The 56773-nt window shown below is 59.4% G+C and carries 56 protein-coding genes (1 of these 56 cut by a window edge); 30 read left to right on the plus strand and 26 right to left on the minus strand.

Translation table 11 applies throughout. From position 1 onward, the window contains the following. The first annotated feature begins 160 nt into the window (after window positions 1-160). Window positions 161-409 carry a hypothetical protein gene (locus tag MHM85_RS08870; protein WP_139526129.1) on the plus strand — a complete coding sequence of 83 codons (249 nt, stop codon included), beginning with the start codon at window positions 161-163 and terminating at the stop codon, window positions 407-409. Window positions 410-418: 9 nt separating this feature from the next. On the opposite strand, the gene MHM85_RS08875 is transcribed toward MHM85_RS08870, so the two are convergent. Further along, window positions 419-1114: an extensin family protein gene (locus MHM85_RS08875; RefSeq protein WP_239285758.1), complete on the minus strand. Its 696-nt coding sequence runs from the start codon at window positions 1112-1114 to the stop codon at window positions 419-421. A gap of 135 nt (window positions 1115-1249) precedes the next feature. Here MHM85_RS08875 and gmk point away from each other — a divergent pair, with 135 nt between their 5' ends. From gmk to MHM85_RS08895, 4 genes are all read left to right on the plus strand, one after another. Then, window positions 1250-1882 carry a guanylate kinase gene (gene gmk / locus MHM85_RS08880; protein ID WP_153843578.1) on the plus strand — a complete coding sequence of 211 codons (633 nt, stop codon included), beginning with the start codon at window positions 1250-1252 and terminating at the stop codon, window positions 1880-1882. Between the two features lie 88 nt (window positions 1883-1970). Further along, window positions 1971-2231 carry a DNA-directed RNA polymerase subunit omega gene (rpoZ, locus tag MHM85_RS08885; RefSeq protein ID WP_139526126.1) on the plus strand — a complete coding sequence of 87 codons (261 nt, stop codon included), beginning with the start codon at window positions 1971-1973 and terminating at the stop codon, window positions 2229-2231. A 26-nt stretch (window positions 2232-2257) separates the two neighbouring features. Beyond that, the gene (locus MHM85_RS08890; RefSeq protein ID WP_139526125.1) at window positions 2258-4390 is read left to right on the plus strand and encodes a RelA/SpoT family protein; all 2133 of its coding nucleotides are present in this window, start codon (window positions 2258-2260) and stop codon (window positions 4388-4390) included. 93 nt (window positions 4391-4483) lie between these two features. Further along, window positions 4484-4873: a RidA family protein gene (locus tag MHM85_RS08895; protein ID WP_139526124.1), complete on the plus strand. Its 390-nt coding sequence runs from the start codon at window positions 4484-4486 to the stop codon at window positions 4871-4873. Between the two features lie 91 nt (window positions 4874-4964). Here MHM85_RS08895 and MHM85_RS08900 read toward each other — a convergent pair whose 3' ends face one another. After that, complete coding sequence (locus MHM85_RS08900; RefSeq protein ID WP_139526123.1) at window positions 4965-5846, minus strand: SDR family oxidoreductase; 882 nt, start codon at window positions 5844-5846, stop codon at window positions 4965-4967. Between the two features lie 144 nt (window positions 5847-5990). Between MHM85_RS08900 and MHM85_RS08905 the strand changes: the two genes are divergently transcribed. Then, a complete protein-coding gene (locus MHM85_RS08905) occupies window positions 5991-6920 on the plus strand; it encodes a hydrogen peroxide-inducible genes activator (RefSeq protein WP_239285760.1) in 930 nt (309 codons plus the stop codon). Then, window positions 6917-8995, plus strand: a complete 2079-nt coding sequence (recG, locus tag MHM85_RS08910; RefSeq protein ID WP_239285762.1) for an ATP-dependent DNA helicase RecG — start codon at window positions 6917-6919, stop codon at window positions 8993-8995. The genes MHM85_RS08905 and recG overlap by 4 nt, the downstream gene beginning before the upstream one ends. Window positions 8996-9034: 39 nt before the next feature. On the opposite strand, the gene yccS is transcribed toward recG, so the two are convergent. Then, the gene (yccS, locus tag MHM85_RS08915; RefSeq protein WP_153843576.1) at window positions 9035-11242 is read right to left on the minus strand and encodes a YccS family putative transporter; all 2208 of its coding nucleotides are present in this window, start codon (window positions 11240-11242) and stop codon (window positions 9035-9037) included. A gap of 198 nt (window positions 11243-11440) precedes the next feature. Here yccS and MHM85_RS08920 point away from each other — a divergent pair, with 198 nt between their 5' ends. From MHM85_RS08920 to MHM85_RS08940, 5 genes are all read left to right on the plus strand, one after another. Continuing rightward, on the plus strand, window positions 11441-12259 hold the full coding sequence (locus MHM85_RS08920) for a DUF3100 domain-containing protein (RefSeq protein ID WP_139526119.1): 819 nt from the start codon (window positions 11441-11443) through the stop codon (window positions 12257-12259). Beyond that, entirely contained in the window at window positions 12246-12740 is a 495-nt protein-coding gene (locus MHM85_RS08925) for a hypothetical protein (protein ID WP_139526118.1), read from the plus strand. The genes MHM85_RS08920 and MHM85_RS08925 overlap by 14 nt, the downstream gene beginning before the upstream one ends. A gap of 12 nt (window positions 12741-12752) precedes the next feature. Then, entirely contained in the window at window positions 12753-13910 is a 1158-nt protein-coding gene (locus MHM85_RS08930) for a M20 aminoacylase family protein (RefSeq protein ID WP_139526117.1), read from the plus strand. A 103-nt stretch (window positions 13911-14013) separates the two neighbouring features. After that, window positions 14014-14919 carry an NAD(P)-dependent oxidoreductase gene (locus MHM85_RS08935; protein WP_239285764.1) on the plus strand — a complete coding sequence of 302 codons (906 nt, stop codon included), beginning with the start codon at window positions 14014-14016 and terminating at the stop codon, window positions 14917-14919. After that, complete coding sequence (locus MHM85_RS08940; protein ID WP_139526115.1) at window positions 14916-16466, plus strand: aldehyde dehydrogenase family protein; 1551 nt, start codon at window positions 14916-14918, stop codon at window positions 16464-16466. The genes MHM85_RS08935 and MHM85_RS08940 overlap by 4 nt, the downstream gene beginning before the upstream one ends. On the opposite strand, the gene MHM85_RS08945 is transcribed toward MHM85_RS08940, so the two are convergent. From MHM85_RS08945 to MHM85_RS08960, 4 genes are all read right to left on the minus strand, one after another. Beyond that, a complete protein-coding gene (locus MHM85_RS08945) occupies window positions 16445-17383 on the minus strand; it encodes a LysR family transcriptional regulator (RefSeq protein WP_139526114.1) in 939 nt (312 codons plus the stop codon). The two genes, MHM85_RS08940 and MHM85_RS08945, sit on opposite strands and share 22 nt — an antisense overlap. Before the next feature lie 62 nt (window positions 17384-17445). Further along, the gene (locus MHM85_RS08950) at window positions 17446-17802 is read right to left on the minus strand and encodes a hypothetical protein (RefSeq protein ID WP_044629301.1); all 357 of its coding nucleotides are present in this window, start codon (window positions 17800-17802) and stop codon (window positions 17446-17448) included. Then, complete coding sequence (locus MHM85_RS08955; RefSeq protein ID WP_018918476.1) at window positions 17802-18074, minus strand: HU family DNA-binding protein; 273 nt, start codon at window positions 18072-18074, stop codon at window positions 17802-17804. Before MHM85_RS08955 ends, MHM85_RS08950 begins: the two co-directional genes overlap by 1 nt. Window positions 18075-18176: 102 nt before the next feature. After that, a complete protein-coding gene (locus tag MHM85_RS08960) occupies window positions 18177-19373 on the minus strand; it encodes an FAD-dependent oxidoreductase (RefSeq protein WP_139526113.1) in 1197 nt (398 codons plus the stop codon). An 86-nt stretch (window positions 19374-19459) separates the two neighbouring features. Here MHM85_RS08960 and MHM85_RS08965 point away from each other — a divergent pair, with 86 nt between their 5' ends. The 6 genes from MHM85_RS08965 (at window position 19460) to MHM85_RS08990 (ending at window position 24599) form a co-directional block, all read left to right on the plus strand. After that, complete coding sequence (locus tag MHM85_RS08965) at window positions 19460-20017, plus strand: chorismate lyase (RefSeq protein ID WP_239285766.1); 558 nt, start codon at window positions 19460-19462, stop codon at window positions 20015-20017. Window positions 20018-20055: 38 nt separating this feature from the next. Beyond that, entirely contained in the window at window positions 20056-20946 is an 891-nt protein-coding gene (ubiA, locus tag MHM85_RS08970) for a 4-hydroxybenzoate octaprenyltransferase (protein ID WP_139526254.1), read from the plus strand. A 111-nt stretch (window positions 20947-21057) separates the two neighbouring features. Continuing rightward, entirely contained in the window at window positions 21058-21747 is a 690-nt protein-coding gene (gene phoB / locus MHM85_RS08975) for a phosphate regulon transcriptional regulator PhoB (protein ID WP_054640735.1), read from the plus strand. A gap of 2 nt (window positions 21748-21749) precedes the next feature. Continuing rightward, window positions 21750-23042 (plus strand): phosphate regulon sensor histidine kinase PhoR, encoded by a 1293-nt coding sequence (phoR, locus tag MHM85_RS08980; RefSeq protein WP_139526112.1) that lies wholly within the window; start codon window positions 21750-21752, stop codon window positions 23040-23042. 357 nt (window positions 23043-23399) lie between these two features. Beyond that, a complete protein-coding gene (locus MHM85_RS08985) occupies window positions 23400-23699 on the plus strand; it encodes a hypothetical protein (protein WP_343218331.1) in 300 nt (99 codons plus the stop codon). 579 nt (window positions 23700-24278) lie between these two features. Beyond that, window positions 24279-24599 carry a hypothetical protein gene (locus MHM85_RS08990; protein WP_139526111.1) on the plus strand — a complete coding sequence of 107 codons (321 nt, stop codon included), beginning with the start codon at window positions 24279-24281 and terminating at the stop codon, window positions 24597-24599. Between the two features lie 71 nt (window positions 24600-24670). Here the strand turns inward: MHM85_RS08990 and cysZ are convergent, their stop codons facing one another. From cysZ to MHM85_RS09020, 6 genes are all read right to left on the minus strand, one after another. Then, window positions 24671-25402 carry a sulfate transporter CysZ gene (cysZ, locus tag MHM85_RS08995; RefSeq protein WP_139526110.1) on the minus strand — a complete coding sequence of 244 codons (732 nt, stop codon included), beginning with the start codon at window positions 25400-25402 and terminating at the stop codon, window positions 24671-24673. 66 nt (window positions 25403-25468) lie between these two features. After that, complete coding sequence (gene phoU, locus MHM85_RS09000; RefSeq protein WP_139526109.1) at window positions 25469-26194, minus strand: phosphate signaling complex protein PhoU; 726 nt, start codon at window positions 26192-26194, stop codon at window positions 25469-25471. 30 nt (window positions 26195-26224) lie between these two features. Beyond that, the gene (gene pstB, locus MHM85_RS09005; protein WP_139526108.1) at window positions 26225-27037 is read right to left on the minus strand and encodes a phosphate ABC transporter ATP-binding protein PstB; all 813 of its coding nucleotides are present in this window, start codon (window positions 27035-27037) and stop codon (window positions 26225-26227) included. Then, window positions 27031-28443, minus strand: coding sequence for a phosphate ABC transporter permease PstA (gene pstA / locus MHM85_RS09010; RefSeq protein WP_139526107.1), 1413 nt, complete (start codon window positions 28441-28443; stop codon window positions 27031-27033). The genes pstB and pstA overlap by 7 nt, the downstream gene beginning before the upstream one ends. Next, window positions 28443-29561, minus strand: a complete 1119-nt coding sequence (locus MHM85_RS09015; protein ID WP_139526106.1) for an ABC transporter permease subunit — start codon at window positions 29559-29561, stop codon at window positions 28443-28445. The genes pstA and MHM85_RS09015 overlap by 1 nt, the downstream gene beginning before the upstream one ends. Window positions 29562-29657: 96 nt before the next feature. Then, window positions 29658-30554, minus strand: a complete 897-nt coding sequence (locus MHM85_RS09020) for a phosphate ABC transporter substrate-binding protein (RefSeq protein ID WP_139526252.1) — start codon at window positions 30552-30554, stop codon at window positions 29658-29660. 203 nt (window positions 30555-30757) lie between these two features. Here MHM85_RS09020 and MHM85_RS09025 point away from each other — a divergent pair, with 203 nt between their 5' ends. Further along, entirely contained in the window at window positions 30758-31171 is a 414-nt protein-coding gene (locus MHM85_RS09025; protein WP_139526105.1) for an acyl-CoA thioesterase, read from the plus strand. Between the two features lie 71 nt (window positions 31172-31242). Here the strand turns inward: MHM85_RS09025 and MHM85_RS09030 are convergent, their stop codons facing one another. The 3 genes from MHM85_RS09030 to hexR all read right to left on the minus strand — a co-directional run bounded on the left by MHM85_RS09030 (window position 31243) and on the right by hexR (window position 35620). Beyond that, on the minus strand, window positions 31243-32331 hold the full coding sequence (locus MHM85_RS09030) for a TRAP transporter substrate-binding protein (RefSeq protein ID WP_139526104.1): 1089 nt from the start codon (window positions 32329-32331) through the stop codon (window positions 31243-31245). 144 nt (window positions 32332-32475) lie between these two features. Then, window positions 32476-34674 (minus strand): DNA helicase II, encoded by a 2199-nt coding sequence (gene uvrD / locus MHM85_RS09035; RefSeq protein ID WP_139526103.1) that lies wholly within the window; start codon window positions 34672-34674, stop codon window positions 32476-32478. Between the two features lie 91 nt (window positions 34675-34765). Then, complete coding sequence (hexR, locus tag MHM85_RS09040; RefSeq protein ID WP_139526102.1) at window positions 34766-35620, minus strand: transcriptional regulator HexR; 855 nt, start codon at window positions 35618-35620, stop codon at window positions 34766-34768. A gap of 255 nt (window positions 35621-35875) precedes the next feature. Here hexR and MHM85_RS09045 point away from each other — a divergent pair, with 255 nt between their 5' ends. Continuing rightward, the gene (locus MHM85_RS09045; protein WP_062374507.1) at window positions 35876-36094 is read left to right on the plus strand and encodes a hypothetical protein; all 219 of its coding nucleotides are present in this window, start codon (window positions 35876-35878) and stop codon (window positions 36092-36094) included. Window positions 36095-36143: 49 nt separating this feature from the next. On the opposite strand, the gene MHM85_RS09050 is transcribed toward MHM85_RS09045, so the two are convergent. Both MHM85_RS09050 and MHM85_RS09055 read right to left on the minus strand, forming a co-directional pair. Further along, window positions 36144-37487, minus strand: coding sequence for a sodium-dependent transporter (locus MHM85_RS09050; protein WP_139526101.1), 1344 nt, complete (start codon window positions 37485-37487; stop codon window positions 36144-36146). A 155-nt stretch (window positions 37488-37642) separates the two neighbouring features. Next, window positions 37643-38512: a DUF72 domain-containing protein gene (locus MHM85_RS09055; RefSeq protein WP_139526100.1), complete on the minus strand. Its 870-nt coding sequence runs from the start codon at window positions 38510-38512 to the stop codon at window positions 37643-37645. Between the two features lie 196 nt (window positions 38513-38708). Here MHM85_RS09055 and MHM85_RS09060 point away from each other — a divergent pair, with 196 nt between their 5' ends. Beyond that, window positions 38709-40079 (plus strand): VOC family protein, encoded by a 1371-nt coding sequence (locus tag MHM85_RS09060; RefSeq protein WP_139526099.1) that lies wholly within the window; start codon window positions 38709-38711, stop codon window positions 40077-40079. Window positions 40080-40133: 54 nt separating this feature from the next. Beyond that, a complete protein-coding gene (gene aroQ, locus MHM85_RS09065) occupies window positions 40134-40571 on the plus strand; it encodes a type II 3-dehydroquinate dehydratase (RefSeq protein WP_139526098.1) in 438 nt (145 codons plus the stop codon). Here aroQ and MHM85_RS09070 read toward each other — a convergent pair. Further along, a complete protein-coding gene (locus MHM85_RS09070) occupies window positions 40564-41343 on the minus strand; it encodes an IclR family transcriptional regulator C-terminal domain-containing protein (protein ID WP_239285768.1) in 780 nt (259 codons plus the stop codon). The two genes, aroQ and MHM85_RS09070, sit on opposite strands and share 8 nt — an antisense overlap. Window positions 41344-41559: 216 nt before the next feature. Here MHM85_RS09070 and MHM85_RS09075 point away from each other — a divergent pair, with 216 nt between their 5' ends. The 3 genes from MHM85_RS09075 (at window position 41560) to MHM85_RS09085 (ending at window position 44625) form a co-directional block, all read left to right on the plus strand. After that, window positions 41560-42546, plus strand: coding sequence for a tripartite tricarboxylate transporter substrate binding protein (locus MHM85_RS09075; protein WP_239285770.1), 987 nt, complete (start codon window positions 41560-41562; stop codon window positions 42544-42546). A gap of 76 nt (window positions 42547-42622) precedes the next feature. Beyond that, a complete protein-coding gene (locus tag MHM85_RS09080) occupies window positions 42623-43123 on the plus strand; it encodes a tripartite tricarboxylate transporter TctB family protein (protein ID WP_239285772.1) in 501 nt (166 codons plus the stop codon). 26 nt (window positions 43124-43149) lie between these two features. Beyond that, window positions 43150-44625 carry a tripartite tricarboxylate transporter permease gene (locus tag MHM85_RS09085; protein ID WP_239285774.1) on the plus strand — a complete coding sequence of 492 codons (1476 nt, stop codon included), beginning with the start codon at window positions 43150-43152 and terminating at the stop codon, window positions 44623-44625. Window positions 44626-44687: 62 nt separating this feature from the next. Here the strand turns inward: MHM85_RS09085 and MHM85_RS09090 are convergent, their stop codons facing one another. The 7 genes from MHM85_RS09090 to MHM85_RS09120 all read right to left on the minus strand — a co-directional run bounded on the left by MHM85_RS09090 (window position 44688) and on the right by MHM85_RS09120 (window position 52143). Continuing rightward, window positions 44688-45416: an SDR family oxidoreductase gene (locus MHM85_RS09090; protein WP_139526093.1), complete on the minus strand. Its 729-nt coding sequence runs from the start codon at window positions 45414-45416 to the stop codon at window positions 44688-44690. Between the two features lie 33 nt (window positions 45417-45449). Beyond that, entirely contained in the window at window positions 45450-46400 is a 951-nt protein-coding gene (locus MHM85_RS09095; RefSeq protein WP_239285776.1) for an AEC family transporter, read from the minus strand. A gap of 71 nt (window positions 46401-46471) precedes the next feature. Further along, complete coding sequence (locus MHM85_RS09100; RefSeq protein WP_139526091.1) at window positions 46472-47350, minus strand: shikimate dehydrogenase; 879 nt, start codon at window positions 47348-47350, stop codon at window positions 46472-46474. Continuing rightward, entirely contained in the window at window positions 47347-49224 is a 1878-nt protein-coding gene (locus tag MHM85_RS09105; RefSeq protein ID WP_139526090.1) for a sugar phosphate isomerase/epimerase and 4-hydroxyphenylpyruvate domain-containing protein, read from the minus strand. The genes MHM85_RS09100 and MHM85_RS09105 overlap by 4 nt, the downstream gene beginning before the upstream one ends. A gap of 28 nt (window positions 49225-49252) precedes the next feature. Beyond that, a complete protein-coding gene (locus MHM85_RS09110; RefSeq protein WP_139526089.1) occupies window positions 49253-50518 on the minus strand; it encodes a TRAP transporter large permease in 1266 nt (421 codons plus the stop codon). Beyond that, a complete protein-coding gene (locus MHM85_RS09115; RefSeq protein ID WP_139526088.1) occupies window positions 50515-51012 on the minus strand; it encodes a TRAP transporter small permease in 498 nt (165 codons plus the stop codon). The genes MHM85_RS09110 and MHM85_RS09115 overlap by 4 nt, the downstream gene beginning before the upstream one ends. Before the next feature lie 84 nt (window positions 51013-51096). Further along, on the minus strand, window positions 51097-52143 hold the full coding sequence (locus MHM85_RS09120) for a DctP family TRAP transporter solute-binding subunit (protein ID WP_139526087.1): 1047 nt from the start codon (window positions 52141-52143) through the stop codon (window positions 51097-51099). A 164-nt stretch (window positions 52144-52307) separates the two neighbouring features. Between MHM85_RS09120 and MHM85_RS09125 the strand changes: the two genes are divergently transcribed. From MHM85_RS09125 to pcaF, 5 genes are all read left to right on the plus strand, one after another. Continuing rightward, on the plus strand, window positions 52308-52994 hold the full coding sequence (locus tag MHM85_RS09125) for a TetR/AcrR family transcriptional regulator (protein ID WP_139526086.1): 687 nt from the start codon (window positions 52308-52310) through the stop codon (window positions 52992-52994). Window positions 52995-53170: 176 nt separating this feature from the next. Beyond that, window positions 53171-54499 (plus strand): adenylosuccinate lyase family protein, encoded by a 1329-nt coding sequence (locus MHM85_RS09130; RefSeq protein WP_139526085.1) that lies wholly within the window; start codon window positions 53171-53173, stop codon window positions 54497-54499. A gap of 187 nt (window positions 54500-54686) precedes the next feature. Further along, window positions 54687-55505, plus strand: a complete 819-nt coding sequence (locus MHM85_RS09135) for a CoA-transferase (RefSeq protein WP_219862274.1) — start codon at window positions 54687-54689, stop codon at window positions 55503-55505. 5 nt (window positions 55506-55510) lie between these two features. Next, window positions 55511-56278: a CoA-transferase subunit beta gene (locus tag MHM85_RS09140; RefSeq protein ID WP_304363348.1), complete on the plus strand. Its 768-nt coding sequence runs from the start codon at window positions 55511-55513 to the stop codon at window positions 56276-56278. Window positions 56279-56288: 10 nt separating this feature from the next. Then, window positions 56289-56773: the beginning of a 3-oxoadipyl-CoA thiolase gene (pcaF, locus tag MHM85_RS09145; protein ID WP_219862272.1), read on the plus strand. The gene runs 718 nt beyond the window's last position; 485 of the gene's 1203 nt are visible here — the first part of the coding sequence; the start codon lies at window positions 56289-56291; its stop codon lies off the right edge, out of view.

Consider the following 56773-nt stretch of genomic DNA (forward strand, 5'->3'; position numbering starts at 1 on the left):
GCGAGAAGGTCAGCTTTTCAGGTACCATTTTGGAAGCGGCTGTTGGTGCTTGATGGATTGGTTAGGTTCTTGAAATCATAGCACTTTCAGCCGCTTTCTTTTATACCCTGTGAGAAATCCGGGCTAGGGTGTAAAGGTGCAATCCATAAGGAGGTGACCTATGCATACTTCAGTGAATACTTCGCGTCTTGTCACGTTGAGCGCCATTGCTGCACTGACCATCGGGCTGGCGGGCTGTGGTTCCACGACCGGTGAGCGGGCCACCAGCGGTGCCGGTGTCGGGGCGGCGGTTGGTGCAGGGGCCGCTGCCGTGACCGGTGGTAGCGTCACACAAGGGGCTGTCATTGGTGGTGGTGTGGGTGCCGCCACGGGGGCAGCCACCGATGAAGAGGATATCAACCTCGAATAACTCACCTGCCTAGCGGCATAGGCTAAAACCGCGCATGCCTAGATGAAAGTGGTCGGCATGCGCGGCGTTGTACTCAGGACCAAGTACATTGCCGAACGTCTCACACGCGCCATCCCGCGCGGCTCGCAAAAACGCTCCCGCGTTACCCGTATCGTCCCAGTCGCTAATGAGCGATATTCGCTGGCCGTTCTCGAACTGAAACCCCACCACATCCAGCGCTTCGGCGGTCGCGTGCTCGCTACGTCGCCCCGTCTCACGGCCATATACGTTGCGGCAGGCAAAACTACCCACATGGTTCACTTGGGCGACCCGGCTACCCATGATGGCCTGTGCGGCAGGCTGCAACGCATGGCGTTCATACATCACCCACGCCAGCGCTAGCGGGCAGGAGGCCACGAAACTCTGGTTGAAGCGCACGCTACTGCGTTGCATGCGTACGGTATTGCTGAGTGGGCAGCTGGCGGTAGGGGTGTAATCGGCCAGTGGCGTGTAGCGCAGTTCGCCTTCGGGCACGGTGTCGAGCGCTGCGAGGCAGGCGGTGCGGTCGTCGTTCAAGCGCTTGAGCTTCAGTTGGGTAATGGGCGTGATAGGGTCATCGACGTGTAACTGCGCCCAGGGAGCCCAGTGCCGGGGAATCTCGATCATCCCTTTTTGCAGCGCCACTCCCAGCGCAATCAAGCATAAAATGAACAATGTGCTGCGCATGCTGACCTCCTTGCGGCTGTTTGGAAACGCTACAGTCCCTGCCATGGGTGTGCGATACTGCGCACCCTATGACGTCGGCAGTGGCCAGCCTGCGTGATGACGAACGACCATTTTGACTAACTAGGGAAGCGCTTCATGTCCCAGGGTACGCTGTTTATTGTTTCTGCCCCGTCGGGCGCGGGTAAAACCAGCCTCGTTCGTGAGCTGATCGAAAGCCTGGACGGTATTCAGGTGTCGGTGTCGCATACCACGCGTGCCAAACGCGAAGGTGAGGTCAATGGCGTCAATTACCACTTTACCCAAGTGCCTGACTTCGAAGCGATGATCGACCGCGGCGACTTCTTCGAGTATGCCAAGGTCTTCGACAATTACTATGGCACTTCGCGTCAGTCGGTCCAAACCTTGCTAGACGCGGGGCAAGACGTCATCCTAGAGATCGATTGGCAGGGCGCGCAGCAGGTACGCGAGCAGATGCCTTCTGCCGTGTCGATCTTCATCCTACCGCCATCGCGTAGCGAGCTGGAGCGACGTCTCTCCAGCCGTGGCACCGACGAACACGCGGTGATTGCCCGACGCATGCGCGATGCAGTCAGTGAGATGTCCCACTACGACGAGTACGACTACCTGGTCATCAACGACGACTTCACCACGGCGCTTCAGGAACTCCAATCGCTGGTGATCAGCCGCCGCTTGACGCGCGCCACCATGCAGGAACGCCACGCGCCGCTGCTCGATGCACTCTTGTCACAGGCGCCTAGCGTCGAGTAATCTATCAGGTCCTATCACCACTCTTTTCGCTGGGTCGGCGACGTTGTTCAACAACGCCGGCCCGGCGTCGTCATTACAGGAAGGCCCCATGGCTCGCGTAACCGTTGAAGATTGTCTGGAAAATGTAGAAAACCGCTTCAAACTGGTGATGATTTCCACCCAGCGTGCTCGCCAGCTGGCCCGCGGCTCCCGCGATGCTCAACTGCCCTGGGAAAACGATAAGCCCACCGTCATGGCGCTGCGCGAAATCGCCGCAGGCCTGGTGGATCACAGCGTTCTGGACGAGCCGGTCGAAGCGCCGGTGCGCGCGCGTCCCGCCATGACGCCTAGCACTCAAATCGACGATTAAGCAGGCAGCGATTAGAGGCGCGGTACATGTTCACCATCGATGACCTGGCCGATCGACTCGGCGGCTACTTACCCCCGGACGAGATCCAGCAGGTCAAGCGCGCCTTCTACTACGCCGAGCAGGCCCACGATGGCCAGCGCCGCCGCTCGGGTGAACCTTACGTCACCCATCCGCTGGCGGTCGCCAATATTCTCGCCAACATGCACATGGACCATCAAAGCCTGATGGCCGCCATGCTGCACGACGTGATCGAAGACACCGGCGTGTCCAAAAAAGCCCTGGCGGCCCAGTTCGGCAAGCCGGTAGCCGAGCTCGTCGACGGTGTTTCCAAGCTTACCCAGATCACCTTCGAAGACAAAGCCGTTGCTCAGGCGGAAAACTTCCAGAAGATGGTGCTGGCGATGTCGCGGGATATTCGCGTCATCATCGTCAAGCTGGCCGACCGACTGCACAACATGCGCACCTTGGGCGCGTTACGCCCTGACAAAAAGCGCCGCATCGCCCGGGAAACCCTGGAAATCTATGCGCGTATTGCGGGTCGGTTGGGTATCAATACCATTCGTGTCGAGCTGGAAGACCTCTCGTTCCAGGCGATTCACCCCATGCGCGCCGAGCGTATCAAGCGCGCCGTGGCCAGTGCGCGGGGCAATCGTCGCAGCGCCATGCGGGAAATTCAGTCATCTCTGCAGCAGAGCCTCGACGATGAAGGCCTGAAAGGCACGGTGATTGGTCGCCAAAAGCACCTGCTCTCGATCTACAAGAAGATGCGCGATCAGCGTAAGCCCTTCATCGAGATCATGGATGTCTTCGGTTTTCGGATCATCACCGAAGACGTGGCGAGCTGCTATCGAATCCTAGGCGTCGTGCACAACCTTTATAAGCCGGTGCCGGGGCGGTTCAAAGACTACATTGCGATTCCCAAAGCGAACGGCTATCAAAGCCTGCACACTACGCTGTTTGGCCAGCGGGGCATGCCCATCGAAGTGCAGATCCGCACCCGAGAGATGGAAGCCATGGCCAATAACGGGATCGCTGCCCACTGGCTCTATAAAGCCGGCCAGACCGCGCACCCGATTGCCGAAGGTAGCCACGCTCGCGCCCGCGCCTGGGTGAAGGGGCTTTTGGAGATGCAGCGCCACGCGGGGGATTCGCTGGAGTTCATCGAGCACGTCAAGAACGACCTGTTCCCCGACGATATCTACGTGTTCACCCCGAAAGGCGACATCATGGAGCTGCCCCAGGGCGCCACGGTGATCGACTTCGCCTACAGCGTACACACCGATATCGGCAATAACTGCATCGCCTGCCGGATCGACCGTCACCTCGCGCCGCTCTCCACGCGGCTGGAAAGCGGCCAGACGCTGGAGATCATTACTGCCCCCGGCGCGCGTCCCAATCTGGCGTGGCTGAATTTCGTCACCACGGCCAAGGCGCGCTCCGCCATTCGCCATGCGTTGAAGCATCAGCAGCAGGCGGAGGCGGTGATGCTGGGCCGTCGACTGCTCAACAAGGCGCTGGCACCGTTCGAAACGAGCCTGGAAGAGCTCGACGAAAGTATCTTCGAGCAGGCGCTCGAGCAGCTGGACGCACCGTCGCTGGATGCCTTGCTCGAGTCGTTGGGGTTAGGCAACCGCATGGCGCACGTGGTCGCGCGTCGCTTGGTGGATGTCGCCCATGGCGACAGCTTCGATAAGACACTGTCTGACAGCAACGACAAGGCCGTGGTCATCAGCGGCAGCGAAGGCATGGTGATCAACTTTGCCCGTTGTTGCCACCCCTTGCCCGGCGACCCGGTGGTAGGACATCTCTCGGTCGGTAAAGGGCTGGTGGTACACCGCAGCGAGTGTAAAAATCTCGCCGAGCGTAAAAACGATCCCGAAAAGCTGTTTGCGCTGGAGTGGTCGGAACACATCGACGAAGACTTCCCGGTGGCACTGCGTATCGAAATCGAAAGCCGCCGTGGCTTAGTGGCCGAGCTGGCGGGACTGGTGACCGATGCCGATGCCAATATCGAGCGCATTGGTATCGAAGAGCGCGACGCGCGCCTCTCCACCGTCAATCTCACGCTGTCGGTCAAAGGGCGTGTCCACCTCGCCCGCATCATTAAACGCATCCGTAACCTGCCCAACGTTGGCAAAATTACCCGTACCGCTAACTAAACACCCATGCGTCGACGGCTGGCGTTTCACGCTGGCAGCGTCAGCCATGGCGATAATAAGCAACGTTTCATTTTTACAGGAGAAGGACACCCAATGAGCAACAAAGCGGTTATCAACACAGAAAAGGCCCCTGCCGCCATCGGCCCTTATTCCCAGGCCATCAAAGCAGGCAACACGGTGTATCTGTCGGGCCAGATTCCGCTCGACCCAGACACCATGGAAATCGTCTCGGACGATTTCGAAGCTCAGGCGCGTCAGGTCTTTACCAACCTGCAGGCCGTGTGTGAAGAAGCCGCTGGGTCGCTGGGCGATATCGTCAAGCTCAACCTCTATTTGGTCGATCTGGACAACTTTGCGATCGTCAACAAGGTGATGGAAGAGTTCTTTTCCACGCCGTTCCCGGCGCGTGCGGCGGTCGGCGTGAAGGCGCTGCCCAAAGGCAGCCAAGTAGAAGCCGAAGCCGTGATGGTGATCGGCGACTAAACGGCGTGACACCGACGCATACAAAAAGAGCGAGCCTATGAGGCTCGCTCTTTGCGTTTTCTAGCGTTCCAATCGACTCGCGGCTGGAGCGCTAGGCTTTTTGCAACTCTAAAAAACCGCCCTCTTTCAACACCTGGGCATAGCCCTCTTTGTAGGTCGGATAGCGGAAGGTGTAGCCAGTTTCGAGAATACGGCGGTTGTCGCAACGCTTGCTGGCACGACGGCGCAGCGGCGACTGCATGGTGTCGGTGGACTCCACCTTCAACTGTTTGGCCAACCACGCCATCACGTTGTGCATGGTCACCGGTTCGCAGTCGCTACCGAGATAAAGGTCGGCCAGCGGTGTGCCGCTCTCCTGGCAGCGGATCAGGTGCGCCAGAATGCCGGTGCAGTCGTCCCGATGGATGCGGTTGGAGTAGATCACCGGCGTGACGGCGGCCAGTCGGCCTTCGGCCACTTGGTGAATCAAACGATCACGCCCTGGGCCATAAATACCGGAGAAGCGCACCACGGTGCCGGGCAGCGGGTGATTGAGCAGCGCCTGTTCGGCCTCGCACATCAGGGTGCCGGAGAAACTAGTGGATTCCGTGGGGCTCTCCTCGTTGACCACCTCGCCCTCTTGCTGACCATAGACACTGGTAGAGGAGACGAAGAAGATGCGCCGTGGCGGTGTGTCGTGCTGCTCCAGTACGCTGAGCACACGCTTGAGACCGTCTGGATAGGCGCTTTGGTAAGCACTCTCTTCGAAGCGGTCTGCACTGACGGTGTAAATCACGTAGTCGGCTTGGGGCAGGGCGCTGGCGTCGGCTCCTTCCAGGTCGTTGAGATCGAGGGATAGCGGCTCGATGCCGGTATGCTCTAATGCGTTGGCTTGGCGGCGCACACCTATCACGCGATGCCCATCGTTTAGCAGCTCTTGTCCAAGCGTGACGCCGATGTCTCCACAGCCGATAATCAGTACCGTTAGTTTCACCTTGCTCACCCCTCTTGATAAATATTCCCTATCAGATACAAAGTCCCTATGAGATGTGCCATCTTCAATAGGGCTTGTCTGTCCTTTTCCGTCTCGCTAACACGATGACTCGAGCTGCAACGAGAGGATGCCACTGGCATTGCTATGACTTTAACAGAACTTCGCTACATCGTAACCCTTGCCCAAGAGCGCCATTTTGGCCGCGCCGCCGAGCGCTGCCATGTTTCCCAGCCGACGCTCTCGGTCGCCGTGAAAAAACTCGAAGACGAGCTGGACATTCCGCTGTTCGAACGCTCTAAATCCACCGTGCAAGTCACGCCCTTGGGCGAAAAGATCGTTGCCCAGGCCCAGCGCGTATTGGAACAGAGCGGTTTGATCTACGAGCTGGCCAGCGCGGGCAAAGACCAGCTCGCTAACCCGCTGCGCATCGGCGCGATTTATACCATTGGACCTTACCTATTCCCCCATTTGGTGCCAGCACTGGCCAGCGCTGCCCCGCAAATGCCGCTGTATATCGAAGAGGGCATGACCGGCACGCTGCGCGCCAAGCTGCGTAGCGGCGAGCTGGACGTGATCATCGTGGCCCTACCGTTTACCGAAACCGACGTGGTCACCAAGCCGATCTACGACGAGCATTTCGAGGTGTTGATGCCTGCCAGCCACCCGTGGGTCGAGCGCGAGGCGATCCATAAAGAAGATCTATTAGAAGAGCGGCTGCTGCTGCTGGGCGAAGGCCACTGCTTCCGCGACCAAATCCTCGAAGCTTGCCCGGCGATTACGCAAAAGCTCAACAGTCCCAACAATACCCTGATTGCCGAAGGCGGTTCGCTCGAGACGATTCGCCATATGGTGGCGTCCAAACTCGGCATTACCGTGCTGCCGCAGTCGGCGCTCGGCACCGACCAGTACGAGAACGCCATGCTGGTCAGCCGCCCCTTCGTAGAACCAGCACCCTCGCGCACGGTGGCCATTGCCTGGCGAGCCAGTTTTCCGCGCCCGAAGGCCATCGATGCCTTGGCCAACGCGATCAGCCAGTGCCAGCAGCCGGTGCATAAGGTGAAGCAAGTCCCATGAGTGAGCTGTCCGCACCGGTGACGGCGCTCAAGGGCGTAGGCGAGGCGCTGGCCATCAAGCTGGCCCGCCTAGGTGTGGAGCGCGTGAGTGATCTGCTGTTTCACTTGCCGCTACGCTACCAGGATCGCACGCGACTTACCCCCATTGGCCTGCTGCGGGCAGGCCATGAAGCGGTGGTCGAGGGGGAAGTGACCGCCAGCGATATCGTCAAAGGGCGACGGCGCAGCCTGCTGATTCGTCTGCGCGACGATAGCGGCATTTTGAGTCTACGCTTTTTCCACTTCTCGCCTGCGCAACAGCAGCAGCTTCGCCCCGGCGTGACCGTTCGGGCGTTTGGCGAAGCTCGGGCAGGCGCCACAGGGCTAGAGATCTATCATCCGGAATACCGCCTTAGCGGTGGCAGTGAAACGCCGGTGGAGGAGTACTACACGCCGATTTACCCCACCACCGAGGGGCTGCACCAAACCCGTCTGCGGGCGCTGACCCAGCAGGCGCTGCGCCTTTTAGAGCAAGCGCCCGAAGCGTTACCCGATGTGATTCCCGATGCCCTGCGTCAGCGCTTCCAACTGCCGGGGCTGCACGCTAGCTTGCAGCTATTGCACCAGCCGCCGCCGGACGTGGATTTGGAGCAGCTGGCCCATGGTCACCACCCCGCCACGCGGCGCCTGGCACTGGAAGAGCTGTTGGCCCATCAGTTGAGCCTGCGGGAAGTGCGCCTGCGTATTCAGGCCGACGGCGCACCGGAGCTACCGTCGGGGCGCAGCCTGCAAACGCGCTTTCTGGCGCAGCTACCGTTTGCGCTCACCGGTGCCCAGCGTCGGGTGCTGGAAGAAATAGCCCTCGACCTGGCCCGCCCCGCGCCCATGCTGCGCCTTGTGCAGGGGGACGTTGGGTCGGGCAAGACGGTGGTGGCGGCCATGGCGGCGCTCTCGGCGCTGGCGGGCAACTGCCAAGCGGCGATGATGGCACCCACGGAGATCCTCGCCGAACAGCACTACCGCGCCTTCAAAGCGTGGTTCGAGCCGCTGGGCATCGAAGTGGCGTGGTTGGCAGGCAAGCTAAAGGGCAAGGCGCGGCTGGATGCCAAAGCCGCCATTGCCGACGGCCGAGCGCGGATGGTGGTGGGCACCCACGCGCTGTTTCAAGACGACGTGCATTTCCAGTGTCTGGGGCTGGCGATCATCGATGAGCAGCACCGTTTTGGCGTTCACCAGCGCCTTGCCCTGCGGGAAAAGGGCGAAGCCGGTGGACTGACGCCCCACCAGCTGATCATGACCGCCACGCCGATTCCCCGCACCCTGGCGATGAGCGCCTATGCGGACTTGGACGTCTCGGTGATCGACGAGCTGCCGCCGGGACGCACGCCGGTGAAAACCGTGGTGGTGTCGGACGAGCGCCGCCCCGAGGTGGTCGAGCGTATTCGCAACGCCTGCCGTGACGGTCGCCAAGCCTATTGGGTGTGTACGCTGATCGAAGAGTCGGAGGCGCTGCAGTGCCAGGCCGCTGAAGTGACCCGCGATGAACTCACCCAGGCGCTGCCCGAGTTGGCCATCGGGCTGATTCATGGGCGTATGAAGGCGGCCGAAAAAGCCGAGGTGATGGAGGCCTTCAAAGCCGGTGAGCTCGACCTGCTGGTGGCGACCACGGTGATCGAGGTGGGAGTCGACGTGCCCAACGCTAGCTTGATGATCATCGAAAACCCTGAGCGTTTGGGGCTTTCCCAGCTTCATCAGCTGCGCGGCCGGGTGGGACGCGGCAGCACCGAAAGCTTCTGCGTGCTGCTGTACCACCCACCGCTCTCCAAAAGCTCTCGGGAACGGCTCGGCGTGATGCGGGAAACCACCGACGGCTTCCGTATTGCTGAAAAAGACTTGGAAATCCGCGGCCCTGGCGAGGTATTAGGGACTCGCCAAACCGGCCTCGCACAGATGAAAATCGCCGATCTAGAGCGCGATGCCGACCAGCTAGAGCGGGTCACCGCCCTGGCTCAGGCGCTCCAGGGCAACACCGAGGTCACTGCCCTGCTGGTGCGCCGCTGGCTGGGCGAGGCGGCGGGCCGCTACGGGCAGGTGTAATGGCGGTGTAGTGAAGTGGCATCGAGGCGTGGCCAAGGGTCACGTGGCCGTATCGAGGGCGTGCAGCGACTCTGCGTTCGAATCGGTCAAACGATGGGCGGCATCGCTCAAGGGGCCAAGCTGCTCGGCAATCAGGCGCAGCTGGCTTTGAATGGGTCGATAGAGCGTGATGGCATTCTCTTCTCCGCTGCCGCCGTGCTCACCTAGCTGGCTCAGCAGCTCGTTGGCAGGCGCGGTCAGCGGCTCCACGGGTAGGCGTTTATCCAGCTGTTCCGCTAGCTGTTCCAGTAAGGCGCTGATCCGCTTGGCCTGCGGCACGAGGGTGGCATCGTCTTCATCCTCTGCCAGCCGGTGGCGGTGGGCACCTAGCGCGGAGAGGTGGCTGAGCAGCGTGTTGGAGAGCACCAAAAAGCGCAGCCCGTTGTCGGCATCCTGCTTCCGGTAGTGCCCTGGCTCGTGGAGCATGTTGGTGAGCAGGGTCGAGAGCGCCGCATCCGCGTTGTGCGCATTGCGCCGTGCCAAGCGGTAAGCTAGGTCGTCCTGCTTGCCCTCTTCGTACTGGTGGACGATTTCGTCCAAGTAGCGGCGGTGGTTGGTCAGCACCTTGGCGGCCTCACGGTAGAGGCGGCGGCCCTGCCAGTCCGGCAGAATGAAAAATACCGCCAGTCCCGCAATCAGCGAGCCGATCAACGTATCGAACAGCCGCGGCCAGATAAGGTCGAAGCCATCCCCCACCTGATTGAAACTGCACAGCACCAGCAGGGTGATCGAGGCCGTGGCGATCACGTAATGCTTTTCACGATTGGCAAAGAATGACACGCCCGCCGCCACGGCAATCATGCTCTGGATTAGCGGCTGGGGAAACAGGCTGATGGAGGCCCAGCCTGCCACCAGCCCGAGTACCGTGCCCACTATCCGCTGGGAGAGAAAGCGCCGCGTGGTGGCAAAGTTAGGTCGACATACGAACAGCGTGGTCAGCAAAATCCAGAACCCTTGCTGGGGATCGAGCCATTGCAGCAGCCCATAGCCCGCCACTAGCGCGGTGGTTAGGCGCACCGCGTGGCGAAAGGTAGGCGAGCCTAGCGTGATATTGAGCCGCACCCGTTTCCAGGCCTCCTGCAGACTCGAAGGAGAGCGGTCGTAGAGCGCGCTATCCCGGCGTTCGTCGTCGGTATCCGGGTTGTGGGCGCTGGCAATCTGCGCCTCGAGCGTGGTGAGGTTGTCCGCTAAGGCATTCAACGGGCGCATCAGTGGCCGCCATTCGGGCTTGCCGCGCTCGCTCAGATTATCGATCGAGGCGCGCAGGTCGGCTAGCGCCTGCTCGCTCTGCTCGTGGCTAAAAGGGCGATTCAGCAGCAGCGATTTGGCCAGCTGGCGGCAGGCGCGGCCCTGCTGGTCGAGTAGCCGCTGGCAGCGAAACAGCACATCGTGGTGGAAAAAGGCGTCAGTAAGCGCGCTGTAGGGGTAGTGGGTGGAGCTGGCCCGTTCGTGGATATCCTGGGCGATAAAGTAAATTTGCAGGTAGCGGTTGAGCTTACGGTTGCCGCGCTGGCCCTCCAGGCGGCGAAAAATCATCTCCTTGGCTTGGTTGAGCGCCTCCACCACTTGGCCGTTCTGCCGTGCTAATGCCACGCGGCGAGCTTCGACATCCACACCGCGTACCGGCTCGAACAGCGCCGACTTCAAGATCAAGAACTCCCCCAGGGCTTTGTAGACCCGCGCCATGCTCTGCTTGACCGGCTGGCGGGAGAACAGTGCACACCACACCACGGAAATCGCGCCGTACCAGGCCGCTCCGGCCAAAAGCAGCAGCTGGCGCGAGGCGACGTCTTCATCCACGCCACCGTGCTGCTCGATATTGATCATGGAGTAGATCGACAGAATCAGCGTACCCGAGGCAATCGTCGCGTAGCGCTGGCCAATCGCCCCCAGCATGATCAGCGTGAAGGTAGAGAGCGCCAAGCCGACCGCAAATAGCCACGGCCACGGAAACAGCCACTGCACCACGAACGACGCCGATGCAAAGCAGAGCAGCGTCACTACCAGTGCCTGCAAACGCCCTTGCCAGCTATCGTCGGTCTCGGAGAGGGCACTGGCAATGATGCCCAAAAATAGCGGAATGACCAGTGCCACATCCCCCGCTAGCCCGCTCAACAGCAGCGCCCCGCTGAAGGCGATGAACACCCGCAGGCTGTAAGCGAACTTGTCCAGTGTCCAAAGGCGGCGCAGGGAATGGGTCAGGGGCATAGAGGCTCGTGTGACAAGTGATGTTAGACTTTAGTCTTGGTTAGTATAGAGGCATCGCAACGATGATGTCGCTCTTGACCTATCAACGCTAATGCTATCGCGGCCATGTGTTCTAAAAATTAGTGCACCAAAACGCTATGATTGAAACAGTAACCTTTCGATACTCGGAGTGACTCTAAAAAAAATAGGATCACTCCCATGGATCTAAAACTGCTGCTGGACTGGCGTCTACATCTTCTGGTGATACTGACGTCGATGTTTTCCGAGTGGATCGGCATCATTCGGATTCCGCTTGGGCCGGGAACATTACTACTATTACCACTCCTCTACGCGTTTATCATTGGCGTACTCTTCAATCCTCATCTCTTTTCAGCAATGGGCAAGGCCATTCCCAAGCCGGTGAGTCATGCCGCGGGCCCCATCATTCTGATCGCCATTTTGCCGTTCATTGCCAAGTTTGGCTCCACCATTGGGCCAGCGATCGAGCAAATTATCGCGGCGGGTCCTGCGCTGATTCTTCAAGAGCTGGGGAATCTTGGCACCATGCTGATCGCGCTGCCCTTTGCGGTACTCGTGCTCAAAATGGGCCGGGAAGCGATTGGTGCGACCTACTCCATTGCCCGCGAACCCAACATTGCCATTATTTCAGACCGTTACGGGCTAAGAAGCCCTGAAGGCATCGGCATTATGGGCGTGTACGTGGTGGGTACTATGTTCGGTACGCTCTACTTTGCCCTGATGGCGGGCTACATCGCCTCGCTAGATATCCTCGATATCCGCGCGCTGGCCATGGCCTGCGGTGTCGGCAGTGGCAGCATGGTAGCGGCATGCTCGGCAGCGTTGGCAGAAGCCGTCCCTGCCGCCAAAGATGAGCTGCTTGCCTTTGCCGGCGCCAGCAATCTGCTCACCTACGCCACCGGATTGTATGTATCGCTCTTTATTGCGCTACCGGTCACCGAGTGGATGTTTACGCGTTTGAAGGGTACCCGTCAGGAGGTTCGCCATGAAAACTCATGAGAGCACCGTCGATCAGTTCGACGCTGAGGCATTAAAAGAGCTGCGCCCCGAACAGCAGCTAGGTAAAACAGCCCTTGTGCTGGCGGCTGTCTGTGTGGCGGCGTGGTTTAGCAACATCGTCAACGGCTCGCCTTTGTTGGATGCGCTGCCTGGCATGCTAATTTTGTATGTCATGGTCATCATCGGCTTAGTGGTCGGGCGGCTATGCCCTTTTTATCTGCCTAGTGTGGCGTGGGTCTCGCTGATTAGTATCATCGCGACGCTCCCCGTCTTTCCGGGTAACGGCTGGATCATTGGGCAGTTGGCAGAGGTGAATTTCTTGGCGGTGGTCACCCCCGTACTGGCGTATGCCGGACTAGCGCTGACCCACCGTGAATTCTCGATGTTCAAGCAGACCGGCTGGAAGCTGGTCATTGTGGCCCTTCTCGTCTTCACCGGCACCTTTATTGGGTCGGCGGTGGTGGCTCACGTGATGCTTTAAGGAATACAAAACATGGCGACGTCAATACCCTTGCCTGATAGTAAAGAACTCACCGCTTGGCGACACGATTTCCACCAGCATCCGGAAACGGCGTTCGAGGAGCAGCGCACGAGTGCACGTATCGCCGCGCTGCTCGGTGAGTGGGGCTTTGAAGTGACCACTGGAATCGCTGGAACGGGCGTGGTCGCCGCGTTAGACGGTCAGCAGGGTGAAGGTAAAACGATCGGCCTTCGGGCCGATATCGATGCCCTGGATATCCGTGAAGAGACCGGGCTTGCCTACGCCTCGCAGACGCCGGGCAAGATGCACGCCTGCGGTCACGACGGCCATACCACGATGTTGCTGGGGGCGGCCTGGGCGCTGAAGCAGCAGCCCGACTTCAAAGGGCGGGTGGTGTTCATCTTCCAACCCGCCGAAGAGAACGAAGGCGGTGGCCGTGCCATGGTGGAGGACGGCCTGTTCGAGCGCTTTCCGATGGACGCGGTGTACGGCCTGCACAACTGGCCTGGGCTGCCCGTTGGTGTGGCAGCGGTGCACGATACCGACGTCATGGCCGCGTTTGATATTTTCAGCCTGACATTGACCGGTAAAGGCTGCCATGCAGCGATGCCGCATCTAGGCATTGATACGGTGCTGGCGAGTTGCCAACTGATCAGCCAACTGCAAGGCCTGATAAGCCGTGAAACGCCACCGGATAAATCGGCGGTGCTGAGTGTGACCAGCATCAACGGGGGAGACACGTTCAATGTGATTCCCGAGCAGGTGGCGCTGCGCGGCACGCTACGCTGTTTCGATATGGCGCTGAAAGAACGCCTAGAAGCGCGTTTCAAACAGGCGATTGCTAGCTTGGCCGACTTCCATGGTTTAGCCGTTGAGCTGGATTACCAGCGTTGCTACCCCGCCACGATCAATACGCCAGCGCATGCCCAGCACTGCGCAACGGTATTAGCGGGCTTGCTAGGCCAAGAAAATGTGTTGCGTAACCCGCCACCTAGCATGGCGTCCGAAGATTTCTCGTTCCTGCTTGCCGAACGGCCCGGTGCTTACATCTGGATGGGCAACGGTGAGGACTCGGCGTCGCTGCATAACCCCCACTACGATTTTAACGATGCGCTATTGCCGCTAGGAACGCGCTACTGGGTGGAGTTGGTCAAAGCGCTCTTGGTCTAAATAGCCAAACGATTTAACTCGCGTTATTCGCTTCCTTATGCCCACTGGGTAGGGGAGCGTCTACCCAGCATTCAGCGTTTTCTGCACTGTAAGGAGTTTTGTGATGCCTCAAACCTCAAGGTCTTTATCGTTGACGGTGATTGGGTTGGGACAGATGGGCGGCAATATGGCGCTCACGCTTAAAGCAGCAGGGTTTGCTGTAACCGGCACGGATGTCTTTGACGCCGCGCGTACCAAGCTCGCATCACTTGGCTTGAATGTTGTGACGCCTGATGCCCTACCAGCCAGTGATGTCTACCTTCTATCGCTGCCGACCTCAGCCCATGTGCGTGTGGTGCTTGAAACCTCCCCTGGTTTACTCGCGCGGGCGCCTCGGGGCAGTGTGATTGTCGATACCTCTACCAGTGACCCTGCCATGAGTCGTGAATTGGCTGAAAAAGTGATGGCCGCAGGGCTTCATTGGCTGGATGCCCCGGTCAGCGGCGGCCCCAAAGGGGCGGCCAGCGGCAAGCTAGGCATGCTGCTAGGCGGCGATGAAACCACCATTGAACGGGTCAGGCCGATGTTGGAGGCGATGTCCGCCAAATGCACCCATGTTGGTGGCCCAGGCAGCGGCCATGTGGTGAAACTGGCCAATAACTACCTGTGTGCGGCGCACCTGATCACGACCGCCGAGGCAGTTGCCATGGCCGCCCAAGCCGGTGTTGACCCCGCTGCTTGTCTGGCAGGCATCAATAGCGGCTCCGGGCGTAGCGCTATCAGTGAGGTGAATTTCCCCGAGTGGGTGCTGAGCGAGCGCTTCGACTCTGGCTTTACCACGGGATTGATGCGTAAAGACCTGCGCCTGGCGCGGGAGGCGGCTGAGCAGTTGGGCCTTCCTTTACCGCTGCTACAAATGGTTGTCGATGCTTGGCACGACAACACCGAACAGCCCACCGATAGCGATGACTTCAACCATATCACCACGCCGATTTTAGCCCGTGCCAGCCAAGCGGAGGGTAACCAATGAATTCACTTAGCCAACACGCCAGCGACCAGCTTGCCGCACTCCTAAACGGCTTTGGGTTAGCGGCAAAAACGCCGTTGAGCAACTGGATCGATGGTGATCTGGTGGCCGGAGAAGGTGAAGAGATCACGCTGATCAACCCGGCGACGGGGGATGCGCTGGTCAGCTACCGCGATGCGGGTGCGGGCTTGATTGAGCGGGCGACACAAGCGGCGCAGCGGGGGCAACGCGAATGGATGGCGCTGACCGCCAGCGAGCGTGGGCGGCGCATGAATGCTGCCATACGTGCGCTAGAGGGCCATGAAGAAGCGCTGGCGCAGTTAGAAAGCGTGGTGGCCGGTAAGCCCATTCGTGACTGCCGGGCCGAAGTAGGCAAAGTGCGCGAGATGTTCGAATACTACGCGGGCTGGTGCGACAAGCAGCACGGCGAGGTCATTCCAGTGCCTACCTCGCATCTTAACTATGTGCGCCACGTGCCCTATGGAGTGGTGGGGCAGATCACGCCCTGGAACGCGCCGATGTTCACCTGTGCCTGGCAGCTGGCACCGGCCATGGCGGCGGGCAACGGGGTGGTGCTGAAACCTTCCGAGCTGACCCCTTTCACCTCGGTCGTGATTGCCAAACAACTCGAACGTGGTGGGCTACCTAAGGGGTTGATCAATATCGTCAACGGGCTAGGCAAAACGACCGGCGCGGCGCTGACCGACCATCCCGCCATAGGCAAATTGGTATTTGTCGGCTCGCCCCAAAGTGGACGGATGATTGCCGAGGCGGGGGCCCGCCGCCTGGTGCCCAGCGTATTAGAACTGGGCGGTAAATCCGCCAATATCGTGTTTGCCGATGCCAAGTTAGACGAAGCGGTAGCTGGCGCCCAGGCGGCCATCTTTGCGGCGGCGGGCCAAAGCTGTGTGGCAGGATCGCGCCTGTTGATCGAGCGTTCGGTATTTGAGCAAGTCACTACGCGTTTGGCTCGCGCGGCGGAGCAGATTCACGTGGGCCTGCCCAGCGATGAAGCCACCCGTATGGGGCCGCTGCAGAATCGTCGTCAATTCGAGCAGGTAACGCGCATGATCGAGGCCGCAGAAGCGCAAGGCGCGAGAGTGCTGACGGGTGGCAAACGTCCTGAAGGTTTGCCTGACGACGCCCAGGGCTATTTTATCGCGCCTACCGTGCTGGTGGATGTCACCCCTGATATGGAGATTGCCCAACAAGAGGTCTTTGGGCCAGTGCTCGTCGCGATGGCCTTTGACAATGAAGAGGAAGCCATTCGATTGGCGAACGACACCCGCTTTGGTTTGGCGGGGGCGGTATGGAGCCAGGACGTGGCGCGGGCACATCGTGTGGCCGGTCAGCTGCGCGCTGGCACGGTATGGATCAATAGCTACAAGGCCATCAGCGTGATGTCACCGTTCGGTGGCTTTGGCGACAGCGGTTTTGGTCGCTCCAGCGGGTTGGATGGCCTACGCGAATACACCGTGCCGCAAAGCGTCTGGGTGGAAACCGCGCCAGAAGCCAGCGTGGCGTTTGGTTATGGCAGTGGCGTCGGCTGATCTAACGCCGGGTCGCGGAAGGCTTGCATCCAGCGCTGTAGATGGCGCAGTAGCAGGATGCTGGCCTTGGGCTGTTGGCGGCCTACACGGGTGACCATGTGGGCCTGGGAGCGCTGAAATAGCGGGTGATCGACGGGGCGTGCTACCAGCGTTCCCGCTTCCAGGTCGTGGGCGACGGCAAACGCGGGCAGCAGGGTAATACCCATGCCGCTGCGGACATATTGCGCCAGAATCACCATGGAGTTGGTATTCATCGCCATGCGGGGGGCAATGCGAGCCTGCTGGAAAGCTTGATCGACCATTTGACGCACGCCATGGGTGGTATCCCACATGGCCATCGGCTGATCGCTAAGCTGAGTTAGCGTGAGCGGGGTGGCTTGGCAGGTTAAGGGATGACTGGGCGGGAGAATCGCCATCAGCGGCTGCGGGCTGGAGGCCCAGAAACGAAGTTGGGGATGGGTGCGCTCATGGAACATCAAGCCAATGTGGCTGTGATCGCCCACCACCGCCTCGATGATGCCCGAGGTACCCGCCGTGTGGATGTCGAGCTGAATGCCCGCATAGCGTTGAGTGAACTCATGCAGAGGAGAAGCCACCAAGTCGCTGACAAACCCTTCGCCAACGGTCAGGGATATCTTGCCGGTCTCCATGCGCTGATAGGACTCCAGCGAGGCAATGAATCCTTCATCGAGGGCGCCACGACGTTCACAATACTCAAGCAGCATCTCACCTACGGGAGTAGGTGAGATGCCGTCGCGCTGGCGCTCCATGAGCGTCGCACCCAGGGCCTCTTCCAGCAGCGCAATTTGCCTGCTGACGGCCGAGGGAGCGATATCCAAGCGCGCTGCCGCTCGGCGCACAGAACCAGATTCCAGGGTAACGCGGAAGTACACTAAGCGTTGATGAGGTATGTCCATCGATAGCCGTTATACCTCTGCGGGATTGCCCCTTGACTGTTCGTTCCATGCCGCAAAGCTTGCTACAAATACTTCAACAATTTTTGCAGCTTGTTCATATCGGAGGAGTCGCCGACGAGGCGGACGTCTCCTGCCACCATGCCGTCTAGAAACGCCTGCTGGGTAGGCTTCTTGAGAATACGCAGCGCCGCGTCTTGATCGCGAAAGCGCAGCTCAAGATCTAGATCGACGGGCAACCCCTTGCCGGTGGTGATGCCGTTAGGCGCCATCCGGTAGTAGCGGGCGGTGCTTAAGTCTTCCGTAGCGACACCCCAGTCCAGGCCGCGCATGCGCTCGAGCTGCTCACGAAAGCGCGGCTTGCGGCGCAGGGCTCGCTTGAGCATAAAGCCCAGCAGCCACAGCGTCAGCGAAAGCTTCATTAGGAAACGGCGTCCTTGAGCGCTTTGCCTGGCTTGAATGCCACGTTTTTGCTGGCCGGAATCTGCAGCGGTGCGCCGGTTTGCGGGTTTTTACCGGTGCGGGCAGCGCGCTCGCGAACGGTAAAGGTGCCAAAACCGATCAAGGCGACGTCTTCGCCCTTGGCGACGCTGTTGGTGATTTCGTCCAGAATGACGTTGAGCACTTGGCCCGCTTTGTCTTTGGACAGGTCAGCACTTTCAGCAATCGCGGCAGCGAGTTCAGGTTTGCGCATAAAGGAATCTCCCTTGTGAAAAAACAGACATCAATGTTGTTGGTTGCTCGGCTTACCCCAGCAGGCGGAGCTTTTTTAGCCTAGTCGCGAACGCGGCGAAAATCAGCCTAGCAGGGTGGGGGCGGCTCTGGAAAGCTCCACTTTCCTTCTCACACAGCCGCCTGTCAACGCAAAACCAATCAAACGACCGTCTTTATCTTCGGCCAAGGCGGTGAAATCGTCACCGTCGCCTTCGATTCGCCAGCGTTTGGGTGGCTGCGTTGGTGGGTAGGCCACGATGGGCAGTAGCGGCGTTTTGACCACCACGGGCCATGCGCCAAAGCGAACCGCGGTAGGCGTGCCGGTGAGCGTCGCCGCCAACGCTTTAACGCTGGCTTGCAGCGGCTGGACATACATGGCGTTCACACCGTCGATACAGGCCGCATCACCCAGGGCATAAACGTTAGGCTGGCGAGTGCGGAGTTGGCGGTCGACGTGAATGCCGCTGGCACTTACGGTTAGGCCAGCGGCCTCTGCTAACGCCGTGCGTGGTATCAAGCCGGTGGCGAAGAGGACGAGATCTACCGCGTGCCGCTCGCCGTTATCCAAGTGCAAAGCTACGGCGTTGTCGGCCGCTTGGGAAAGCGTGTCCAAGCTGCGCCCTAGTGCGAGGCGAATGCCTGCCGCGTGAAACGCATTGGCCAGCGCATGACCCAGTGGTTCGGGCAGCAGCCGCGGCAGTGGGGCGCTCTCCGGCGCGATTACGGTGAGTTGGTGTCCGCCTGCGTGCAAGTCATTGGCGAATTCACAGCCAACGAGCCCGGCCCCAATGATCGCCACGCGGCTCGGCTGAGTGAGTGCTTCATGCAGGTGCCGGTAGTCGTCTAAGTCATTGACGGTAAAGCAACGCTCCGCCAGTGCGCTGGGCACGCTGAATGGCCTGCGAGGGGCGGCACCGGTGGCCAGCACCACGTCATCGTAACGAAGCGTGGCGCCGCTGCTCAGGTGTAGCGTTTGGTTGTCCACATCTAGATGCGTCACTTGGGTGTGGGTAATGACCTCGGCTTTGAGTTCGTCTGCCAGTGCACTGGCATCGCGCTGGGCGAGCTTGTCGGGGCCGAGGCGTTTGGCAAAGCCGGTGGAAAGCAGGGGCTTGCTGTAGTCATCGCCGCTGTCTGCACTGATCAGCGTGATAGTGCGTGTATCTCCCTGGCGTCGCAGGGTACGCGCTAGGCCCACGCCTGCCATGCCGGTTCCGACGATCGCCAGCGCAGCTGAGTGAGGAGAGGGCGTGGAAGAGGTCGTGTGTGAGTTGGGCATACCGTCCCCTGACGTCGGTGGAACAAAAGCCTACAAACCACCATGTTACACTAGCTCACTCTCAATTGACTGCCCTGGAGGCCTAGGTGACCGCCCCCGAGTTTTCACTCTTTCCTCAGTGGCTGCCGGTGGCCGCTGCTCGGCCAGCCATGAGCGCGCTTTGGTGGCAGTGGGTCGCCTCCACGGATTCGTTGACCGCCCGCCTGATGGCCGCCGGTAAGCCGGGCGCATTTCGGGTGCGCGTGTTGCGCCAGACCATCGGCCTGCCCCAGCGCGATGAAGCCCTTGCCCTGGGCATTGCACACCGCCGCTATGCGTGGCTGCGTGAGGTGGCGCTGTGTATCGATGATACGCCGTGGGTCGTGGCGCGTTCGGTGGCACCGCTTCACCACCTGCAGGGCAAAGGGTTGGGCAACTTAGGTGAGCGTTCGCTAGGCAGCTGGCTATTCCAGAAGCCTGATTTGGTGCGCGGGCCGCTGGAAGTAACGTCGGCCGCGCCGCCATTCAACCGGCTGACGCTGGGATCGTCGTCCAGTAGCCTTTGGGGGCGGCGCTCCGTCTTTGAGCACGGCGGGCTGTCGTTGCTGGTGCAGGAGTACTTTTTATCCACCATGACAGATGCACTGGGCCTGCCGTCGCGCTAGGCTAACGCAGCGACTTTTTCGACGAGGTAAGCATGAGCATGGACCGTTCTCTGTTGCGCCCAACCGGGTGGGCCCGCCTGACCGATTTCCTACAGCTAATGCGCTTGGACCGGCCGATAGGTACTTGGCTGTTGATGTGGCCAACGCTATGGGCGCTGTGGATCGCCTCGGACGGGGTGCCGGGCCGCGATGTACTGCTGATTTTCATTGCCGGGGTGTACGTAATGCGCGCGGCAGGTTGCGTGGTGAACGACTACGCCGACCGCCACTTCGATGGCCACGTAAAGCGTACCCAGCAGCGGCCGCTGGCCACCGGCCGTATTAGTGAAACCGAGGCGCAGCTGCTATTCGTGGCGCTGGTGGCGGCGGCCTTCGTGTTGGTCCTGTTGACCAATTGGTTTACCGTGCTGCTCTCCTTCGGCGGTGTGCTGCTAGCGTTCATTTATCCCTTCATGAAGCGCTATACCCACTTTCCCCAAGTGGTCCTGGGGGCGGCGTTCTCCTGGGCGATTCCAATGGCGTTTGGCGCCGTGCTTGGCGAGGTGCCACTCGTGGCGTGGCTACTGTTCAGCGCTAACGTGCTATGGACAGTGGCCTACGACACCCAATACGCCATGGTCGATCGCGATGACGACCTGAAGATCGGCATCAAATCCACGGCGGTGCTGTTTGGCAGTGCCGACCGTCTCATCATTGGCTTGCTGCAGCTTGCCACCCTGGCGTTGTTGATTTGGGTGGGGCTGATGGCGAGCCTGGGCGGTTTCTTCTGGCTCGGTGTGGTCGGAATGGCGGCAACCTTTGCCCATCAACAGCGTTTGATCGTTCACCGGGAGCGTGATCGCTGTTTCCAAGCGTTTTTGAATAATCACTGGTCGGGGCTCTTGGTCTTTGCCGGCATTGCTCTAAGCGAGTGGCCCGTGGCTGGCTAATATTGCTGGGTGTCATAGAATTGTCATTAAGTCATGGTGTTATCGTCACAGACATGTCACTGAACCGTTTTCGCATACATGAGCTTTCTTAGCACACCGTGAGGCCCTGGAATGACCGCCAAGACCGTACTGATCGTCGATGATGAGGCGCCCATTCGCGAGATGATCGCTGTGGCGCTGGAAATGGCTGACTATCGCGTGCTTGAAGCGGATAACGCCCAGGATGCCCACGCGATGGTCGTAGATCATCAGCCCGACCTGCTGCTGCTGGACTGGATGATGCCTGGCACCAGCGGCATCGAATTGGCACGCCGTCTCAAGCGCGAAGAGGCTACTGCGGAACTGCCGATCATCATGCTGACCGCCAAGGGCGAAGAGGATAATAAGATCCAAGGTCTGGAAGCGGGCGCCGACGATTACATCACCAAGCCGTTTTCGCCCCGTGAGCTGGTAGCGCGCCTGAAAGCCGTTCTGCGTCGGGCGACCCCGCGCGGCGTGGAAGATCCCATCGAAATCAATGGGCTGCTGTTAGACCCGGTGAGCCATCGTGTTAGCGCGCATGGCAAGGCGCTAGAGATGGGCCCTACCGAGTATCGATTACTGCAGTTTTTCATGACCCACCAAGAGCGTGCCTATACCCGTAGCCAGCTTCTCGATCAGGTGTGGGGCGGCAACGTGTACGTAGAGGAGCGCACGGTGGACGTGCACATTCGCCGGTTGCGTAAGGCGCTAGGGGAGGCGCACCAGAATTTGATTCAAACAGTGCGGGGCACTGGGTATCGTTTCTCTGCTCGGGTGTAGTCGTGCGCCTGTGGAGCCGTGAATGGTGGCGCATTACCTGGCTGGCGCTATTGGGCATGTGCCTGGGGTGGCTGGTGGGGTATCCCGGTGTGGGGCTCGCCGCTGGCCTCTTATTCTGTTTGATTTATCACTTGCGCCAATTAAAGGCGCTGTTCCAATGGCTGACGCTTCACCCTCACGATGAGCCGCCCGCGGCAACGGGGCTTTGGGGTGAGCTTTTCGATCGTCTCTACCGCTATCAAAAGAGCCAACGCATCACGCAAAGCCGCCTGCGGGCGACCCTTGCGCGTATTCAGGAATCCTCGGAAGCGATGCGTGATAGCGTCGTGATGCTGGATCGGCATGGTGATTTAGAGTGGTGGAACAGCGCGGCTACCGAGATGTTGGGCCTGCAAACCGCCCATGACCGCGGGCAGCATATTACCAACTTGCTGCGCGACCCACGCTTCATTAGCTACTTCAATGCCCGGGAGTATGGCGAGCCGCTAACACTCACCTCACCCATCGATGAGCGGCGTATTCTGCAGTATCAAATCACGCTCTATGGTGATGACGAGCGCTTGGTCATGGCCCGGGACATTACGCGCTTGCATCGCCTCGAACAGATGCGCCGTGACTTCGTGGCCAACGTGTCTCACGAGCTGCGTACACCGCTGACCGTGCTGTCGGGCTACTTGGAAACCTATGGCGATTTGAAAGAGCTGCTGCCGCCCCGTTTGGGCAAAGGCATCGGTCAAATGGAGGAGCAGACCAAGCGCATGCAGAACTTGGTCAACGACCTGCTACTACTCTCTAGGCTCGAAATCGATCGAGGGGGAGAAGATCACCAGCCGCTTGCCGTCGGGCCGATGCTGGAGAGTATTCGCCGCGATGCGCTGGCGCTGTCTCACCAGCAACACAGCGTGCAGATCGTACTCGATTGCGAAGCGCGCCTAATCGGCAGTGAGCAGGAGCTGCGCAGTGCGATCTCCAACTTGGCATTCAACGCAGTGCGCTATACGCCGGAGGGAAGTCAAATCACGCTCCGCTGGGCGGCTCTGCCCAATGGCAGTGCCTGCATCGAAGTGGACGACGACGGTGAAGGGATCGATCCGGTCCATATCCCGCGTCTCACCGAACGCTTCTACCGCGTCGATAAGGGCCGCAGCACCGCCACCGGTGGCACTGGGCTGGGCCTAGCCATTGTAAAACACGTTCTCCTGCGCCACGATGCGCAGCTCCAAGTGGAGTCGTTGCCCGGTGAAGGGGCACTGTTCCGTTGCGTATTCCCGGCCACTCGGGTGGTCAACGATTAAAAGCGCCGCTCGGCCACTTGTTTCACCGGCCTCACCTCGTACACTCAATCCTTCCTCATTCGTCGATTTGCATAATCTATGTACAAGTGTGTCATATTGGCATGTAAGCATGGTCAAACACCGCGCATGTGCCATATGTAGCCAATTAACTCGCTATGAAATCGCGGCTGAAGCTATTTTGGCATGGCTTTATTTTTTTATAAACTATTGTATTTATATGTATTTTTCTATTTTTTTGAAATTTTGGCATGTCGGATGCAAAAATTCTGGTAAGGAAGATTACCGCAGGAACTGGTAAGACATGAAGTCGCTCTTCCTTACTAAAGCGGTATTTCACAGCGATCGAGGAGGCGGAATATGATGTCCAAGGAACTACTCAAGAAAGCTGGTATTTTAGGTGTAACGTTTGGTTTGGTAGCAAGCCCATTGGCTTTTGCCCAAGAGCCTGCTGACCCGGCCGACAATATTTCTCCAGATGAGCAGCCGGTAGAATCTCAATCCAGCAATACTGGAATGACATCTGATCATGGCAACCAAGATTTAACCCATGACGAAGGCGATAACGCCAGCGATATGGAGCCGAATTCCATGAGCGATGACTCGGATGCGACATACGACAGCACCGAAGAGCTTCAGGAAGAAAATAGCGGCATGTAAGTTGTAACATTTATTTGCAAAGCTGTTAAAAACTCTTACGCTTAGGAGTGAGCATTTAAGGGGCAAGGATGTCCTATAGCAAGGATGCTCAAAGTTTCATGGAAAGAATCAGATAACGATCAATACGCTGGTCAGGGGATATACCAAGGTTGGCACCCCGCAAAAGGATAGGAAGCCAGACGTCAGTATCGTTGACAAGTAAGAGTGACCAAGACCCCGCCCTGCGGGGTCTAATTTTTTGTGCCTGCGGCATATGCAGAGGGTATGTAAGGTTTTCTTTAGAACGAGCCTGCATGAAAGTCTGCGGAATCTTTCTTAAGGTGAGTCATTCTGCGCCACGTACACGGCGCATGTGTCATTATTGCACAATATATTTGAGGTATTTTTGACGTTGCTGCATTATATTGCGCACAATGTAATTTGTATAAATACATGTTTATAAAATAATTTTTTATTTTCTATGTAATTTGGCATCTTGTGTGCACTAACTAGGTGTTAAGTTAGCCATTAGTCGTAGGCGCTCATGTGTTCTGGTTCTGGCCTACGCCGACTGGCTCCACGTTAAAGGAGTACGTAGCGATGTTATTTAACGAGTTAGCGAAAAAGACGGCTGTTCTAAGCGTTGCATTCGGTTTGGTTGCAAGTCCAATGGCCTTTGCCCACACGTCCATTGAATTGAATAAAGACCGTTCTGCAGGTCACGATATTATCGAGCCAAGCTCGCACAATACGTCAGGTCCGGCCCAGTACTCTACTAGTGACCTGATCCATGACGAAGGTGACACGCTGGATTACTCTACGTCTAGCAGCGCCAACGACTCAACCGATACAGCCACCCGCAAAACGGGCTATGACGCCAATGAGCTGAACCGCGACGAAGGTGACGGTATCCGTTGGTAAGCTCAGCGCTATATCCCTAAAACCCCGCCTAGGCGGGGTTTTTTGTGTCTATGCCTCCCACTGACGCGACGTCAAGGATTCACTACATCCTGTGTGCCGCGATAATGCCCGTCCCACATGAGCACTGCTCCTGCGACGGCGCCGGGTATCAAAAACAGGTTGGCAAGGGGAATCCAGGTAACCAGCATGATCAACCCGCCGTAGGTAAGGCTGGGCCACCAGCGTCGCGAGAGGCGGCTGCGCATATCACGAAACGTGACTTTGTTATTATCCATTGGATAATCCAGATAGGTGATCGCCATCACCCAGGCGGAAAACAGCGCCCACAAAAGCGGCGCAAGTAGGTTGAGGCCGGGAATCCAGCTGAGCATGAACAGCGCCGCCATGCGCGGCAGAATATAGCCCAGCTTGACCAGCTCGCGCCCCAGTGCGTCGATGGCCGTTTTAGCCAGTCCGCGATCGTCCAGCGGTTCCCGCCCGGTGGCTTGTCGCTCGACTTTTGCGGCAAGAAAGCCGTAAAACGGTGCGGCAATGAGGTGAGTCACGAGGGTGAAGGTGAAAAAGATCACCACCAGCAGGCTAACGAAAAAGAGCGGCCAAATCAGCCAGGAGAGCCACTCCAGCCAACCGGGCACCATGGTCATGGCGCTATCCAACCAGCCTGAAAAGCCCTGGAATACGACGCTGAGCATACTGGCGTAGACGATGAGGTTGACCAGGATGGGGAGGAAAATGTAGCGCCGCAGCCCTTTTTGATACACCAAACGCGTGCCTTGGCTCAACGCCGTGATGGCATCCACCATGTTGTCTCCTTTAAAAACGCCCAGATGAGTCATCTGGGCGTATTGCAGGAGCAATGACCTGTCAGGTCAAGGCTTTTTCAGCATCTTCTGATCTAGGGTGTCGGGGTCGCTGTGGCGAATATCCAAGCCTTTCACCAGGTAGACCACGTACTCCGCCAGATTATTGGCGTGGTCGCCCACGCGCTCCAATGCTCGGAGAACCCACATGATGCTCAACACGGAACTGATCGAGCGCGAGTCTTCCATCATGAACGTCATCAGCGAGCGCATGGCGCTGCCGTATTCGTCATCCACGGACTCGTCTTCCCGCACGACCTGCATGGCAAGCTCGGTATCGAAGCGGGCAAAGGCCGTCAGCGCATCGCGTAGCATCTTACGCACGTGTTCACTGATATGTCGCACTTCTACCAAACCACGAATACTGCTGCTGTTCTCACTCAGCAAAAGTGCGTTACGGGCGATTTTGCTGGCTTCGTCGCCTATCCGCTCGAGATCCGACGTGGCGCGAATGACCGCTAGTACCAAGCGCAGGTCAGAGGCGGCTGGCTGACGACGCGCTAGGACGCGGGTACATTCGTCATCGATCTGTAGCTGCAGGTCGTTGACCTGGCGGTCGTTGTCACGCACTTTTTCGGCGAGACGGCTGTCGCCTTCCAGCAGCGCGTGAACGGCATCTTGCACCTGTTTTTCCACCAGACCGCCCATGGCCATCAGGTGGGTTTTCAGCTCTTCCAGCTCCTGGTTGAACTGGCGAGAGATATGCTGGCTGTGGGTATCGCTCGTAATATCCATTGAGCACTCCTGACGTAACGTCGGTTGGGCCTAGGTCATGCGGCCGGTGATGTAATTTTCGGTGCGCTGTAAACGCGGGTTGGTGAACACTTGATCCGTTGGCCCGTATTCAACGAGTTCACCTTGCTGCAAAAAAGCCGTGTAGTCGGATACCCGTGCGGCTTGCTGCATATTGTGCGTCACTAATACCAGCGTGAGCTGGGATTTCAGGTTACGAATCAGCTCTTCGATTTTCAGCGTCGAGATCGGATCCAGCGCCGAGGCGGGCTCGTCGAGCAGCAGCACGTCGGGCTGTACGGCGAGCGTCCGGGCAATCACCAAACGCTGCTGCTGACCCCCGGATAGCTGCCACGCCGAGCGGTGCAGGCGATCTTTCACCTCGTCCCACAAGGCCGCGGACGTCAATGCCCACTCGATGATGTCGTCGCGTTTGCGCTTGGGCATGCGCCCTTGCAAACGCAGCCCAAAGGCGACGTTTTCATAAATGGACATTGGGAATGGGTTGGGCGTCTGAAACACCATGCCCACACGGCGACGCAGTTCGGTGACGTTCATCTGTGGGGCGTGAATGTCCTGACCCTCCAGCTGAATCTGACCTCGATGCGTCACCGACTCGTTAAGATCGTGCAGCCGATTGATAGCACGTAGTAACGTCGATTTTCCGCAGCCCGACGGGCCGATGAAAGCGGTGACTCGGTGGCGAGGCACATCGAGCGTTAGGTCACGCAACGCCGTTTTCCCCGCATAGGCGAGGTGAAACTGGTTGATGCTCAAACAGCAGGTCTCGGCAGTAAAGCGAGTCACCGATGCATGAGGCGGGTTGGCGGACGATAACGCTAGCATTCGTTTCCTCGTTGACGCCTTAAATAATGACGCAGAAATATGGCAGTTAGATTAAGCACGAGCACGATCAATACGAGCAGCAGCGCAGTAGCAAACACCAGGGGAATGGCGGCCTGGACATCTTCGCCGTGAAAAGCGGTATCAAATAAATGATAGCCAAGGTGCATGAATTTGCGCTCTAGGTGCAAGTAGGGAAACTCGCCATCCACAGGCATTTGGGGAGCCAGCTTGGCGACGCCCACCAGCATCAGCGGGGCGACTTCGCCAGCGGCTCGGGCCACGGCCAAAATCACGCCGGTGAGCATGGCCGGGGTCGCCATGGGCAGCACCACGCGGACCAGCATTTCCAGGCGGGTGGCGCCCAGTGCGACCGCACCTTCTCGCTGCGCATCGGGAATGCGTGCCAGGCCCTCTTCGGTGGCCACGATGACGACCGGCAGGGTGAGCAGCGCCAGGGTCAGCGATGCCCAGAGCAGGCCGCCCGTGCCAAACGTGGGGGAAGGCAGCGTATCGTCGAAAAACCAGCTGTCGATGGAGCCCCCGATCCCGTAAACGAAAACGCCCAAGCCAAACACTCCGTAAACGATCGACGGCACACCGGCAAGGTTGCGTACGCCGATACGCACCAAGCGGGTCAGGCGGTTTTGATGCGCGATTTCATTGAGATAAATGGCGGCCAGTACGCCAAACGGCGTCACGATGACCGACATCAGCATCACCATCATGACCGTACCGAAGATGGCGGGCCACACGCCGCCGCCGGTATTGGCCGAGCGGGGACCTTCGCTAAGAAATTGCCATATACGCTTGCACCAAACGGCGACTTTTTGGCCCCAGGACATGGCGTTTGGTGCTTGAAATCGAGTGACGCCCGCTAACGGTTGGCTCACGGTGTCGCCCTGGGCGGAAGTAAGCTGCAGCCGTGCGATCGGCCGTTGTCCGTCAGGCAATCTAAGCGCTTGTGCAACGAATGCCCAGGCAGCCTCACCCTCAAAACGCTGACCTGCGCTCTCGACGACGTCTAGGCGCCCGATGAAGTCCCCCCATGGGGCACGCTCCAAGCGGATGAGGTCGTTGGGCTCCGCAATGTCGGCGATATCGCCGAGGGCGACCCAGCGCCAGCTGTCGCCGTCAAGATCCCGGTTGCCGGTAAAGTAGAGGCGTTCTGTCCCTGCTGCGTTGGGCAGCGGGGCTTCCCGCACCGGCTGACCGATCACCGTCTCCCCAGAGCGCAGAGTGACTTGTTCCAGCGTGGCAGGCCAAAAGTGGCCCAGGCCACGGGCGGCCAGCAACGTCAGAAGTGTTGCCAGCATCAGCAGCGACAGCGCAACGCTAGCGGCGCATAGCCAAGGCCACAACAGGCTGCCCACGGACGTAAGGCGGGGGGGCTTCCGGTGCCAGCGCATTAGCGACTCCCACCGATGCGCTGATAGCGCTGACGTAGGCGTTGGCGCACCATCTCAGCAAGGGTGTTAACCAAAAAAGTAAAGAGAAACAGCGTCAGAGCTGCAAAAATCAGCAGGTGATAGGTCATCCCACCGGGAGCGGCTTCTGGAAGCTCGATAGCAATCGATGCCGATAGCGAGCGCAACCCTTCGAAGGGACTTGCGCTGAGCAGCGCGGTATTGCCGCTGGCCATCAAGACGATCATGGTTTCGCCCACCGCGCGCCCGGCACCTATGATGACGGCCGAGAAGACCCCTGGGCCTGCGGTAGGCAGCGCGACTTTCCACAGCGCCTGCCAGCGGCTGGCACCCAGTGCTTGAGCGCCCTCCATCAAGCTGGCAGGCACATCGGCGAGCGCGTCCTCGGCCAGCGAGTAGATGCTAGGAATCACCGCAAACCCCATGGCGATCCCCACGATCAGCGCGTTACGGGTGGCGTAATCGAGGCCGTACTGCTGATCGAGCATGAGCCGTAGGTCGCCGCCGAACCAGAGCTGTTCCAAGAGCGGTGCCAACCACAGCGCCAAGGTGATCATGATGGCGAGCCAAGGCATCAGCCAGAGGCCCGCCCAAGAGAGCGGCAGCCACCGACGCACACGCGAACCGGCGAAATACCAGAGCGAGCCTGCCACTCCAGCGCTTAGCGGCAGCCATATAAACACCAGTAGCGTACTGGCGAGATGACGCTCTACCCAAGGGGCCAGCAGCAAACCGGCAATGAAGCCCACGACCACGCCGGGAATGGCTTCCATGAGCTCCAATAGCGGCTTGATACGGCTGCGTAGCCGTGCCGACATGAACAGCGCCGAGTACATGGCCGCGCCCAGCGCGATGGGGGTCGCGAACAGCATGGCAGCGAGGGCCGCTTTGAGCGTACCCCATGCCAGTGGCGATAACGTGCTGAGAGATAAGGTGTCGCCAAACGACAGCAGCGGTAGCGTTTCCCATATTAGAAACACGCCAATGGCAAGAATGGCCAATAGAACACCGATACCACCGGCGGTAATCAGGCCAGTGGCAATACGGTCATGAATGAGGCGCAGCGGCTGACGCGAAAGAGGTAGCCGTGGGGGAGTCATGTCGACATCATAAAGAAACGAGTAGCGTCGCAAAAAAGTACGTACATGGCAGAAGTTCTTCACCCTACGGCATGTTTATGACATTTAAATGACAATCTAAGGCGCCAGCAGCGGCGGCTGTCGCAGCGCTTGGGGCAGCGGTACGAAGCCCGCAGCTCGAACGATTTGCTGACCTTCGTCGGAGAAGATCAGTTCGATGAAAGCCTGTTCGGCAGGCGGTAGCGTCTCCCCTGGCGGCAGATTCACGTAGAGGTAGAGGTTTCGCGATAACGGATAAGTGCCGTCCTGGATCGTCGAGACAGTTGGCCGGATAGCGCGGCCGGCCTCGTCGATCAGCGGCAGGGCACGAACCATCGCATTCACGTGGTTATAGCCTGCGTAGCCCATGGCATTGGGTGACTCGCCTACGGCGGCGATCACCGCCGACGAGCCAGGGTGTTCGCTGATATCGCGACGGAATTGGCCGTTGCATAGAGCCCGGTCCAGAAACAGCCCGTGGGTGCCAGAGGCCAAGTTACGGCCATGTAGCGCAATCTTGCCGTAGGGCCACTGCGCCACAGGCAGTAACTCTTCCCAGCGACGGATTGGCTGCTGCCCCCCACACGCCAAGGTGGTGGAAAAAATCGCATCGGCTTGCTCGCGGGTGAGCGATGCCAGAGGGTTGTGGCGGTGAACCACCAGCAGTAGGGCATCTCGGGCAACGCTCAATTCACGGGGCGGGTAGCCGTAGCGCTCGATGAACTGTTGACGCTCGGTATCGGTCATGGGGCGCGACATCGGGCCAAAGCGCGTCGTTCCTGCCACTAGCGCGGTCGGTGCACTGGCAGAGCCACCTGCTTGAAACTGCAGCGTAATATCCGGGTAGCGGTGGTTGAGTGCTTCCCCCCAGCGGAGCATCAGCCCCGCCATGGTGTCGGAGCCTACGGCACCCAAGGTGCCGCTCACCGGTGCAGGTTGCCCCCAGGCAACCGTGGAGCAGAGCAGCACGCCCATGGCCACCCAACGGCGACAACAGCGATGAATCCGCTCGCAATGGCACGCCCAACGATTGCCCTTCAAACATCACCCCTCTTATGATTAACTATCGCTACCCTGTTGCGATGCAGCAACGTGATGCACTTGCGTAGTGCCGGTTTTGAGTACCGGTTTTACTACAGCGTTTCACTACAACAATAACCTTACAAAGCGACCACCTTATGACACCGCTGGATACCGACTTGGACGACGTACCGGCCCCCAAAGGGCAGCTCACCTTAAAGTTACTGGCTTCTCGGCAAGATACCAATCTCTATGGCGATATTCCTGGCGGCTGGTTAGTGAATCATATGGACCAAGCGGCGGAGCTGGCTGCCGGGCGTGAAGCCGGTGGCCGCACCGCGACGGTCGCCATCGAAGCCATGGATTTTTTGAGCCCGGTGCGGGTCGGGTCCATGGTGAGTGTCTATACCCAAGTGCAGGATATTGGCCATAGCTCGATCAAAATCGATGTCGAGGTGTGGGTGCGCCCACCCCATGGCCGCCACATTGAAGAGCGCCAGAAAGTCACCGAAGCGCGTTTCGTCATGGTGGCGTTGGACGATAACGGTCGTATCCGTGCCGTCCATGGCTAGTCCGTCACATCGTAAGCGTAACCTTATAGCAAAAAAGGGCGCCGAAGCGCCCTTTCACATTGGCTAATACGTTAAGCACCGACATTGTCGCGGCTTTTCAGGTAGGCGTACTCCCCTACGTCACTAAACGGGCGCACCACTTCCTGGAAGGCCGAATAGGACTCGTAAACGCGGCGAGACTCTTCATCGCTCTCTACCTGACGCTGAATCGCCTGCTTGGAGGACTCGTACAGCGCGGCCATGACGTCTTCCGGGAACGTGCGTAGCTGCACGCCGTGCTCTTCCACCAGCGTTTCCAGTGCCTGAGCATTGCGGTAGGCAAACTCGCTGATCATCGCTAGGTTAGAAGCGCGCGCCGCTTCACGGATCACGTCCTGCAAGTCTTCCGGCAGCGCGTTCCAGGCATCCAGGTTGACGGTGCCTTCGAGAACGGCAGTGGGCTCGTTCCACACGGACGTGTAGTAGTAATCCGCCACTTGATGCAGGCCGAACGCTAGATCGTTATAGGGGCCGACCCAGTCCGCCGCGTCGAGCGCACCGGTTTGCAGTGAGGTAAAGATTTCAGAACCGGCCATGTTCACGGTGCTCACACCGATGCCGTTCATGGCTTCCCCGGCGAGCCCCGGCAGGCGCAGCTTGAGGCCCTGCATGTCCTCGAGGGAGTTGATCTCTTTTTTGAACCAGCCCGCCATCTGCGTACCGGTGTTGCCCACGGCAAAGGGTTTCAGATTGTGGTTGGCGTAGATCTCATCCCACAGCTCTTGGCCACCGCCGTGATATAGCCACGCGTTCATTTCGGTGGTAGTCATGCCAAAGGGCACGGCGGTGAAGAACTGAGAGGCAGCCACTTTGCCGCGCCAATAATAAGAGGCGGAGTGGCCCATTTCGGCGGTGCCTGCGGCGACGGCGTCAAATACTTCCAGTGCTGGCACGAGCTCGCCTGCACCATGAACGCGAATGCGCATACGGCCGTTCGAGAGCTGCTCCACTCGGCGGGCAAAGTCGTTGGCGCCAGTACCGAGGGCGGGGAAGTTCTTCGGCCAGGAGGTGACCATATCCCACGTGTAGGTTTCGTTAGCGCTGGCGGTAGAAACAAAGGGGGCAGCAGCGACACCGGCGGCGCCTAGGCCGGCGGTTTTCAAAAATTGGCGGCGTTGCATGGCGGGCATGACTCCGAAATTATAGGCTGTTTTTTTATAAGCGCAGTGAGCGCAGTGTCCGCCTGCCAGTATGCGCTAAGCCGCTTTTATAGGGCAAGTCCCTGTCTTCACTTGCCCTTTTACGAGGTGAAAACGGCGCTACGTTTAAAGCGGTGTCAGTTTGGCAAAACCGAGCACGAGCCACTTCACGCCTTCGCCATCGAAGCTCACCTGCACCCGCGCACGGGCGCCTTCTCCCTCGGCGTTGAGAATGATGCCCTCGCCGAATACCGGGTGCTCGACTCGCTGGCCGACGTGCAGCGCAGGGAGTTCGCCGTCGCTCTCGATATTGGTTTGGGCAAAACTTTGCCGCGAGGCGGTCACCGGGCGAGATACATGGCCTCGCAGGCGGACCTCCTCCAGCAGATGAGGCGGCAGCTCACGCAAGAAGCGCGATGGGCGTGGAAACACTTCTTTACCGTGCAGTCGGCGGGTTTCCGCGTGGGTGAGGTAGAGCTTCTGCATGGCGCGTGTGACGCCCACGTAGCAAAGCCTACGCTCCTCTTCGAGCCGCCCAGGCTCTTCCACGGACATCTTGTGGGGAAACAGCCCCTCTTCCACGCCCGCGATGAACACCACGGGAAACTCCAGGCCCTTGGCCGAATGCAGCGTCATCAGTTGCACGCTGTCCTCGAACTCTTCGGCTTCGTGGTCGCCCGCGTTGAGGGCGGCTTCTGATAAGAAGGCTTCCAGTGCTGCCATGCCTTCGCCCGCTTCCGGGGTTTCGAAGGCGTCGCCATGGGTGAAGGCGCGGGCGGCGGTGACCAGCTCTTCCAAGTTTTCGACACGGGCCTGGCCCTTTTCACCACGCTCGCTTTGATGGTGTTCGATCAACCCGGTATGGGCAGTGACATGATCGATGATTTCATGTAGCGGTAGCCCGGCGGCGTCGTTATCGAGCTGCTCGATCAGGTTGGCGAAGGCTTGAACGGCGTTGCCCGCGCGGCCTTTCAAGGTGCCATCCTGAATCGCGTCGTGGAGCGCCTGCCAGAGCGAGACACTCTGCTCGCGGGCGCGGTGGCGAACGATTTCCACCGTGCGGGTGCCGATGCCTCGGGTGGGGACGTTGATGACGCGTTCGAGCGAAGCGTCGTCGTCGCGGTTGAGCAGCAGGCGCAGGTATGCCAGGGCGTTCTTGATCTCCAACCGCTCATAAAAGCGGTGGCCGCCGTAGATGCGGTAGGGCATCCCTTGGCGAATCAGCGTCTCTTCCAGCAGCCGCGACTGGGCGTTGGAGCGGTATAGGATGGCGACATCACGACGGTGGAAGCCTTCATCGACCTTCTCTTTGATGGTGTCGACGATGTAGCGGGCTTCTTCCAGGTCGTTGAACCCGGCGTAGACCGAGATCGGTTCGCCCTCGATACCATCGGTCCATAGGTTTTTGCCCAGCCGCTCGCTGTTGTGGCTGATCAGCGCGTTGGCGGCGTCCAAAATGGCGCTGGTCGAGCGATAGTTCTGCTCCAGGCGCACCGTGTGGGTATCGGGAAACTCCTCTTCGAAGCGGCGGATGTTTTCCACTTTGGCGCCCCGCCAGCCGTAAATCGACTGGTCATCATCGCCCACCGCCGTCATCGGCGTTTGCTGGCCGGTCAGCAGTTTCAGCCACGCGTACTGCAGAGTATTGGTGTCCTGGAACTCGTCCACCAGCACATGGCCGAAACGCTCGCGATAGTGGTTCAGCAGCGGCGGGTTGTCGCGCAAAAGCTCCAGGCTGCGCAGCAGCAGCTCGCCAAAATCCACCAGCCCGCCGCGTTCGCAGGTGAACTGGTAGCGCTCGTAGAGCTCGACCATTTGCGCCAAATAGCCATCACCGTTGACGTTGACTTGGTGGGGCCGCAGCCCTTCCTCTTTGCAGCCCGCAATGAACCCCTGCACCTGGCGGGGCGGGAAGCGCTCGTCGTCGATCGAATAATCTTTGAGCAGTCGTTTGATCAGCCGGAGCTGATCATCGGAATCGATGATTTGGAAGTGTTGCGGCAGGCGGGCGTCTTGCCAATGGGTGCGCAGCAGCCGGTGGGCAATGGAGTGGAAGGTGCCGACCCACACGTGGCGCATGGAGATGCCCAGCAGCGCTTCCAGGCGCGTGCGCATTTCGCGCGCCGCTTTATTGGTAAACGTCACCGCCAGCAGCGCGTAAGGAGACAGCCCCTCGGCCTGCATCAGCCAGGCAATGCGGTGAACCAGCACGCGGGTTTTACCGGAGCCCGCGCCCGCCAGTACCAGTAGGTTGCCCTGGGGGGCACTGACGGCCTCTCGCTGGGCGGGGTTGAGCTGATCGAGTATCGCCGTGACGTCGTCCATATAAGCCGCTGCCGGTTCGAAAAATGGGCGGCCAGTTTAGCACAGCCCGCCCACTGGCTGGGTATACAGCGTACGTCGCGTTGGGCTGCGTTTATTGATCGTCTGGGTAACGCAGCGTGGTCAGGCTCTTTTTCACCGCTTTGAGCTGTTCGGCAAGCTTGGGGCCGCGGGTTTTGGCGACACCGACGGCCAGCACGTCGATCAGCACCAAGTGCGCGATGCGCGAGCTGAGCGGCGTGTAAATCTCGGTATCTTCGTGCACATCGATGAACAGCGGCAGACTCACTTCGTGGGCCAGCGGCGACTCGCTGGGGCACAGGCCAATCACCGTGGCCCCCGCTTCGCGGGCCAAACGTACGCTGGCCACCAGCGCCTTGGTGCGCCCGGTTTGCGAAATCGCCACCACTACATCGCCCTCTTGCAGCGTCACCGCCGACATGTTCTGCATGTGCGGGTCGGCGTAGGCAGAGGTCGATATCTGCAGGCGGAAGAACTTGTGCTGGGCATCGAAGGCGACGGCACCGGAGGCACCAAAGCCGTAAAACTCCACCCGGTTGGCCATGGCCAGCGCGTTCACGGCCCGCCCCAGCGATTCGTTGTCGAGCCGGTCGCGTACCGACAGCAGCGTGCCCACGGTGGAGTCGAAAATGCTGTGGGAAAACTCCGCCACCGAGTCGCTATCGTTCATGGAGAACTGGGCAAACTGGCTGCCGCTGGCCAGCATCTGAGCGAGCTGGAGCTTGAAATCCTGAAACCCGTTGCAGCCAAGGGCGCGACAGAAGCGCACCACGGTGGGCTCGCTCACCTTCGCCTCGGTGGCCAGGTCCACGATCCGCATATGGATCACTTCATCGGGATTACGCAGCACGAACCGCGCTACCTTTTGCTCGGAGCGACGGAAATGCTCCATGCGGCGTCTCATTTCATCGAACAGGGCGCGGCTCACGTTCAGCTCCTTAAATTCTTGATCGTGCTTATGAGGCCTAGGTGGCCACAGTATGCCTGAGTGACGGGAAGAGGGTAGCGGTAATCATCCACCGGGGCTGCCGTTAAAAGGGCGTTAACCCATTTCTTCAAGATTCGTCATCATTTTGTCAAGTAGGTTATAGTAAGAAGTGACGTGCCGCACTGCATCATTCAAAAAATCAGTGGTCACGGATGCAGGTGGACGTAGGCAACTTCACCTGGAGGAGCGTCGATCATGAGAAACGTCGAACGAATGACCTCGGTAAAAAGCGAATTGCTCGACATATTCATGAGTATGGAGGTCGATGAGCATGCCCAACGTCGGCGCAGCGCCGCCCAGCGTAGCCTAAGAGCACGCAGAGGGATCGAGCTGCATCGGGAGTTCCAGAAATTGTCGCGGGATATCGCTCCCTTGCCGGACGATGACGAACCGCAAGAGAGCGAATTGCACTAAAACAGCGTGTGATGATACGGCCCCGCCAGCTTAGCGGGGCCGTGACGGCTTAGATCAAGCCGGCCACGAACACGGCGATGACACCTGCGGGCGCGACGAAGCGTGCGAGTATGTTCCACACGCCCACACCAGCGGCTGACAACCCAAGCTCAGTCTCGACACTCTTGCGCTCTAAACACCAGGCGGCGAACAGGATCGCGCCCAGGCCGGTCAGCGGCAGGAGAATCTTGCTGGTGAAGGTGTCGAGCAGGTCGAAGATATTCAAGCCAAAGAACAGCACCTCCGCCCATACGTTGAACGAGAGCAGGGCGGCAACGCCTAGCGCCCACACCGCAATACCGCTCGCAAACGTCGCTACCAATCGCGACATCGAGGTACGCTCTTCCAGGGTTTCCACCACCGGCTCCAGCAGCGAGATGGCAGAGGTCAGCGCTGCAAACGTAAGCAGCAGGAAGAACATCAGGCCCAGAATCGTACCGCCGGTCATGTTGCCGAACGCCAGCGGTAGCGTCACGAAGATCAGGCCGGGGCCTTCGCCTGCGCTCAAGCCGTTGGCAAACACGATCGGGAAGATCGCCAAGCCGGCCAGCAGGGCAATGGCGGTATCCAGTATGATCACGGTGCGCGCGGTGCTGATCAGGTTGACGTCTTCGCCCAGGTAAGAGCCGTAGGCCATCATGATGCCCATGCCCAGCGAGAGGGTGAAGAACGCTTGGCCCATGGCCGCCAGCACCACGCCGCCATTCAGCGCTGACCAGTCCGGGCTGAACATGAAGCTCAGCGCTTCACCGAAGTAGCCGCTGGTCATGCCGTAGCCGACCAGGATCAGCATCAGTACCACCAGCGCAGGCATCATGGTGCGGGCCGCGCTTTCCAGGCCTTTGGTGACGCCGCGGGCCACGATGCCGATCACCAGCACCATGAAGGCGGTGTGCCACAGCAGCAGTGTCGTCGGGCTGCCCAGCATGCCGCTGAACAGCGCACCAATGCTGTCCGCATCTTGGCCGTTGAAGGTGCCAATCACCGAGCTCAGGGTGTAGTTCAACGACCAGCCGCCGATCACGCTATAAAACGATAAGATCAAGAAGGCGGCGAGCACGCCGCTCACCCCGATCGTTGCCCAAGCGCGCGTCTTGCCGTGGCTAGCGGCCAAATCAGACATGGTGTTGATGGGATTTTTCTGGCCGCGACGGCCAATCATCCATTCGGCGACCAAAATGGGCAGGCCGACCAGCGCGACGCATGCCAAGTACACCAGTACGAACGCCGCACCGCCGCTGTCGCCCACCATGTAAGAGAAGCGCCAGATGTTGCCCAGGCCAACGGCGGAACCCGCAGCCGCCAGCACGAAGCCCATGCGTGACGACCACTGTGCATGTGCAAGTTTTGCCATAAATCACCTATGTGAAGTTCGATTGTAATGAGTCGTTGTCGGCGCACTGCACCGATTTTCGGAAATAGAGAGATTGCCAGCGTGCTTTTCCGAAAGAACGCGCAATTTATCCGATCATAGGGGGGCTTGCCAGTCAGCTCGTCTAAAAAGAGGCCTTAGAATAGCTGGCTCTGCTTTTCGTCAGCGAAGAGGGCGAGTGGCGGTAGTGAAATGCGCCGTTGGAGGGTGTGGTAAAGATGGCGAGCCATCTCTGGCGACGCTCGGTTATCCGCTGTATGCACAAATAAGAAAGGGGTTTTCCCCTGATTTATCCACAGGGAGAGACGATCTATCCACGGCTCGAAGTAGCGAGTATTGATGGCTTTGTCAATATGGCCAATGAAGCGAATGATCGGTCGATCTGCCGTGGAGAGCACGTGTAGCGGGAGTTTCGGCTTTTCCTGTTGGGCGTGAGCGAGACCTGCATGGCCATTGGCAGGGGTCGAGAACACGGGGCGCACATCAAGCATCACACGGTTGGCGCCATAAGTTATCAACAATTGGTTGAAGGCTTTCTCCTCCTCACCCTTGTGGAAAAAAACAGGGTGGCGCACCTCCACGGCGCAGGGCAGATGCACTGGCCAGTGGGCAAGCAGCGCTTCCAGCTTAGGCAGCTCTGAAGGGCCAAAATCGCGCGGTAGCTGCACCATGGTCGGACCTAGCCGGTCATGAAGCGGGGTCAGTGCGTCGATGAACTTCCAAGCAGCGGTCAAACTGCCGAGGCGCTGGTCATGCGTCACGCTCGCGGGCAGTTTGAAGCAGAAGCGAAAGTGCGCTGGGGCTTGGCGGGCCCAAGCAGCGATGGTGTCGGATTTGGGCGCACCGCTGTAAAACGTCGTATTGCCCTCGACGCTGGAAAACACTGCTGCGTAGTCGCTCAGCAGGTCGGTTTTGGCCTGGCGCGGGTAGAGGCCACCCTGCCAATCCTGATTGGCCCACATGGGCAAGCCAAGATAGAGCGGTAGGGGCGAGCATGGGGCGGTCATCGCAACGGTAGCCTTTGTCGACAGTAGCCAAAGTAACGTATAAAAAAGTTAGTGTAACCTTAACATCGCCCGCTGTGGCGGTGGTGCAAGGCGTGTTCATGAAGATAACGGCCACATTTATGAAACTCTCCCCGTCGCTACAGCGCTACTATGGCGATCATTACAACGCTCACAAGACAATCGACAGGAACGCCCCATGGATGCTGCTTATGTAAGCGCCGACGATATTCGCGATCACTTCTCCAAAGCGATGTCGGCGATGTATCAACAGGAAGTACCGCAATACGGCACGCTGCTATCGCTGGTGGAGCGTGTGAATCGTGACGTGCTGGCAGACGATGCCGACCTCGCCCGCTCGCTCGAAGCGTCCGACGAGCTGGCGCGCCTGAGCGTCGAGCGTCATGGAGCGATCCGGGTCGGCCTGCCCGAAGAGCTGGCGCTGCTGCGGCGCATGTTTGCGGTCATGGGCATGTATCCGGTGGGTTACTACGACTTGGCGGCTGCCGGTGTGCCGGTGCACTCGACGGCCTTTCGTCCGGTGGACGACGACGCGTTGAGGCGTAATCCCTTCCGCGTCTTTACCTCGCTGTTGCGTCTAGAGCTCATCGAAAACGCAGCGCTTCGCGAGCAGGCGCGGGAAATTCTCTCCCATCGTGAGATCGTCACCCCCGAGGCGCAAGCGCTGATTGCCCGCTGCGAAGCGCAAGGGGGCTTGAACGCTGCCGATGCCGAAGCGTTCGTGCAGGCCGCGCTCGATACGTTCCGCTGGCATCACGATGCCACCGTCGACCGCGCCACCTACGACCGTTTGCATCAAGAGCATCGGTTGATTGCCGACGTGGTGAGTTTTCACGGCCCGCATATCAATCACCTGACGCCGCGCACCTTGGATATCGATGCGGTACAGCAGCAGATGCCGAGCGTCGGCATCGACCCTAAGGCGGTGATCGAAGGCCCGCCCCGTCGACGCTGCCCGATTCTGCTTCGCCAAACCAGCTTCAAAGCGCTGGAAGAGACGATTACCTTTGCCGATAGCGTGGCCGGTCATCACACCGCCCGCTTCGGTGAAATCGAGCAGCGCGGCGTTGCCTTGACGCAGAAAGGACGAGCGCTCTACGACCAGCTCTTGGCCCAGTCGCGGCAGTTACCCGCTGCCCAGGATAACGCCACCCACCAAGCGCAGCTGGCCGAGGTGTTTCAAGCGTTCCCTGATGATCTCGATACGCTGCGTCGTGAAGGGCTCGCGTTCTTCCACTACTACGCCGCTCCTGACGCTAAGGTATCGCTGCCTGAACACATCGATGCGGAGACCTTGGAAGCACTCGTCGATCAGGGAGCGTTGTTCTGCCAACCCATGATCTACGAAGATTTCCTGCCGGTCAGCGCGGCGGGTATCTTCCAGTCCAATCTGGGCGGCGAGGAGCGCGACGAATACGCCAGTCAGGCCAACCAAGCGCAGTTCGAGCACGACCTAGGGGCCGATGTGATCGATGAGATTGCGCTCTACGCAAGCCGCGAGCAGGCATCGCTGGACGCGGCGCTGGCAGTGCTCAAGGGAAGGTGTTAGAACGTGGCGACCAACGTTTGCCATGATTCGATCACATCACCTTAGGAGGGCACGATGCAGCAGGACAAAGTATTGGTGTTACATGGGCCTAATCTCAATCTACTGGGCACACGTCAGCCAGAGATTTATGGCTTCGACACCCTAGACGACGTGAATAACCTGCTGCGCGAAAAAGCGGTGATGGGCGGCTGGGAGATCACGTGCCTGCAGAGTAACCACGAAGGAGCGCTCATCGATGCCATCCACGCGGCGAGGGTGGACGGCACCCGGGCCATCATCATCAATCCGGCGGCCTATACGCATACCTCGGTGGCGATTCTCGATGCATTGAACGCCTTCGATGGCCGCGTCATCGAAGTGCATCTCTCCAACGTGCATAAGCGCGAGTCGTTTCGTCACCACTCCTACGTCTCGCTACGCGCCGATGGCGTGATTGCGGGGCTCGGCGTGCAGGGCTACAAAGCGGCGCTCGAGGCGGTGATGGCTAGTTGATGGTCGCGCGTATGTGGGCGACTTTGCTCTGTATCACCGGTAAGTAAACGTTCACCAACGTGTCGAGGTCGACCCGAGCCGCGTTGGTGCTGATGTTGATGGCTCCCATCAAGTGCTGTTTAGCGTCGTACACCGGTACCGCTATGGAGCGTAGGCCCGAATCCAACTCCTGATCCGAAATGGCATACCCTTGCTGTCGTGCCTCGACGATGCGGTGGCGCAGTTCGTTGACATCGGTCACGGTTTTATCGGTGAAGGGCTCGAGCGTAATCGTCGCCAAAAAGCGATCGAGTGCTTCATCGCTGAGCTGAGCCAGCAGTATGCGCCCCATGGAGGTGTACGCGGCGGGCAGCCGTGTGCCTACCGATAGGGTGATGGCCATGAGGCGGTGTTTGGCAGCCGAGCGCGCGACATAGGTCACGTCGTGACCGTCTAGCACGCCCAGCGAGGACGACTCGCCTGTCTCGGCGGTGATTTCTTCCAAGTATTGCTGAATGACGCCTTGGTAATTATTGGCGGACAAAAACGCATAGCCTAGCTGGAGCACGCGGGGCGCTAGCTCGAAGTAGCGCTGCTCCTTGCGTACGTAGCCCAAGGCATGCAGCGTCAGCAAAAAGCGTCGCGCTTTGGCCCTATTCATGCCGGTGCGCGAGGCGACTTCGCTCAACGTCATGCGCGGGTGCTCAGCGTCGAATGCTTGTATGACCTCCAAACCGCTGGCTAAGGCAGTGACAAAGTCGCGGCTCTCCGTACTAAGCATCTCTTCTTGCATGTTCGATATCCACTGTGTTCGAAAGCATCCGAAAAGGGTAACGTAAAAAAGTTCGTTATGCGAACTTATAGAGTTGTCCCGGTGCTTTGGGTCTTATTGGACGAAATGCTACTAAAGTTGTGTTTTTTAAACGCTTAACAACGACGTAATCTCAATGCATATACTGCGAATATATGTACGTGATACGAACAATAATTAACGCACAGGATGATAATAATGAACAAGCTCCTCCGCACTGCCTGTCTCGCTGCCGTCGGTAGCACGCTCACCTTGGGCCTGACGGTATCGTCTGCCACGGCCAACGAGTGGCCCACCGATGACATCCGCTTGGTGGTCCCCTACGCGCCGGGCGGTACCACGGATGTACTTTCTCGGCGCGTCGCTGACCTTCTGCAACAAGAGCTCGATGCGAATGTCGTCGTCGAAAACCGCCCGGGTGCGGGTTCGACGGTAGGGACTGGGCGTCTTGCTCGCGGTGGCCGGGACGCCGATCACACCATTCTCATGGCGTCTCCAGGCCATACGATTGGGGCAGCCATTTATCCCGACCTGAGCTATGACCCGGTGAACGACTTCGTTTTCCTGCAAAACATGATCGACATTCCCAACGTCATGGTGGTGCCCGCCGACAGTCCCTATGAAAGCGTCATCGAGTTCGTGGAAGCCGCCAAAGAAGAGAACATGACGTTTAGCCACAGCGGCGTGGGCAGCTCCATCCATATGTCTGGCGAGCTGTTCAAAACGTTGACCGAGACCAACATGACGGCCGTACCGTTTGCGGGAAGTGGCGCCGCGCTGCCTGCGCTGCTGGGAGGGGACGTGGATGTCTCGTTCGAGAACATGCCCACCGTGCTCTCGCATATTCGCTCGGGTGATTTGCGCGCACTGGCCGTCACCTCCGCCGAGCGCTCTGAATTCTTGCCGGACGTGCCCACGCTGTCTGAAATCGGGGAGTATAACCTCGATCAGTTCATCACCACGGCGTGGTTTGGCTTGATTGCGCATAACTCCTTCCCCGAAGAAGCCCAGAGCGTCATGCAAGAGGCCCTGAACAAGGTCATGGAACGTGAAGAGTTTTTAGACTTCGTCGAACAGCTAGGCGCTGAACCGGGTCAGGTATCCGGCGAGGAGTTCAAGCAGTTCATCGTTGCGGAAGTAGAGCGCTGGGAAAACGTTGCCGAGCAGGCGGGTATTAGCCAGTAAGTCACACCACTTCACGTTGTGCACTGGGGCGAGAACCTGCGTTCTCGCCTTTCTTGTTTCCCTGGGGAATGCCGTCATGACACGCTCAGATGCTAAGCGAAGGATAAAAGACGTCAATGATGTGATAGCAGGGGGCATCCTGCTGTGCTTCTCATTGGCGCTGGTGTTCTATCTGGTGCCGAACTACATCAATGAACCGCCGATTCTACAAAACCCCATGATGTCACCGCGCTGGCTACCGGGGATCGTAGGCTGGCTGATCGTGCTGTTTTCGGTTCTGCTGATTCTGCAAGGGTTTCTGCTCGACAGACGTCACGAAGACGACGAACGACAGATCGAGAAAGGTCCAACGCGGCGCTTCGTGCTGATGGTGGCGGCGCTATTGACCTATGTCGCGCTGTTCGAAGCGATGGGGGCGGTATTCACCGGTATCCTGGCAACGCTCATCCTGTTCTTGGCGCATCCCGTGCGTACCTGGTGGGCCTATAGCTTGGCTTTTGTCTTTCCTATCGCAGTGACACTTCTCTTCGTCAACGTGATGAATGTACCGCTTCCACTATCGCCGATCGGTTTCTGATGGGCTGTCAACGTTTCGGGTGAGCTATGGAAAATTTTTCGGAAGTCGTCGCGCTGTTCTTTAGTTTGGACAACTTCGTCGCCATTGCGCTAGGGGTCGTGATCGGCGTAGTGGTGGGGTCGATTCCTGGGTTGACCGCCACCATGGCGGTCGCGCTCGCGCTGCCGTTCACCTTCTCCATGCAGCCGGTGGCGGCGATTTTGCTGCTCGTGGGCATCTATAAAGGGGGCATGTACGGCGGCTCGATTACGGCGATTTTGATCCGAACGCCCGGCTCCCCCGCCTCCGCCTGTACCCTGCTCGATGGCTACCCCATGGCACAACAGGGGCATGCCAAGAAGGCACTGAAAACGGCGCTCTACTCCTCCGTCATTGCCGATTTCATCTCGAACATTGCGCTGATCTTTTTTGCCGCCTACTTGGCGAAAATCGCCTTGAATTTTGGCGCACCGGAATTCTTCTGGCTCATCTGTTTTTCGCTCACCATCATCATCTCGTTGGCCAGCGGCTCGATGATCAAGGGGTTGATGGCGGCACTGCTGGGTATTCTGCTCTCGTTGGTAGGGCTGGACGACGTCTTCGGCTCTCAGCGGTTTACCTTTGGCAATTACAACTTGATGGACAGCATCTCGTTCATTCCGCTGCTGATCGGCCTATTTGCCATTCCAGAAATCATCGAGTTCTACCGCAGAAAAGCGCTACCGCATATCAAAGCGAAAGCGAGCGGGGCGGGTTTGGCCTTTTCTGAATTGAAACGCTGTATGACGACCATCGTGCGGGGGAGTTTGATCGGCGTGATCATTGGCGCCATTCCCGGTACGGGCGCCACGGCGGCGGCGTTCATTTCTTATAGCGATGCCCGCCGACGCTCCCCTCGCAAGGCGAATTTCGGTAAGGGCGAAGTGGAAGGCGTCGCGGCGGCCGAGGCCGGTAACAATGGCGTCGCCGGTGCCACGATGATTCCTCTGCTATCGCTCGGTATCCCCGGCGACGTGATCACGGCCATCATTCTGGGCGCCTTCATGGTTCACGGCCTGACGCCCGGCCCGCTCATGTTCCAAGAGAATCTATCGCTGATCTACGCGCTCTTCATGGGCATCATGTTCAGCTCGGTGGTTCTGCTGGTGGTGGGCAACGTCGCCATCAAGTACTTTTCGCTCATTGCCGACATTCCCAAGTCGATCCTCTTTCCCATCGTCTTGATGTTCTGCGTTTACGGAGCGTATGCCGTGAACAACGACACCTTCGACGTATGGCTCATGCTGGCGTTCGGGGTGTTGGGGTATGTCTTCAATCGAGCGGCGATACCCGCAGCGCCCTTTTTGATCGGCTTCATTCTCGGCCCGATGTTCGAAGACAACCTGCGCCGCTCGCTGCTGATCGGCCACAACGACTTGTCCATCTTCGTGCGCGGGCCGATTACCTGGGCCTTCATTGCCCTGACGGTAGGGTCGATTGGCCTGGCGCTTTACCGTTTCCTGTCCGCACGCCGCGCCGCATGAGCTGCCACCGACCCATCGTGAAACGAGGCCAGTGGCGTTACCGCTACACTGGGCGGCAGCGGTTACCCGACCGTGACGCCGCCACACACATAGAGCGTCTGGCCGGTGATGAAGCCGCTGCGCTCGTCGCAAAAGAAGCTGACTGCCTGGGCCACGTCTTCCGGCTGGCCCATGCGCCGTAGCGGAATGTTGTCGATGATGCGTCGCGCGCGCTCAGAGTCGGGCGGATTGTTTTGCCAAAAGGCACTGGTCGCAATGGGGCCTGGCGCAACGCAGTTGACGGTGATGCCGTGCTCGGCCAGCTCCAGCGCCCAGGTGCGGGCCATGGATTGCAGCGCCCCCTTGGTGGCGCTGTAAATGGAGCGCGCTTCTTTGCCGAGCACCACGCGGCTGGCGTTCACGACGATGCGTCCGCTACCTTGCGCCTTCATGGCGGGCAGCACCGCTTGGGTGCAGATCAGCGCCGAGCGGACGTTCAGCTGCATCAGCGTATCGAAATCCTCGAGGGTCGCCTCCTCTAGCAGGGCGGGCGCCACGATGCCGACATTGTTGATCAGCCGGGTGACGGGATAGCGCTTGGCGATATCCGTCATGAGGTGGCGGGTCGTTTCGGCGTCGGCAAGGTCGATTTGGTAGGCGTCTGCCTGTAGCGATTCCGCTTCCGGCTCGACGATATCCAATACGATGACGCGATAGCCATCCTGCTGAAGGCGCAGGGCAATGGCTTGGCCGATGTTACGTGCTCCGCCCGTGACGACGGCAACGTCTTGTTGGGAACGTTCGTGACTCATGCATGCTTCCTCGTGTGCGATGTGGCAAAAGGCTCAAAAGGCGACTAAATCACTCAGTGTCATGAGCCAAATCAGCAGGCTAAGCGTAAAAAAGGAGGCGACCGTCGCGACCAGCATGGCGGCAGCGCTCACGTCTCCCAAGTGGTAACGCTGGCCCAATAGAGGATAGATGCTAATCATCGGTGCCGCGGCAAAGAGCAGCGCGCCTGCCATGTAGACGGGCTCGATACTCGGTACCAGGAGACACGCGACCAAAATGTCCAGCGGGTGAAGCAGTAGCTTGCCCACCACGATTTGGCCCACGTCCCTCATCATACCTTGTGCACGCAGACCAAATAGCGAGCCACCAATCACGAAGAGGGCGGCGGGCCCGGCGGCTTCGGCCAGCATGTGGACCGCTTTCTCGATGGGGAGAGGCATGTCGATACCCGTGCCTGCGATGACGACCCCGACGGTCAAGCCGATCAGCAAAGGATTTTTCGCCAGATTCCGTGCCGTCTGTCGCAGGGTCTGCCACACGTTCGAGCCCTGCTGGTTGCCCATCTCGGCAAGAATGAGCGCGGCGGGAATGATCAGCAGGTTTTCCACCAGCATATTGAGCGCTAAGAGCACCGCTGCCGGTGAGCCGATGACCATGGCGGCGACCGGGTAGCCGACGAATCCGCTATTGGAGGCGGTCATGCCGAGTGCCTGCATGGCGCTCGCGTTCAGCGGTTGGCGCTGTAGTTTCCAGCAGAGCACCAAGCCCGCGCACAGCACGAAGAGCGATCCCAACCCGTAGGCCAACAGGTAGCTCGGCTGAAAAATGTCGCTCAGCGGCTGCTGGGTCAGCGCGCGAATCACCAGGGCGGGCAAGGCGCAGTACAGCACGAAAACGCCCACGCATTGCAGCTGTTCGCGTTGAATGATCCCGCCCCAGCGCGCCACATAGCCAATACCCATGAGCAAAAAAATGGGCGTGGTAATGGCTAGAATATCGAGCATGGTCGGCTCCCCGGTGCGGCGCGCAATGAGCGTTCGATGAGCGAATTATTGTACGCTAATTTATGGGGGTGTCATGAAGCGCGCTGGGGTTTTTGTGCAACGAGTTGCTCGACGTAGTGAGTGCGCAGGGGAATCACATGCGGTGTGATCTGCTCTGGGTCGAGCTGCCCCTGAGTAAAAAACCGAAACGCATCCACTCCCTGAAAGACGAACAGGTCGACGCCGGAGAGCGTGTTGGCATGGGCCTCGTGCGCCGCTTTCAAGAGCTCGGTATGGGCCGGAATGTATACCGCATCGAATACCCAGTGCTGGGCACCCAGGCCTGCGGTGTCGATGGGGCAGCCGGGATGGTTGATGTGGCCAATGGGGGTGCAGTTCACGACCCCTTGCCAGGTGGGCAGCTCGCGCGTGGCCTGTTCGGCTGACACGCACGTGGCGGCAATGCCCATGGCATTCAGATCCTGGCATAGGGTGTCGGCACGCTGCGCGTCGCGCTCCAAAATATGGATGCAGCGGGCCGACAGTTCGCCGAGCGCGCACGCCACGGCGCGTCCCACGCCACCGGCACCGATCAACAAGACATCGCCCGCCGGCTGGTTGCCAAACGAATGGCGGTAGGCGCTGATGAACCCGGTATAGTCGGTGTTTTCGGCACGCAATCCCTGTTCATCGAACAAGAGCGTATTGGCGGTGCCGACCCGCTGCACACCGGCTCCACAGATGTCCGCTAATTTGGCGGCTGTCTCTTTGAAGGGAAAGGTGACGTTGGTGCCCCGGTATCCTTCTGCGCGCAGCTGTTGAATGGCGCTGGCAAAGTCGAAATCCGCGATACCCAGGCTGTCGACCAAGTCGTAGCGGACGGCTAGACCCAGCGATGCGCCTAGGCGTTCGTGAAGGTCGGGAGATTGTGATTTGGCGATACCTTCGCCGACGAGTCCTAACGTGATCATGCGGGGCGCTCTCCCGTGTCGCTATTGATATCTGAGGCTATGCGATCTGCTTCCAGGCGTTGCTGTGCCGTGACCCGCACGAAGGCATTCGGCGCGCCGAGCCCCTGGTAGCCTTCTCGCTGCACTAATTCGATGAAAAAGGCTTTGTGGTTGGGTTGCGTATAGAGCTGATGGAAGTCGCCGTGAGCGTCCTGGTCGAACAGGATGTGGTGCTCCTGCATCCAGGCATGGGTTTGCGCCGGTAGGTCGAAGCGCGCCGCCAGGTCGCGATAGTAGTTGCTGGGTATCGGCAGCACGGGGGTGTTTGCCTTATGTAACGCAGCACTGGTATCACGCAGGGACGTGGTGCTCAGAGCGATATGGTGAACGCCCGACCCGCCGTACTGGCGAACGAAGCGGTTACTGGCCGTGTCTGGTGAGGCGCTGGCATTGAGCGCTAAACGAAAACGACCATTGCCGTTTTGCAGTACTTGGCTTTGAATCAAACCGCGCGGGTCGGTGACGTCGAACGAGGGAGTCACCTCTAGTTGGAAGATGGCGCGGTACTGCAGCATCAGCGACAGGTAGTCATGGTAGGAGAGCGCCACGCTGATATGGTCGATATCCACCAGCGATCCTTGAGGCACTGGCTGGCGCTCTAGGGGAAACTCGCGATCCCATGTACGGCTCAGCTGCGAGTCGTCGATGATATACGAGAGGCTGCCATCGACGTTACGCAGCGCGCTCATGCGGTGACTCGCGCCCACGTCTTCAGGCTCGACGATCTCGTAACCGAGTTTATCGGCCCGCTTGAACGCTTCATAAGCGTTACCCACCCGAAGGCCAATCGCCGTCACGGCCGTAGCGTCACGGCCCGGTACGCGCCCGGTAAAGCTCGACTCGGTATTCAGCACCAGGTTGACGTCGCCCGCCGCCCAGCGCTCGGCGTCCAGCGTGTGGTGTCGACCGACGCAGGCCATGCCCAGGGCGCTCAGCAGCTCGCGCAGCGGCGTCAAGTCCTCGGGCTCGACGGCTATTTCGAGAAAGGCGACGGACTCGATGGGCTGCGGTGCGGGAATGCCGCTATCCCCCTGCATACTGCGCAGTAAATGGTAGGAGCGCAGCCCATCGCGCGCGGTTTGGTCGCTGTGGCCCATGCGGAACACATCGTTAAAGATCTCATGGGAGAGCGGACCGTCGTAGCGCGTCTCGTCCAGCATGGCCATGAAACGATCCATCTGTAGCTCGCCCTGTCCCGGGAAACAGCGGTAGTGTCGGCTCCACGACAGGTGATCCATAGACAGGCGCGGCGCATCGGCGGTCTGGACCAAAAAGATACGGTCACCGGGAATGCGCCCCAGGGTGCCCAGCTCCGTCTGGCGCGAGAAGATATGGAAGGTATCCAGCACCAGGCCCACGTGCGGATGCGCCGCGCGGCGTACCACTTCCCAGCTATCGCGGTAGTCGTGGATGTGTCGGCCCCAGGCCAGGGCTTCATAAGCCACGCGTAACTGACGCTTTGCGGCGCGTTCGCCCAGCTCGAAAAAGTCATCGGCCGCGCGGCTAATGCCTGGCAGGGCATCCGGATGGACGGTGCTGCAGGCCATCAGCAAATCGGTGCCGAGCTCTTCCATTAGATCGAACTTATGCTCGGCGCGATCAAAGGCGCGCTCCCGCGCGCGGCCCTGCAGTCCTTCGAAGTCGCGAAAAGGTTGCAGGGTCACCAGCTTCAAGCCGCGGGAGCGAATGAGTTCGCCGGCTTCCCGAGGCGTGCCTGAGAAGGCCGTCAAGTCGTTTTCGAACAGCTCGAGCCCCTCGAAACCCGCCTGAGCAATCGCATCGACTTTTTCCTCCAGCGAACCGCTGAGGCAAACGGTAGCAATCGATGAGTACATGGCATCATGCTCCTTGTAAGAGTGGCGATCAGTAGCCCGCCAAACGCGGCAGGAACGTGACTAAGGACGGTACGAAGGTAATCAGCAGCAGGATCAGGAACTGAACGGCGAGCATGGGCATGATGCGACGGATGATAGGCCCCATGCCTACGCCCGACACGGAGTCCGCCACGAAGAGGCAGAGCCCCATGGGCGGTGTGATCAGTCCCATCATCAGGTTGAAGATCACCACGATGCCGAAGTGCAAGGGATCGATGCCCAGCGCCATGGCAATCGGGTGAAGAATGGGAACGAGCACCAAGATAGCGGCAATCCCTTCCAAAAATAGCCCGACCACCAGCAGCAGCAGAATGACGGCAATGAGGAACGTCCACTGGGTATCGATGCTCATCAAGGCCCATTCCGTCAGCATGTTGGGCACGCGCTCGAACGTTAACACCCAGTTGGCGGCGGCGACGGCACCCATGATGACCATGATCACCGCGCTATCGCGCATGGCGCGGGCAAAAATGGCGGGTAGGTCGATCAGTTTGATGTTGCGATAGAGCACCACGCCGAGAATCAGCGCGTACACCACGGCAAACGCAGCGGCCTCGGTGGGGGTGACCATGCCCGCGAGAATGGCGCCCACCACGAATACCGGCATGAGTGCGGGAAGCAGGCCATGCAGTAACGCATGACGCCGTGACTGTTGCTTTACCGTCGCCGTGCTCAGGTCGCCTGCAAAGAAGTACACGTAAATCGACAGCCCAAGGGCGAGTAAGACACCAGGGACGATGCCGGCCAAAAAGAGCCCTGGCACGGAGACGCCCGAGACCGTCAATGCATAGATGATGACCGGAATGCTCGGCGGAATGATGGGACCAATCACGGACGACGCCGCGGTGAGGGCGGCGGCAAAGTCACGCGGGTAGCCCTCTTTTTCCATCGAGGGAATGAACACCCGGCCAAGCGCGGACGTATCCGCAATCGCGGAGCCGGACAGTCCGGCAAAAATCACCGATGCCCAGATATTGACGTGGGCAAGCCCTGCCTTGAGGCGGCCCACGATGGCGCTGGCAAGGTTGATGATGCGGTGGGTGATACCGGCTTCGTTCATCAGCTCGCCCGCTAGAATGAAGAGCGGAATGGCCAGCAGTGGAAACGACTCCATGCCACCAAAAAACTGCTGCGAGACGATACGGATATGGTAGGGCAAATCGCCGGCGCCCATCAGTACCGTGAGTGAACCGAGGATGGCAAAGGCAAACGGCACGCCCAATAACACGAGGGCGATGAGCAGTATGAAAATCATGAGGATGCCTCCTCATGGGTTGGCTGGCTCAGTCGCAGCGCGCCCATAACGAGCGCCGAGAGGCTCAGTAACCCGCCGCCCAGCAACATGGACGCTTGAAACAGCCACATGGGCATGCCGGTACTCGACGACGTGCGCCCGCCTCGCGCCGAGATGAACTCGACCGCCGATACCATCAAGCCGACACCCACGGCGAGCACGACGACGTCGACCGTAACCGCCTGCCAACGCACCCAGTGCGCGGGCAGTAAACGGCGGATGAGATCGAAGCCGATGTGTTTGTCTTGCAAATAGGCCCAGGACATCCCGAACATCAGGCCGTAAATCATCAGGTAAATGGCGGTGTCTTCTCCCCAGCTAATGGAGCCGCCATAGGTGTAACGCGCAAAGGCATTACCCGCGACCAGCAGGAAGATCAGCATAATGGCAAGCCCCGCCAGGCTGCCATTGAAAAGTATGAGGCCACGGTGTGTCCGGCGGAGAAGAGCAGACATAAGGGCACCTTCGATCGATGGTCAGGCACGCAAGGAGGCGAGTAGGCGCGGTGCCTACTCGCAAGCACGTACGTTAAACGGCGGTTAGAAGCGTGAGGAGGCCTCATCCACGGCGGATGCGAGGCGGTCGATCCACTCGGCATCATCGCCCAGTTCGTTGCGCAGATAGGCTTGAACCGGTGGCTGAGCGGCTTCGCGGAAAGCGTCCATTTGCTCGGCGGTGGGCTGAGTGATCTCCATGCCTTCTGCCTGCAGCTTGGTGATGCCCTCGGCGGAATTGAACTGCTGGATGGCGCGACCGGTGGTGCCTGCCACCACTGCCGCGCGCTTCACGGCGGCTTGCTCTTCTTCGGAGAGCGACTGGAAGATCTCATCGTTGATCAGGATGTGATCGACACCGTACACATGGCGATCGAGGGTCAGGTAGTCCTGGAACTCGTAGAAATTGTTGCCGTAGATCACCGAGATGGGGTTCTCTTGGCCATCGACCACGCCGGTCGCCAGCGCCGTCGGTACTTCACCCCAGGCAATTCCCTGCGGCACTCCGCCGAGTGCGCTGACCATTTCCAAGTAGAGAGGGATGGTTTGTACTCGGAACTTCAGCCCCTGCATGTCCTCGGGGGTATGAATGGGGCGCACGGAGTTGGTGAAATGACGGAAGCCGGTTTCGCCATAGGCCAGGGTGCGCAGGCCGGTTTGCTCTAGGCAGTGTTCGGCGAGTGCCGTACCGAATTCACCGTCCATGACTTCCCAGGCAACGGGCGCTGACGGGAAGGTGTACGGAATGTCCGTGACGGCGACGGCCGGGCAGAAGTTCGCATAGGCGCCGGACACCATCGCAATGCTAATGGTGCCATCCTGCGCGCCTTCGATGAGTTCGGTTTCCCCACCTAACGCACCCGCCGGATAGAGCTCGACCGTGAGGTCGGTTTCGGCTTCGACGAGGTTTTTGAAGACCTGACCGGCGGCCCCTTTTTTGGAGGTCGTCCAGTCGTCGGGGTCCACATGGGCAAAACGTAGGGTTTGTGCCGAGGCATTCGCCGCCGTCAGCAGTGCTGCTGAAGCAATCGTCACTGTCAGCGTGCGTTTCATGGATGTTGTTGGTAGTGAGAGCAGGGGGCGTAGAGACATTATTGTTGTCCTCTTATCGAGCCATTGTCATGGGGTTTGAAAAGCCATGAAGGTGGCGCACATGGCCATTTCACCGTGTCCAAAACAACAATGTACGAAATGGTACGTTCAGTCAAGGTGTGGCATACTAGACCAAAGACGATCACGATAATAAAGGCCCCTCGATGACCGCCACATCCAACGCTTCTTCGTCCCCTTCTCCACGGCGCGGTCGTAAAAACGACCCCGAGTCTGTCCAGGCCGACATTCTTGCCGTCGCCACGCGCGAATTCTCGGAAAAAGGCTTGTCAGGGGCACGCATAGACGAAATCGCCGAAAAGACGCGTGCCTCCAAGCGTATGATTTACTACTACTTCAAAGACAAAGAGACGCTCTACTTGCATACGCTGGAAGCGGCGTATCAAAAAGTGCGTTTACAAGAAACGGAACTGCAGCTAAATCATTTGGCTCCGGTAGAGGCGCTGAGCCGATTGGTGCGGTTTACGTTCTGCCATCACGCCAAAAATCCCGACTTCATTCGCCTGGTGATGATCGAGAACATCCATCATGGCCGCTATCTGGCGCAATCGAAACTGATCCAATCGCTGAACGCAGGCGTGATCGACGCGCTTACCAACGTCTACAGCCGCGGTGTCGAGGCGGGCTGTTTTCGTGAAGGGCTCGACCCCCGCGAGCTGCACTGGCTGATTAGCGCACTCTCATTTTTCAATGTCTCCAATCAGCATACGTTTTCGCGCATTTTCGACTGGCAACAAATGACGCCGGAGAATCAGCGCAAATTGGAAGACCATGTCACGGACATGGTGATGCGATACGTGCTGCCGGATGACCCTGCGATGGCAACCCCCTAGCAACGTCATCGTGAGCAGCGTAGCGCCTATTGTTAAATTTTGGTTGCTTGATAGGTAGCGGTCTCTTTAGCCTATAGTTCGTTGAGCGAACATAAGTACAAATGTGTGCGTGCGCTCAGGACCCTTGCCTCTTGGTACGCAGTTGCCAAGGCGTTGCTAACGGAGACGTCGTTGCCATGCCCGCCATCTTTACCCAACACCCCTTCATGAGCCAGCCTGCCTTGGACGCCTGTGATGAGCAGGCCATGGTGAAGGCCATGCTGGCCTTCGAGCTCGCCCTGGCGGAAGTGCAGGAAGCCAGTGGAGCCGTACCTGCCGGGGTGAGCCAGCAAATACGCGATCGGTTAGAAAAGGCCACCTTCAGCGTCGATGCCATGGCAGAAGGCATTGCCAGTGGTGGCAATGTAGCAATTCCCTTCGTGAAGCAGGGGCGATCACTGCTTCCTGATGAGCTGAAACGCTACTGGCATCAAGGAGCGACTAGCCAGGATGTCGTCGATTCGGCGCTGATGCTGCTACTGACACCGCGTTTGGCCGCGCTGAACGACCTACTGCTGCGCTGCCGTGCGGCGGCGCTGGCGTTGATGAGCGCGCATGGGGATACCGTGATGGTGGGGCGTACGCTGATGCAGCAGGCGCTGCCGATCACCTTCGGAGTAAAGGTGGCCCACTGGGCGATTGGCCTAGAGCAGAGTCGACGCCGCTTGATGGACGTGGCGCTGCCCGTACAGTTCGGCGGCGCAGTGGGCGTGCACTCGGGCTGGGGGCATTTGGGACTCGACTGGATGGACGCGCTGGCCGAGCGGCTAGGGTTGGCGTCGCCGGTGCTCCCCTGGCATACCGACCGCTACCCGATCCATGCCCTCGGTACGGCATTGGATGCCGTCGCGGGAGCCGCTGAAAAAATCGCCCTGGATGTGTCGCTACTGACGCAAACCGAAGTGGGCGAAGTGGCGGAGCCCTCCGCGCCCGGCATGGGCGAGTCCTCGTCGATGCCGCATAAGCGTAACCCGGTACGTAGCGCACTGATCAAGGGAGCCGCGCGGCTCGTGCATGGCCATACCAGCGTCGTGATGAGCGCTGCGGCGCAACCTCTCGAGCGTGGACTGGGCGAATGGCATGCCGAGTGGGCGCCGTTGATCGAAAGCGCTCTACTGGTAGAAGGCGCCTTGGAGCAGGTCGCCGTGCTGCTGGAGGGGCTCGACGTGAACGCTGAGAACATGGCGCGCAATTTGACGGCCACGGGCGGGGGCATCATGGCCGAACCGGTCGCCCGATTGTTGGCTCCCACGTTAGGCACCGAGAAGGCCAAAGCCGTCAGTGCCGACGCGGCGGAGACCGCGCGTCGAGAAGCCCGCGCCTACGCAGACGTGCTCTCGAGCCATCCTGACGTGAAAGACGTCATCGACGCCGATGCGCTGCGAGATGCCTGCGACCCAGCTTTATACCTTGGTAGCAGCAAGGAGCAGGTGAAGCGTGCCCGTGCCTGGCTGATGTCGGATTAAGCGTCTGTTTATCCATGTTTTTTTGATTCACTCGATTTGTCCGTGCCGTTCGCTCGCTGTCTGGGAAACGCCACCGCCATTTGACCCGATAGGTGTTCGGAAGTAACTTGTTCGTATTGAGAATCTGTGTTCGTCTGACGAACAAATACCAACAAGTATGGCAACGACCAGCTAAGAGGCACCCATCATGGCCGAGTTTCTCAGCTTGCATGACGCGGTAGCGCGCTTCGTCGAAGACGGCGCTACCGTGGCCATGGAAGGCTTTACCCACCTGATTCCTTTTGCGGCAGGTCACGAAGTGATCCGTCAGAAAAAGCGTGACCTGACGCTGATTCGCATGACCCCCGATATCATTTACGACCAAATGATCGGCGCGGGCTGTGCCAAAAAAGTCATCTTCTCCTGGGGCGGTAACCCTGGTGTCGGCTCGCTGCACCGCCTGCGTGATGCCGTCGAGAAAGGCTGGCCGTGCAAGATCGAGATTCTGGAGCATAGTCACGCGGCGATGGCCTGCGCCTTCGAAGCGGGGGCGGCCGGGTTGCCGCTGGCGGTGTTCCGCGGCTACATCGGCAGCGAGCTGCCCAGCGTCAACGACCAGATCAAGTTCATCGACTGCCCGTTCACCGGCGAGCGGTTGGCAGCGGTTCCTGCGGTGCGGCCGGATGTGTCGATCATTCACGCCCAGCGGGCGGATCGCCAGGGCAACGTGTTGGTCGAGGGTATCGTCGGGGTACAAAAAGAAGCGGTACTGGCCGCCAAGCACAGCATCGTCACGGTGGAAGAGATTGTCGATGACCTGGGGGCGACTCCCAACGCCTGCGTGATTCCCAGCTGGGCCATTAGCGCCATCGCCGTCGCCGAAAAAGGGGCGCTGCCTTCTTATACCCACGGCTACTACGGCCGCAGCAATCGCTTCTACAAAGAGTGGGATGCCATCGCACGCGACCGCGACACCTTTACCCAGTGGCTCGACGACAACGTCTTTAATGCAGGAGGCCAAGCCTGATGAGTCTGGAATACACCTCTTCTGAAATGATGTCGGTCACCGCGGCGCGGGCGCTCGAAAACGGCATGACCTGCTTCGTCGGCATCGGCCTGCCTTCTGAAGCCGCGAATTTGGCGCGTCTCACCCATGCACCGGACGTGGTGCTGATTTACGAATCTGGCACGCTGCAAACCAAGCCCGATACCCTGCCGCTCTCGATAGGCGATGGCGAGCTGTGCGAGTCGGCGCTGACCACCGTGGCGGTGCCGGAGATGTTCCGCTACTGGCTGCAGGGCGGCAAAATCGACGTGGGCTTTTTGGGCACCGCGCAAATCGACCGCTTTGCCAACCTGAATACCACGCTAATTGGTGATTACAAAGCGCCCAAGGTACGACTGCCGGGCGGCGGCGGCGCGCCGGAAATTGCCACCAACGCTGGCGAGGTGTTCATCACGCTGAAGCACTCCAAGCGCGCCTTTGTAAAAGACGTCGATTTCGTGACCACGCTAGGCTTTGGCCGCGACGGCAAAGGCCGCGATAACGTCCCCAACATCGGCAAAGGCCCGACTCGGGTGATCACCGACCTGTGCGTGATGAAGCCTGACCCCGACACCAAGGAGCTGGTGGTCGTCTCGCTGCATCCTGGCGTTAGCCGCGAAGACGTCATCGATGCGACCGGCTGGGACATCCGTTTTGCCGAGCAGCTCGAAAGCACTCCCGAGCCCAGTGCCCACGAGCTGACCATTTTGCGCGAGCTAAAAGCCCGCACCGAGCAAGCCCACGCGGGCGCATGAGGAGTTTGCCATGAGTGACGTTTATCTATGTCATCCCCGCCGCACCGCGATTGGCCGCTTTGGCGGCACGTTGGCGAGCGTGCGTCCGGATGATGTCGCCGCCACGATTTTTAAAGCGGTATTAGCGGAAGCGCCGGGTCTCGACCCCGCCGCCATCGAAGAAGTGTTCATGGGCTGTGCCAACCAGGCCGGCGAAGATAACCGCAACGTGGCGCGGATGTCGTCGCTGCTGGCGGGCATTCCCACCTCGGTGCCCGGCACCACGATGAACCGCCTGTGCGGTTCGGGCATGGATGCGGTGGGCACGGCGTTTCGCGCGGTCAAAGCCGGTGAGATGGCGCTGGCGCTGGCAGGCGGCGTGGAGTCCATGTCCCGCGCGCCCTACGTGATGGGCAAGGCCGACAGCGCCTTTTCCCGCGGCCAGAAAATCGAAGACACCACCATCGGCTGGCGCTTGGTCAACCCGCTGATGAAGAAAACCTTTGGCATCGACTC

The organism is Halomonas sp. McD50-4 (assembly GCF_022348135.1).
GTDB lineage: Bacteria > Pseudomonadota > Gammaproteobacteria > Pseudomonadales > Halomonadaceae > Vreelandella > Vreelandella piezotolerans.

Bases quoted from the DNA above. Each gene is read 5' to 3' on its own strand.
- MHM85_RS08870 (WP_139526129.1), top strand. From the start codon at position 161: ATGCATACTTCAGTGAATACTTCGCGTCTTGTCACGTTGAGCGCCATT.
- MHM85_RS08875 (WP_239285758.1), bottom strand. From the start codon at position 1,114: ATGCGCAGCACATTGTTCATTTTATGCTTGATTGCGCTGGGAGTGGCG.
- gmk (WP_153843578.1), top strand. From the start codon at position 1,250: ATGTCCCAGGGTACGCTGTTTATTGTTTCTGCCCCGTCGGGCGCGGGT.
- rpoZ (WP_139526126.1), top strand. From the start codon at position 1,971: ATGGCTCGCGTAACCGTTGAAGATTGTCTGGAAAATGTAGAAAACCGC.
- MHM85_RS08890 (WP_139526125.1), top strand. From the start codon at position 2,258: ATGTTCACCATCGATGACCTGGCCGATCGACTCGGCGGCTACTTACCC.
- MHM85_RS08895 (WP_139526124.1), top strand. From the start codon at position 4,484: ATGAGCAACAAAGCGGTTATCAACACAGAAAAGGCCCCTGCCGCCATC.
- MHM85_RS08905 (WP_239285760.1), top strand. From the start codon at position 5,991: ATGACTTTAACAGAACTTCGCTACATCGTAACCCTTGCCCAAGAGCGC.
- recG (WP_239285762.1), top strand. From the start codon at position 6,917: ATGAGTGAGCTGTCCGCACCGGTGACGGCGCTCAAGGGCGTAGGCGAG.
- yccS (WP_153843576.1), bottom strand. From the start codon at position 11,242: ATGCCCCTGACCCATTCCCTGCGCCGCCTTTGGACACTGGACAAGTTC.
- MHM85_RS08920 (WP_139526119.1), top strand. From the start codon at position 11,441: ATGGATCTAAAACTGCTGCTGGACTGGCGTCTACATCTTCTGGTGATA.
- MHM85_RS08925 (WP_139526118.1), top strand. From the start codon at position 12,246: ATGAAAACTCATGAGAGCACCGTCGATCAGTTCGACGCTGAGGCATTA.
- MHM85_RS08930 (WP_139526117.1), top strand. From the start codon at position 12,753: ATGGCGACGTCAATACCCTTGCCTGATAGTAAAGAACTCACCGCTTGG.
- MHM85_RS08935 (WP_239285764.1), top strand. From the start codon at position 14,014: ATGCCTCAAACCTCAAGGTCTTTATCGTTGACGGTGATTGGGTTGGGA.
- MHM85_RS08940 (WP_139526115.1), top strand. From the start codon at position 14,916: ATGAATTCACTTAGCCAACACGCCAGCGACCAGCTTGCCGCACTCCTA.
- MHM85_RS08945 (WP_139526114.1), bottom strand. From the start codon at position 17,383: ATGGACATACCTCATCAACGCTTAGTGTACTTCCGCGTTACCCTGGAA.
- MHM85_RS08950 (WP_044629301.1), bottom strand. From the start codon at position 17,802: ATGAAGCTTTCGCTGACGCTGTGGCTGCTGGGCTTTATGCTCAAGCGA.
- MHM85_RS08955 (WP_018918476.1), bottom strand. From the start codon at position 18,074: ATGCGCAAACCTGAACTCGCTGCCGCGATTGCTGAAAGTGCTGACCTG.
- MHM85_RS08960 (WP_139526113.1), bottom strand. From the start codon at position 19,373: ATGCCCAACTCACACACGACCTCTTCCACGCCCTCTCCTCACTCAGCT.
- ubiA (WP_139526254.1), top strand. From the start codon at position 20,056: ATGGACCGTTCTCTGTTGCGCCCAACCGGGTGGGCCCGCCTGACCGAT.
- phoB (WP_054640735.1), top strand. From the start codon at position 21,058: ATGACCGCCAAGACCGTACTGATCGTCGATGATGAGGCGCCCATTCGC.
- MHM85_RS08985 (WP_343218331.1), top strand. From the start codon at position 23,400: ATGATGTCCAAGGAACTACTCAAGAAAGCTGGTATTTTAGGTGTAACG.
- MHM85_RS08990 (WP_139526111.1), top strand. From the start codon at position 24,279: ATGTTATTTAACGAGTTAGCGAAAAAGACGGCTGTTCTAAGCGTTGCA.
- cysZ (WP_139526110.1), bottom strand. From the start codon at position 25,402: ATGGTGGATGCCATCACGGCGTTGAGCCAAGGCACGCGTTTGGTGTAT.
- phoU (WP_139526109.1), bottom strand. From the start codon at position 26,194: ATGGATATTACGAGCGATACCCACAGCCAGCATATCTCTCGCCAGTTC.
- pstB (WP_139526108.1), bottom strand. From the start codon at position 27,037: ATGCTAGCGTTATCGTCCGCCAACCCGCCTCATGCATCGGTGACTCGC.
- pstA (WP_139526107.1), bottom strand. From the start codon at position 28,443: ATGCGCTGGCACCGGAAGCCCCCCCGCCTTACGTCCGTGGGCAGCCTG.
- MHM85_RS09015 (WP_139526106.1), bottom strand. From the start codon at position 29,561: ATGACTCCCCCACGGCTACCTCTTTCGCGTCAGCCGCTGCGCCTCATT.
- MHM85_RS09020 (WP_139526252.1), bottom strand. From the start codon at position 30,554: ATGGGCGTGCTGCTCTGCTCCACGGTTGCCTGGGGGCAACCTGCACCG.
- MHM85_RS09025 (WP_139526105.1), top strand. From the start codon at position 30,758: ATGACACCGCTGGATACCGACTTGGACGACGTACCGGCCCCCAAAGGG.
- MHM85_RS09030 (WP_139526104.1), bottom strand. From the start codon at position 32,331: ATGCAACGCCGCCAATTTTTGAAAACCGCCGGCCTAGGCGCCGCCGGT.
- uvrD (WP_139526103.1), bottom strand. From the start codon at position 34,674: ATGGACGACGTCACGGCGATACTCGATCAGCTCAACCCCGCCCAGCGA.
- MHM85_RS09045 (WP_062374507.1), top strand. From the start codon at position 35,876: ATGAGAAACGTCGAACGAATGACCTCGGTAAAAAGCGAATTGCTCGAC.
- MHM85_RS09050 (WP_139526101.1), bottom strand. From the start codon at position 37,487: ATGGCAAAACTTGCACATGCACAGTGGTCGTCACGCATGGGCTTCGTG.
- MHM85_RS09055 (WP_139526100.1), bottom strand. From the start codon at position 38,512: ATGACCGCCCCATGCTCGCCCCTACCGCTCTATCTTGGCTTGCCCATG.
- MHM85_RS09060 (WP_139526099.1), top strand. From the start codon at position 38,709: ATGGATGCTGCTTATGTAAGCGCCGACGATATTCGCGATCACTTCTCC.
- aroQ (WP_139526098.1), top strand. From the start codon at position 40,134: ATGCAGCAGGACAAAGTATTGGTGTTACATGGGCCTAATCTCAATCTA.
- MHM85_RS09070 (WP_239285768.1), bottom strand. From the start codon at position 41,343: ATGCAAGAAGAGATGCTTAGTACGGAGAGCCGCGACTTTGTCACTGCC.
- MHM85_RS09075 (WP_239285770.1), top strand. From the start codon at position 41,560: ATGAACAAGCTCCTCCGCACTGCCTGTCTCGCTGCCGTCGGTAGCACG.
- MHM85_RS09080 (WP_239285772.1), top strand. From the start codon at position 42,623: ATGACACGCTCAGATGCTAAGCGAAGGATAAAAGACGTCAATGATGTG.
- MHM85_RS09085 (WP_239285774.1), top strand. From the start codon at position 43,150: ATGGAAAATTTTTCGGAAGTCGTCGCGCTGTTCTTTAGTTTGGACAAC.
- MHM85_RS09090 (WP_139526093.1), bottom strand. From the start codon at position 45,416: ATGAGTCACGAACGTTCCCAACAAGACGTTGCCGTCGTCACGGGCGGA.
- MHM85_RS09095 (WP_239285776.1), bottom strand. From the start codon at position 46,400: ATGCTCGATATTCTAGCCATTACCACGCCCATTTTTTTGCTCATGGGT.
- MHM85_RS09100 (WP_139526091.1), bottom strand. From the start codon at position 47,350: ATGATCACGTTAGGACTCGTCGGCGAAGGTATCGCCAAATCACAATCT.
- MHM85_RS09105 (WP_139526090.1), bottom strand. From the start codon at position 49,224: ATGTACTCATCGATTGCTACCGTTTGCCTCAGCGGTTCGCTGGAGGAA.
- MHM85_RS09110 (WP_139526089.1), bottom strand. From the start codon at position 50,518: ATGATTTTCATACTGCTCATCGCCCTCGTGTTATTGGGCGTGCCGTTT.
- MHM85_RS09115 (WP_139526088.1), bottom strand. From the start codon at position 51,012: ATGTCTGCTCTTCTCCGCCGGACACACCGTGGCCTCATACTTTTCAAT.
- MHM85_RS09120 (WP_139526087.1), bottom strand. From the start codon at position 52,143: ATGTCTCTACGCCCCCTGCTCTCACTACCAACAACATCCATGAAACGC.
- MHM85_RS09125 (WP_139526086.1), top strand. From the start codon at position 52,308: ATGACCGCCACATCCAACGCTTCTTCGTCCCCTTCTCCACGGCGCGGT.
- MHM85_RS09130 (WP_139526085.1), top strand. From the start codon at position 53,171: ATGCCCGCCATCTTTACCCAACACCCCTTCATGAGCCAGCCTGCCTTG.
- MHM85_RS09135 (WP_219862274.1), top strand. From the start codon at position 54,687: ATGGCCGAGTTTCTCAGCTTGCATGACGCGGTAGCGCGCTTCGTCGAA.